We start from the raw sequence: 54,427 nt of genomic DNA on the forward strand, positions 1-54,427 counted from the left end.
AGCCGGACGCGCATTCAGGACGCCATTCGCAGCGCCCTCGACGAATGCGAGGTGCACCATTTCGGCGATCTTGACGCGGAACCGATCCATTATTTCCTGTGGCGCATGTTTCTCAAACACAGACGCGATAGCGTTGCACATGCGGACAATGCCGGCGCTCTCAATCCACTGATCGGCTACGGCTTCTATTGCATCGAATTTGCCAGCCGCAACGGCTTCGTAAAGCGTCCGAAGTTGCTCCACCGTCACCGGCGCGTCGTTCGTGGGGGTCATGCGGGGGTCGGTCATGCGAAGTGGTCCTTGGCACTGGCAACCGCAGCCATCGCGCGGGCCTGTTGAGCGGGGATAGGATGGCGGCGTTCCAGCTCGCGGCGTCCGATCGCGAAGGAGTGGCGGTAGCACCACGACCGGTTCGCGCTCGGCTCCGGGCAGTCCGGGTCGTGACCGTCGAAGTAGCCTTCCATGTGTTCGCGGTCGTCCTGCGACATGAAGGATAGGTCAGCCATTCGCATTCTCCTGTTTCAGGTGCTGGGCGACGCTGCGACACGGCGCGTACATACATTCTCGATGGCGGTGGCATGACCCGATCCGGCAGCCGCTCACGACCGCCGCAATCGCCGCGACCTCTGCGTCAGTCTGCATGGGGTGCCTCGGGGGTTAGGGCTGCTCGGGCATCTTCCACACGCGACCAGCAAGCGTCATCGGCATTCGGGCCGGGATGCATCGCAATCACGTCCAAGGTTTCACGTAGCCGCTCGTTCTCAGCCTCAAGCGCTTCGATGCGGGCGGCGGCTAGAGCAGCGGCGTTCTGGATATTGTCGACACAAGACACGCCCGTGATGGCAGTTTCGTCCCAATCCTCAGTGTGATGGTACGATTTGCCAGCCCACGCGACCGCGCCGAGGATGCGGTCAACGTCAGCGTTGCCGGTCGGCTCGAAGCCGTAATAGTAGGCGTCCAGATTATCCCGAACGTGGACGGTCTGCCGCCCCACAAGATCGTCCGTCATGGGCGGGTGTCCTTTATAGGTTTCCAGTGGGGACAGGTGCGGGGCGTCCGGCGCAGTCGGCCACCTGCAAATCGAGCGTGCAGGCAATCACTGTGCGCGCCGTATTCGATCACGCACCCGTCAGGCTGCTCGTCATCGCATAGATCAACGTGGCATCCGTATTTCACCCCGCTCACCCCCGTTCTCCGAGGGCTTGGAGGGCGGCGCGGGCAGCTTCACGAAGCCACTGGCGCGGATAGCCACCCTTGGGGATGTCCACGTCGATTGACCCGATACAATCTTCGCTGTCAGCATCCGCAACCGCTTGCAGGATGACCCGCACGTCCCGCTCCACGTCCGCATCCCGGCCTTCGATCGGCGGGGTGGGGGTGGCGGCAAGCATGGCAGGCCACGCCAATCGGAATAGATCACCCGGCATGACCGTCTGCCACTCATCGCCCAGATCATGGTAAGGGCCGACCTTCTCCAACGCCGCGCGCTCCATGGTTTCGGTCGCGACCTTCGGCACCAGCACCCAGCCCGCCGGGGTGGCGCGTCGGTTCCAAGCGGCGATGGCGGTTTCCCGCTGCTCGATCTTGCCATAGGTGGCAAAGCCGACGCCGACGCAGGGGCTTTCGTCCGGGCACAGCTTGTCGCGCTCAACCAGTGTCACCGCCATGCCGCAAAACGGACACGGCAGCAGTTCGCCCGCAGGCACACCCCCGCTCATGCCGAGGGGCCTGATAGGCGGGTGTTCCAACGCGCGATGGCATTAGGCGCATCGGCGTCATGCTCCGGCATGGTAGCGAGGCACGAGCCGCACCACACGGAGTCCGGTCCCAGCATCTCCGGGTTCTCGTTGCCGCAGAACGGGCAGGGCAAGAGCTTGCAGGTGCAATGCTCCGTGCCGTCCTCGTACAGCATGCCGCAGTCGGGATCGTGCGCATTCTCGCTCATGCTGCGGCTCCGGGGGTTAGGGGGGTGTCCTGTTCCCATCCGTCGAGATAGTCCTGCACGGCGACGAGCAGCCGGCAGCCGTCGTCATACTGGCCGCGCTGATCCAGCATCTCGTATTCGGGTGGTGCACCATGCAACAGCGCCAGCACTGAACGGAGGGCATCGGCCATTTGGTAGGCTGTCTCGCGATGGCGCAGGTTCTCCGCGATCGGCATGTCGCCGCGCATTGCCTCTGCGACATCAAGTGTCGCGGCGTTGCCGGCAGCAATCGCGGACAGCGCCATGTCCCATTCCGTGCGGACGTTCGGACAGGCGGCGGGCATATTATCGCTCATGGTCGTACCTTTCCGTCAGCGCGCGTCAGGGCAGCGTTGATCTGCTGGACGACGGCGAAGTTGTTGAAATCTTCGAGGTTCCACATGTGGCGGTGCTCCACCCACAGTGCCTTCTTCGCCTCGACTAGCGCGGCGTAGAGCGCGGGGGCTACCTCTTGGGTCATGTCGCGGGCCAAAACACAGAGCCGTCACGCTCATCGCGTTCGCCCGGTTCGCGACACTTTCTGCATCGCACTTCGGTGCGATACTCGCTGTTGGAAATGCTTTCCACGTCCTGCCAGTCGTGATCGCACACGGCTGGAACAGTGGTCCGCAACTGATCCGCAGAGTCTTGAGAAGTTCCCATATGTTGCCGCTCCGTTCTATCGGATTTGCGGCGTTACGAGAGGGCGTTTTGGGCCGTTAGCTCGGTGTAAACGAGATGCTCTACCAACTGAGCTAAGCGCCCCCGATCGGGGAGCGGCCGGCATACCGTGGTTTCGGCCAAGTGCAACAGGGTTTTCGTGTGGCCGCTCGGTCAGCGGGTGGCGAAGGGCAGTTGCGGACGCATCCGTTCGATCATCAGCCGCGATCCGCGCGCGGTCAGATGGCCATAGTCGAACTGGATCGGATTGCCGTCGTCGGTCCACAGCGTGCAGCGATCCGCGGGGCACAGCGCGCGATAGGTCGAGACATAGCGCGCCCCCGTCGCCGGTACGCGGGCGGCAAGCATCGCATCGAGCCGTTGCCGTGCTGTCACGCGGTGCCGATCGACGATCGCCGGATCGTGGCGATACAGCGCCTCGGCAAGGATGCGGGGCAGGGGGCGGTTGTATTCGGCGATGGGGCCGAAGACCACGACTTGGTCAACATATTGCCGCAGCAGTGCGATCTGCCGTTGCAGCGCCGGCCAGTCGTCTTCGCGCCACAGCGCCGAGAGGATCACCGTATCGACGTGGTGTTTCGGCAGGAAATCGTCGGTCACGTAGCGCATCAGTTGGGTGCAGCGCGCCTCCCCTACCGGATCGGCGACGGGACGGCAGCCCGAGGCATTGGCCTGCAGCACGTTGATGCCGGGCAATGCCGTCAGGCCGCGATAGAAATGCGCGGCATGGCTGTCGCCGAGCAGCAGGACGTTCGGCCGGTCCCGCGACAGGCGCAGGCAATGGTCGCGATCGAACGTCGCGAAGCGGTCATGCGTGGTCAGGAAACACTGCCCAGCGCGCGAATTGGGCGCGGCGCGGTAGCGGACGAACTGCGCGACGCGCTCGACCGCAGCCGGCACCTGCCAATAGGCGCGTGCCGCGAACGGCATCGCAACGACGAAGGCCAGTGTCGCCAGCATCGCCGCGACCCCGATCAGCACGACGCGCCGGGGCGGGACTGCCGAATCGCGCCGGCGGAAGGGTTGTTCGATCCACCGCCAGGAGATCGCCGCGACCAGCAGCGACAGCAGAAGGAAGGCCGCCGATCCGGCAAGCGACTTGATCTCGCGCACCTGCCCGCCCAGCACCCAGAGCGGCCAGTGCCACAGATAGAGCGAATAGGAGATCCGGCCGACGAACCGCGCCGGCTTCAGGCCGAGGATCCGCCCGACCAGCGTCGGCCCGGCAATGCCCGACCAGATCAGACAGGCCGCGCCGATACAGGCGGGCGCGGCGGCCAGCCCCGGAAAGACGCTGTCGCGGGTGAGCAGCAAGGTGCTGCCGACGATCAGTGCGACGCCGATCACCGCGACCAGTTCGGCGACGCCGCGATGCCGTGCCGCCGGCACCATGCCGAGCGCCAGCACCGCGCCGATCATCAGTTCCCATGCGCGATACTGGACCAGATAGAAGGCGGCAGAGGCATCGTCGGCGACGCGCCCCTGCGCCAGCGCCAGCGACGCGACCAGCACGACCGCGACCAGCGGCTTCAAACCGGCACGGAACCGCCGATATGCCAGCGCCAGCAGCGGCGGGAAGAACAGATAATATTGCTCCTCGACCGAGATCGACCAGGTGTGGAGCAGCGCGTTGAACCGCGATGCCGAATCGAAATAATCGGTGCCGAGATAGAAATAGACGTTCGAGACGAACAGGATCGACGCGGTCGCGTTCTTCGCCTGCTGCGCGGTTTCGCTGGGAAACAGCAGCGCGAACGACGCCAGCAGCACCGCGACATAGACCGCGATCAGCGCCGGAAAGATGCGCCGCACCCGCCGTTCGTAGAAGTGCCAGAGCGAGAAGCGCCCGGCCTGCACCTCGCCGTGTACGATGCCGGTGATGAGATAGCCCGAAATGACTAAGAAGATGTCGACCCCGACGAACCCGCCGGGGACGAATTTCGCAAAGCCGCAGTGGAAGGCGACGACCAGCAGCGCGGCGACCGCGCGCAGCCCGTCAATGTCGTCGCGATACCGGATCATCGGGCGCGGCCGAAGCGCGATGACGTTGCGCCAACCCCATCGTCCGTTCGTCCTGCGTAGCCATTGCGCATGTCGAAATGGCGTATCGAAGGATCGTCCGGTGCAGGTGCTTCGATACGGGTCTTCGACAAGCTCAGCCCCTACTCAGCACGAACGGTTCAACTGGTTGTCATCATGTTCTGCGGGTATCCGATGCGATGCGGAACGGTCGTCGAGAACCGTCCCGCATCGCGATCCGGTCAGCGCTGTTCCTTCCACACGTCGACGCCCGCCGCCTTCGGCTCGCCGATCGCGGCCTCGCCGGCGAGGCTGTGGTCGACATCGTCCTTGAGCGTGTCGAGGTGCATCCACCGCTTCACGATCGGGGAGAGCAGCAGCACGACCACACCGATGCCGATCGTCCACAGACCGATAGTCGTATAGACCGACAGCGTGCCCTCCTTGGTCATCTCCCCGTCATGGCCGCCGGTCGCCTCGCCGATCTTGCCCGCGACGAAATTGCCGACCGCGGTCATGTAGAACCATGCACCCATGATGAGCGAGGCGAGATATTTGGGGGCCAGCCGGTTCATCGCCGACAGCCCGACCGGCGACAGGCACAGTTCGCCCGACGTCTGGAGGAAATAGAACAGGAAGACGAAGGCGACCGGGGTCGCGACTTCCGGCCCGACGCTGTTCGCGCCCCAGACGAAGGCGAGGAAAGCGAGGCCGACCAGCATCAGCGCCACCGCGAACTTGGCCGGTGCCGACGGCTCGCGTCCGCGCCGCGCGAGGAAGCCCCAGAAGCCGGCGAAGATCGCACCGAGCAGGATGATGTAGATCGAGTTGACCGACTGGAACAGCGACGCCGGCACCCCGCCGCGATCGACATAGCGGTCGGTATAGAGATTGAAGCTGCCCCCCGCCTGTTCGAACAGGCCCCAGAAGATCGGGTTGAGCGCGATCAGGAACAGGATGGCGAACATCCGGTCGCGGGCATGGGGTTCGAGCTTGAAGGCTTCGAACAGGACATAGCCGAGCAGTGCGACGCCCGAGACGATGAGCAGCGTCTGGATGACGTCCTGATACTGGATCAGGCCCCACATCACCGCGACCGCGACGATACCGGTCCCGTAGAGCAGCCATTCGAACGGCATGCCGGCCACGCGCCGCTTGAGCGCCGCCGGGTCGGGCGCCTCGCCGCGACCGTTCAGCAGCCCCTTGCCGACCACGAACACCAGCAGGCCCGCGATCATACCGATGCCGGCGAGGCCGAAGCCCCATGCCCAGCCGACCGTCTGTCCCAGATAGCCGACAAGGATCGAACCCGCCGCCCCGCCGAGATTGATGCCGATATAGAAGACGGTATAGGCCGAATCGCGGCGCACGTCCGTCAGCTTGTACAGCTGTCCGACCATCACCGAGATATTGGCCTTCAGAAACCCCGCGCCGACGATGATGAGGGCGAGGGCCAGCCAGAAGATGTTGATCGCGGGATCGGCCTGTTTGACCGCGGCGTCGGTGACGCCCTCCATCCCCTCGAACGCCATGAACAAATGGCCGAAGGCGAGCAGCACGCCGCCGAACAGCACCGCCTTGCGCTGTCCCAGATAGCGGTCGGCGAGATAGCCGCCGAGCACGGGGGTGATGTAGACCAAAGCGGTATAGCCGCCATAGATCAGGTTCGCCTTGCCGTCGCTGAACAGCCAATGCTGCGTCAGGTAGAAGATCAGGATGGCGCGCATCCCGTAATAGGAAAACCGCTCCCACATCTCCGCGAAGAACAGCATGTAGAGGCCGCGCGGGTGGCCGGCGAATTCGGGCTTGCGGCTGAACCCCACCGCCAGTCCGCCCGCGAGGAATGCGGCGAGGATGAAGGTCGCGATCGCGGCGATCCAGTCAGCCTCGCTCCATAGTGCAAACGCCTTGAATTCAGGCACGCTTTTGTCCCTTGTCCTTGGGTATCGTCATCGGGCCGCTACGCGCCCGTCTCCTGTCGCCAATTGGTAACGCAAGAAACGGCAATGCCAAGCGCATTGTGTGGGCCGGGTCGGTGCCCTACTTGGCCGGGCATGACCTTCAACGACCTTTCCACGCCGCTTCGCTATCTGGAAACGCGCCGTTCGGGCAAGCCGCGCGACATGGTGGCGCCGGGGCCAAGCGATGCCGAGATCGATGCGATGATCGCGATCGCCGCGCGCACGCCCGATCATGGCAAGCTGTCGCCGTGGCGGTTCGTGGTGATCCCGCGCGCGCGTCGCGCGGCGTTGGCGGCGCTGCTGCGCGATGCCTTTGCCGCGGACAATCCGGGCGCGACCGAAGCGCAACTCGACGCCTGCGACCGCTTCGCGCACGAGGGCGAGGCGTTGATCGTCGTCCTGTCCGCGCCGGTCGACAGCCATATCCCGCTATGGGAGCAACTGATGTCGACGGGGGCGGCGACGATGAACCTGCTCCACGCCGCGCATGCCATGGGCTATGTCGCGAGCTGGCTGACGGGATGGGCGGCGTTCAGCCCCAGGGTCCGCGACGCGTTCGGTTCGGGTGACGAAGCCATTGCCGGCTTCGTCTATATCGGGTCGCCGGGGCGGCCGCTCGACGAACGGCCGCGTCCCGAGCTGGCGCGAATCCGTACGGTTTGGGCCGGGTGAGCGGTGGACTTCCCCGGCCGTTGCTGTATTAAGTCAGCATGACAGCGATCGACCATGAGGACACGCCCGTCTATCTTCGCCTGCGCGCGCTGATCGCGGCGGCGATCCTGCGCGGGGAATATCGGGCGGGCGACCAGCTACCCTCGGTCCGGGCCTTTGCGGCCGAACATGGTGCCAACCCGCTGACCGTGGCCAAGGCGTACCAGACATTTCAGGACGATGGCTATGTCGAGGTGCGGCGCGGCGTTGGCATGTTCGTGCTGCCCGGCGCGGTCGAGCGGCTGCGCGTGGCGGAGCGCGAGCGATTCCTGACCGGCCACTGGCCCCGGATACGCGCGCATATCGCGTTGCTGGGGCTTGACGCGCAAAGCCTGCTGGACGAACGGACGCCCGCGTAACCGGACGTGCGGCGGGCCGGTTCGCGTAACCGTCCAACCGTGGCACAATGTTCGGAACCTTTGGTGGCTTCGTCGATTTTTCAGCGCCTTCAGCACGGAACTGCGAAGCGGTGGTGGCGTTCCCTTTTCGACAGGGAGAATGCCATGGAACGATCCGTTCAATTCCATACGCGGGTACCGCTTTACGCGCTGCACGGGCGCAATACTTGTCCCAGCTGCGGCGCCTCGCAATGGTTTGTCGGACGGATCATCGCCGAATGCGCTTGTTGCGGCGATACGCTGCCGATCAACGCCGCCGTCCGCCCGCTGCAGACGCAGGCGTTCGGCACCATCGCCGCCTGATTCACCCCTCCTTCAACGCCATCGCCCGCGCATAGAGTTCGCGCCGGTCCATCCCCAGCGCCTTGGCGACCTCGCCTGCCGCCTTCGACGCGGGTAGCCGGGTCAGCGCCTCGCGCAGCGCGCTGTCGGCATCCGCCGCGGTCGCGGGGGGCGAGGCGCCGGGCGGGGCGACCACAATGACGATCTCGCCCTTTGGCGGCGCGTCGGCATAGCGGGCGGCGAGCGTCGACAGGCTGCCGGTCACGCATTCCTCGAACTTCTTGGTGATTTCGCGCGCGACGCCCGCATCCCGGTCGCCCAGCCCCTCGGCCAGCGCCGCCAGCGTCGCCGACAGGCGCGGCCCGCTTTCGTAGAAGATCAGCGTCGCACGAATGGCGGCGATCTCGGCGATCGAGTCGGCGCGGGCATGCGCCTTGGGCGGCAGGAAGCCGGCGAACAGGAACCGGTCGGTCGGCAGTCCGGCGAGCGTCAGCGCCGCCACTGCCGCGCATGGCCCCGGGATCGTCACCACCGCATGGCCCGCCGCGCGGGCATCGCGGACCAGCTTGTATCCCGGATCCGAAATCAGCGGCGTGCCCGCGTCCGACACCAACGCCACCGCTTCGGACGCCATCCGCGCGATCAGGCCGGGGCGCATCCCCTCGGCATTATGGTCGTGATAGGGGATCATCGGCCGCTTCACGCCGATATGGCGCAGCAGCCCGGCGGTCACCCGGCTATCCTCGACCGCGATAATGTCGGCGCGCGATAAAATATCGGCAGCGCGCGGACTTAGGTCTGCGAGATTGCCGATCGGGGTCGCGACGATGTAGAGGCCGGGCTCAAGTTTTTCGGTCATCAGGGATAGGGTCATGGCAGAGACGATAGCGCCCCGGCAATGGCGGCACCATTTCGCGCGCGCCACGGCGCTGCTGGGCGCGGCATTGCTGGCGGGGTGCGCCACGCTGGTGCCCAAGGGGCCGGTCGAACAGGCGCCGCCCACGACCACCCGTCCGCAACCGACCCGGCCCGCGCCGGTGACCGGCGGCATTCCCGAAGATACGCAGCGCCACCGCGTCGCGCTGTTGGTGCCGATGACCGGTCCCAATGGCGGCGTCGGCCGATCGATCGCCAATGCGACCCAGCTGGCGCTGCTCGACACCCGCAGCGAACGGGTGCGAATCACCACCTATGACACCGCCACCGGTGCCGCCGCCGCTGCACAGCGCGCGATCGCGGAAGGCAATCGCCTGATCCTCGGCCCGCTGCTCGCCGATGATGTTCGTGCGGTCGCGCCGATCGCGCGCGGCGCGAAGGTGCCGGTCATCAGCTATTCGAACGACGTGTCGGTCGCGGGCAACGGCGCCTATCTGCTCGGCTACACGCCCGCCCAGTCGATCGAGCGCGTCGTCGGCTTCGCGCGCACCAGCGGCATCAGCAAGTTCGCCGGGCTGGTGCCGGCGGGCGTCTATGGCCAGCGCGCCTCGACCAGCTTCCTGCGCGCGGTCGAACAGGCGGGCGGACAGGTCGTGTCGATCCAGACCTATGATCGCGGCAGCGGACAGGTGGCGGCTGCCGTCACCCGCCTGTCGCGCACCTCGCCCTATGAAGCGGTGCTGATCGCCGATCAGGCCGGCACCGCGGCGCTGGCGGTGCCCGCGATCCGCAAGTCGCCCAGCCGCACCGCCAAGGTGCTCGGCACCGAGCTGTGGAATACCGAGACCGGCCTCGGATCGATGCCGGCGCTTAACGGCGCATGGTATGCGAGCGTGTCGAACACGCTCTACCGGCAGTTCGCGACCAAATATCGCGCGCGCTTCAACGCCGCGCCGTACCGCCTGTCGAGCCTTGGCTATGATTCGGTGCTGCTGACCGTGCGCATCGCCCGCGACTGGCCGATCGGCCGCGACTTTCCCGAAAGCCGGTTGCGCGGCGACGACGGCTTTGCCGGCCTCGACGGCGCCTTCCGCTTCGGCCGCGACGGCATCGCCGAACGCGCGCTGGAGGTACAGGAAGTGCGCACCGGCGGCGCGGTGACCGTCAGCCCGGCGCCGCGGACGTTCGGGGGGTAATCCGTCCCCGCTACTATCCTTCGTCCTGGTGCAATGCTGGCCGTGGCTACGCTATCCGCGCTGGTTCGGGCGCGGGTGGCGACGCTTCACGCCACCCCGAACGGCACCACCATATTGTCGGCATAATGGCCGACATGCGCCCGCCCTAGATAGGGCACGCCCATCGCGCCGGCCCAGCGGGTGACGATCTGTTCCTCGGTCTCGCCGAAGCCGGTGTCGTCGGGGTGCCGATCGGTCACCGCGCCGAGGCGGATGCCGGCGATGCCCTTCAGCTGCGTCGCCTCGCGCAATTGCCAGAACAGCCGGTCGATGCGGTAGAGGTCCTCGCCGACTTCCTCGACGATGACGACATGGTCGGTCAGGTCGGGCAGCCACGGCGTGCCGATCAGCGCACACAGGATGACGAGGTTGAACGCGACACTTGGGCGCCCGTCGAGTTCGGGTGCCAGTACCGACCGGTCGCGGTTCACCAGCCATGCCAGCGAACGCGCCGCGCTGTTGGTGCCGCCCGCCTTGCCGACCTGTGCCGCCATCGGGCCGTGGACCGGCCGTCCGATCCGCCGGGCGTAGAGTGCGCCGAGCAGAAACCCCATGTCGGAAAAGCCGACATAGGTCTTCGCCGCCGCCGCGCGGTTGAGCTGCGGCATGACCATGTCGAGGATGCGGTTCGACCCATAGCCGCCGCGCGCGAACCAGATCGCGTCGAAGCCCGGATCGTTGGCGAATTCGAGGAAGGCGGCGGCGCGCTGTTCGTCGGTGCCGGCGAAATGCCCGGCGTCGAGAAAACATTGCGGATGCACCACCAAATCGACCGAGGGGTAGGTCAGCGCGGCATAGCCCTGTGTCCGCGCCATCTGCTCCTCGTCCACGCGCCGCGCCGGGGCCACCACACCGATCCGCATCCTGCAACCCCGCTTGCCACTGAAGGACAAGGTCGATAGCCCCGCGCGATGCTGTACGGCAAATCCTTCTTCCTCGTCGGGATCGGCGGTTCGGGCATGTTGCCGCTCGCCATGATCCTTGCCGGGCGCGGCGCAACCGTGGCCGGATCGGACCGATCGCTCGACCAGGCGAGCCTGCCCGCCAAGTTCGACGCGCTGCGCGCCGCCGGCATCGCGCTGTTCCCACAGGACGGCAGCGGCATCGTCTCGGCCGACCAGATCGTCGTCGCCTCCGCCGCCATCGAACCGACCGTCGCCGATATCGTCGCTGCCGAGGCAGTCGGCGCGAAGCGGATGGGCCGCGCCGAATTGCTCGCGATACTGTTCAACGCCGCGCCGCTGTCGATCGGGGTGGCAGGCACCAGCGGCAAGTCGACGGTCACCGGCATGATCGGCTATGTGCTGCACGCGCTCGGCCGCGATCCGACTGTGATGAACGGCGCGGTGATGAAGGATTTCGTCGCCCTCGACCGGCCCTTCGCCAGCGCATTGGTCGGGCAGGGCGATGCGTTCGTCAGCGAGGTCGACGAGAGCGACGGGTCGATCGCCTATTACCGGGCGCAGGTCGCGGTGCTGAACAATGTCAGCCTCGATCACAAGACGCTGGCGGAGTTGCGCGACCTGTTCGGCGGCTTCGCCGATCGCGCAGGCCATGTCGTCATTAATGTCGGCGATGGCGAGGCGGCGGCGCTGGCGGCGGCGGTGCCGGCGGCGAAGCGAACGACCTTCGCGGTCGAGGGCAAGGCCGATCTGGTCGCCCGCGCGCTGGTGCTCGACCCCTTTGCCAGCCGCTTCGAACTGGTCGCGGACGGGCAGGTCCATGCGGTGCGGCTGGCGGTGCCGGGGCGGCACAATGTCGCCAACGCGCTGGCGGCGATCGGCGCGGTCGTTGCCGCCGGGGTGCCGATCGCCGATGCGGTCGCGGCCATCGCCGGCTTTTCGGGCCTGAAGCGCCGTTTCGAATGGGTCGGCACGGCACGCGGGGTCAGCGTCATCGACGATTTCGGGCATAATCCCGACAAGATCGCCGCGACCATCGCCACGCTGCGCACCCAACCGGGGCGGCTGCTGCTGTTCTTCCAGCCGCATGGCTATGGCCCGCTCAAGGTCATGCGCCGCGAACTGGTGACGATGTTCGCGCGCGAACTGCACGGCGACGACCTGCTGGTGCTGCCCGATCCGGTCTATCGCGGCGGCACGGTGACGCGCGAGGTCACCAGCGCCGACATCGTCGGCGACCTGACCGTGCAGGGCGCCCCGGCGCGCCATATTCCCGACCGTGCGGCGGCGGCGGCGCATCTGGTGGCGCAGGCGCGCGACGGCGACCGGATCGTGGTGATGGGCGCGCGCGACGATACGTTGTCCGAACTGGCGGCGCAGATGCTGGGGATGTTGGGGCGAATTGGCCAAGCCGTTCGTCCTGAGTAGCCATTGAGCGAAGTCGAAAGGGCGTGTCGAAGGACTGTTCCTGGCGGTGCTTCGATACGGGTCTTCGACTTCGCTCAGCCCCTACTCAGCACGAACGGTTTGTTTTCAGGTGGCTGCCGAACGTCGCGAAGATCTACCCCGCCTTGACATTCCCCCGGCCCTCGGCGAGCGCACAAATACCATAAACAAATAGTCGAATTAGTCCGACTAAGGGGAGCGCCGCATTGGCTGACAAACAGGCGGGTTCCGCCACCACCGGGCTGGCATTTGCCGCCGTCACCACCCTGTTCTTCGCCTGGGGGTTCATCACCTCGTTGATCGACCCGCTGGTCGCGGCGGTGAAAGGTATCTTCACCCTGACCGATTTCGAGGCGCAGTTGGCCGCCTCCGCCTTCTTCCTTGCGTACGGCCTGATCTCGATGCCGGCGGCGATCCTGCTCGGCCGGTTGCGTGCGGTGCCGTCGATCCTGTTCGCGCTGGTGACAATGGTCGTCGGCTGCCTGACGATGCTGGTCGCGGCGAACCTTGCGGTGTTCCCGCTGGTGCTGCTCGGCCTGTTCATCCTCGCGGCGGGTATCACCGTGTTGCAGGTCGCGGCGAACCCGCTGGCCGCCGCGCTCGGCGATCCGAAGCTCAGTCATTTCCGCCTGACGCTCAGCCAGACGTTCAATTCGTTCGGTACCTTTCTCGGGCCGCTGCTGGGGGCCAGCCTGTTCCTCGAAGGGGTCGAGGTGAAGGACGGCACGGTGTTGACGGACGCGGTGCGCGCCGGTGCGCTGGCCGGCATCGATCGCGCCTATTTCTGGATCGCTGGGCTGATCGCGGCGCTGGCGGTGTTCTTCTTCCTCAGCCGTCGGGTGGTGTCGGCAGCGGTGCCCGCAGCGCCGGCCAAAGTGGCGGGGCCGGGCGCGCTGCTCGCCGATGCGTTCTCGTCGCGCTGGGCGCTGCTCGGGGCGAGCGCGATCTTCCTCTATGTCGGCGCCGAAGTCGCGATCGGGACGCAGATGGCGCTGTTCTTGAACGCCGATGGTGTCTGGGGCGCGTCGGACGCGCCGTTCGGCGTGCCGCTGCTGGGCTTCGCGATGGGCAGCGACGGCGTGCCCGGCGTGTCGTTGCAGGAAGCGGGCAAGGCCGTCGCCTTCTATTGGGGCGGGGCGATGGTCGGGCGCGCGATCGGGTCGGTGCTGCTGTCGAAGGTGAAGGCGTGGAAGCTGATGGCGCTGTTCACCGCGATTGCGGTCGGCATGTGCCTGTATGTCGCGGGCGTGGGCGGGGTCACCGCCGGGTTCGTCGCGCTGTCAATGGGCCTGTTCAACTCGATCATGTTCCCGGTGATCTTCACCCTGACCCTCGAACGCTCAACCGCCAGCGAGGCGGCGACCTCCGGCCTGCTGTGCACCGCGATCTTCGGCGGGGCGGTGATCCCGCCAGTAGTGGGACTGGTGTCGGGCGCGGTCGGCCATGGGCCGGCGTTCCTCGTGCCGGCGATCTGCTATGCGGCGCTGTGCGGCTTCGCCATCGCCGCCGGACGGACCGCGACGCGCAACGTCGCTTCGGCGAAGAGCCTGCACTGACCGGACGGGGCGGGCGTCGCTGCCCGCCCCCGCTTCACGCCGCGACGCGCGCCCGCAGCGCATTCTGCGCCAGCGCGATCGAGCCGAGCGGCCCCGCCTGATCGCCGAGCGCCGGGGCGACGACATAGTCGCGTGCCGGCAGCGGCAGATAGCCGTTGATGCTCTCCCGCAGTGCCGGTTCGATCCGCATGAGCAGATGCGGCTGCTTGTTCATCACCCCGCCGCCGATCGCGATCCGCTTCGGCCCGGTGGTGCACACCATCGCATGGCACATGGCGACGATCGACGCGGCGACGCGGTCCCAGACCGGATGGTCGGGCGACAGCGTCGACACATGGACGTCGCCCAGCGCCGCCTTGATCCCCGTGCCCGATGCCAGCCCCTCGACGCAATCGTCATGGAACGGGCAACCGCTCGCCAGCGTATCGCCCGGCAGGCGTGGGGTGCGTAGATGGCCGATCTCGGCATGGCCGATCCCGCGCGTCGGCTGGCTGTTGACCAGCAATCCCACGCCGACGCCGGTGCCGATGGTCACATAGGCGAAGTCGTCCAGCCCCTGCGCACAGCCCCATAGCGTTTCGGCGAAGGCCGCGCCGTTGACGTCGGTATCGAAGGCATGGGGAACATCGAACATCGCCGACAGCCGGCCGGCGACGTCGGTCATCGGCCAGTCGGGCTTGGTCGTGGCGAGGATATGCCCCCAGGTCGGCGAAGCGGGGTCGAGATCGACCGGGCCGAAGCTGGCAATGCCGAGCGCCGCGAACCCGGTCGTGTCCCACCAACGCTGCAGCACGGCGGCAATGGCGGGCAGGGTGACGTCGGGATGCTCGGTCGGCACCGTTTCCTGCGCCAATATCCGGCCCGGGCCGCGCGCCAGCGTGCAGACGCACTTGGTCCCGCCCAGTTCGATCCCGGCCAGCGGCAGGTCGCCCCGGTCGCGCGCCGCCAAGGGATCGATCGTAATGTTCATTCGCGAAAATCCTGTCACCGGTGAAAGTGCGCAACGTCGCAGCCTTGGCAGCAGAGCGCAATTAGCAAAATTGTTTTGTTTAATAAAATTGATCGTGTCGAGGACATGCCGTCCGGCAGTGCGGCAAATTTCGTATAATTTTTGCCTGGCCGCTAACCGAACGGCAAGGACCGCCATGCCAAAGCTGTCGGTTGGAAATGGAGTCGGCGATGCAGGCGAATGCGAAGGGTGCGGCGGCGGGGGCGGGCGGACGGTTCGAACTGGCATTCGCGGCGCAGTTCAAGGGGAGCGCCGCCCAGCCGGCGTCTGCCGTGTCGCCACCCGATATCCGCGACATGACCCCGCGCGAAATGGCCGATTACGGCTTTCACCTGTTCGCGGAAGGCGCGATCGACATCCATACGCTGCACCGCTTCCGCCGCGAACTGATCGCGACCGACGGGACGCCCGCCGCCGACGTGAAGATGGATTTCGCCGCACAGGCGCGCGAGCGTCTGGCGCATCTCGATGCGGTGTTCGAACCCAAATCCTCGGTCGCCTATCGTTCGCTGCGTCACCTGCTCGACTTTGCGAGGCCCTAACCGGCGTCCGCGGCCTTCCACAAAGCGGTCGCGCTCGGCAGCAGGAAGTGGCTGAACGGCAGGATCGCCGCACCCACCGCCGGCGCATCCTCGGCCAGCATCGCGCGGCGCACCGGCGCGAGGGCGGGAACGTTGGTCGCCTTCACCCGCAACCGTTCGTTCAGCCGTGCGGCCAGCGTCTCGACATGCCGCCCCGGCAGCCGTCCGCCGACGAAGATCGCCGCCGGATTGATGAGGCAGTTGATCGCGATCATCGGTTCGACCAGCCGTTCGACCGAGGCGTCGATCCATGCATCGACCACCGCCAGCAGCTCGGCAGGATCGTGCTCGCCCCGGATGTCGCCGAGGGTGAAGCCCGCGCGTCGCAGCGGATGCGACAGGCCCGACAGCGATACGGTGTGCTGGATCTGGGTCTGCCCGCCCTTGCCGTCGCTGCCCAGCAGGAAGCCGAGTTCGCCCGATCGCCCGCTTGCCCCTCGGAAATAGCTGCCGTCGATCACCAGCCCGCCGCCCAGCGCCGAGGAGATCAGGACGTAGAAGAAACTGGCCTGTTGCTGGCCATGCCCCAGTTGCAACTCGCCCATCGCCGCTGCCGCCGCGTCGTTCTCGACGAAGACCGGCCGGTCGATCGGCGCGGCGAACAGCGCGGCCAGGTCGACGCTTTCCCATTCGGCATAGCTGGCCGGGCGGCCGGGCAGATCGACGGTGCCGAGATCGTCGGGCCGCGCCACGCCGATGCCGACGATGCGTCCGGCATCGATGCCGGCTTCGGCGACCAGCCCCTCGACCGCCGATCGATAGAAGTCGGTTACATCGTCCGGCAGCGCGAAATCGACGTCGCGGCTGGCGCGCGCCAGCGTCTGCCCTGTGAAGTCGACCAGCACGATCGTCACATGATCGCGGTCGATATTGATGCCGATCGCGTAGCAGGCGGCGGGATTGACGATCAGCTTGGTCGGCGGCTGCCCGCGCCCACCGCGCCGCTGTCCGGCCTCTAGGATCAGCCCTTCGCTCAGCAGCCGGCGGGCGATGTTGGCGATCGCCGGCGGGGTCAGTCCGGTGATATTGGCCAGATCGATGCGGGTCAGCGACCCCGACACCCGGATGGCGTGCAGCGTGATCCGCTGGTTATGATCGGCGGCCCGTTCGAGATTGGTCCCCGACAGGCGGATCGACGCACCATCGGTCACGACCGGAGGTCCCGGGCGGGCAGGGGGCAGGACACGCGATATCTCCCAGTCACGGCGGCGCCGTTCGTTCTTTTGCCGAAGCGTGGACCAGTGGACAGGTCAGTTCAATCGGAAAGCGGTTTGCCGAAACGCCGGACGGGACATTGACAACGTTGTCGGAATTGGCGAACGGGGGCCAAAGAGGCGCTTGTGACGCGATCACGGGCAAAGGGAGGGTGATGCGATGAAACCGGTACCGCAATTTCTGCTGTGCACGATGCTGGCCGGTATCGGGCTTGCCCCGCCCGTGGCGGCGCAGACCGTACCGGCACCCGCGCCCGCCGCGACCGTCCATCCCGAACTCTGGCCGCGTGCCAACTGGCCGTACAAGGCCGATCCGGCGATCGAGAAGCGCATCGCCGACCTGCTGCGGAAGATGACCGTCGAGGAAAAGGTCGGACAGGTCGTGCAGGGCGATATTGCCAGCCTGACGCCCGACGACGTGAAGCGCTATCACCTCGGATCGGTGCTGAACGGCGGCAATTCCGCGCCGAACAACGACGAATTCGCGCCCGCCTCCGAATGGCTGAAGCTCGCCGACCGTTTCTATGCGGCCTCGGTCGACAAGAGCGATGGCGGCGTCGGCATTCCCGTCATCTGGGGCACCGATGCGGTCCATGGCCACAGCAATATCGTCGGCGCGACGCTGTTCCCGCACAATGTCGGTTTGGGCGCGATGCACGACCCGGCGCTGATGCGTCGGATCGCGCAGGCGACGGCGGCCGAGATCCGCGCGACCGGCATCGAATGGACCTTCGCGCCGACCATCACCGTGCCGCAGGACCTGCGCTGGGGCCGCGCCTATGAAGGCTATTCGTCCGATCCGAAGCTGGTCGCCAGCTATGTCACCCAGTTCATCGAAGGGCTGCAGGGTGCGCCGGGGTCGACCAACCAGTTGAAGGGGCCGTACGTCCTCGCCTCGACCAAGCATTTCCTTGCCGATGGCGGGACGTTCGGCGGGCAGGATCAGGGCGACGCCAAAATCCCCGAAACGACGCTGCGCGACATTCACGGCACCCCCTATGTCTCGGCGATCAATGCCGGGGTGCAGACGGTCATGGCCAGCTTTTCGAGCTGGAACGGCGAGAAGGTGACCGGGCACAAGGGGCTGCTGACCGATGTGCTGAAGCAGCGCATGGGTTTCGGCGGCTTCATCGTCAGCGACTGGAACGCGCACGGCCAAGTTGCGGGCTGCACCAATGCCTCGTGCCCGCGCGCGATCAATGCCGGGCTGGACATGTATATGGCGCCCGACAGCTGGAAGCCGATCTGGGAAAACCTCGTCCGCCAGGTCAAGTCGGGCGAAGTGCCGATGGCGCGCCTCGACGACGCGGTATCCAACATCCTGCGCGTGAAGGTGCGCGCCGGCCTGTTCGAGGCGGGCAAGCCGTCATCGCGTCCGCTGTCGGGCAAGTTCGACCTGCTCGGCAGCCCCGAACACCGCGCCATCGCGCGCGAGGCGGTGGCCAAGTCGCTGGTGCTGCTGAAGAACAACGGTTCGGTCCTGCCGATCAGGGCCGGCGCGCGGGTGCTGGTCGCGGGCGATGGCGCCAACGACGTCGCGCGCCAGTCGGGCGGCTGGACGCTGACATGGCAGGGGACCGGGATCGACCCCAAATATTTCCCCGGCGCGACCTCGATCTGGCAGGGAATCGATGCGGCGGCCAAGGCGGCCGGGGGCATGGCGACGCTGTCGGCCGATGGCAGCTTCACCGGGCAGAAGCCCGACGCCGCGATCGTGGTGTTCGGGGAAACCCCCTATGCCGAATTCCAGGGCGATATCAAAACGCTCCAGCTCCGCCCCGAACTCCGCGCACCCATCGAAACGATGAAGAAGCTGAAGGCGCAGGGGATTCCGGTCGTCGCGCTGATGCTGACCGGACGGCCGCTGTTCGTGAACGCCGCGATCAACGCCGCCGATGCGTTCGTCGTCGGCTGGCTGCCCGGATCGGAGGGCGCGGGCGTCGCCGACGTGCTGCTCGCCGGGCAGGGGGGCAAGGCGAAGCGCGACTTCACCGGCACGCTGTCCTTCGCGTGGCCGGCGACCGCCGACGCGACCGGACCGACGCAATTCCCGATCGGTTACGGCCTGACCGCTGCCAGCAAGGCCGCCGTGCCGACGCTGTCCGAAGACCCCAAGGTCGCCGAGGCCGATGCCGGCGACGTGTTCATGGACAAGGGCCTGCCCGCGACCGCATGGTCGCTGGAGGTCGGCGGTGCCGGCACCGGCGGCAACACCCGCATCACCACCGTGCCCGCGCAATCGGGAGCGGGCCGGGTCAAGGTCACCGCGACCGACCATGGCGTACAGGAAGGCGCGCGCCGCTTCATGATCGACGGCAGCGGCCCGGCGCAGATCGTGCTGAGCACCCAGTCGCCGGTCGACCTGACGCGCCAGACCAATGGCGACGTGATGCTGGTATCGACGATGCGCGTCGACGCCGCCCCGACCCGGCCGGTCACGCTGTCGCTGCGCAGCGGCCCCGGCGGCGGACAGGTGGCACTCGGCCGGCTGGAGCGGTTGACGGTCGGTCAGTGGAAGACGCTGGGCGTGCCGCTCAAATGTTTCGGCGGCAACGTGAACATGGCCAAGGTCGATACGCCCTTCGTGCTTTCGACCGACGGCAAGCTGACGGTCAGCGTCGCGCGCGTGGCGCTTGGCACCACGGCGGACGTGAAGGTGACTTGCGCGAAGTAAACATCCTCCCCGCTGCGCGGGGAGGGGGACTATGCGCAGCATGGTGGACGGGGTGTGCCCGCAAACGAAACGGCACCGTCAAAATCCTCCCCGGCACGGGGAGGGGGACCGCCCGAAGGGTGGTGGAGGGGGTTCGCCGCGCAACGCAACCGTTCCGAGTGAGGATACCCCCCTCCACCAGCTTCGCTGGTCCCCCTCCCCGTGCCGGGGAGGATTTGCTACCGGCAGGAACCCGACCACAAACCACAGGGGCATGGTGATGAAGGCAATCTGGGCATCTCTCCTGTTGGGTGTCGTAACCCCCGCCATCGCACAGGAAGCCACGCCCCCCGCCGCGCCCGTCCCGCCCCGCGTCTCGGTCTCGGGCGGGATCGTCGAAGGCAAGGCCGAGCCCGACCGCATCCTGTTTCGCGGCATCCCCTTCGCCGCGCCGCCGCTGGGCGCCAATCGCTGGCGCGAACCGCAGCCGGTGGTCGAATGGCTCGGCATTCGCACCACCACCGCACAGGCACCCGCCTGTCTCCAGAACGACTATGGCTGGAACCATGCCGACCATGTCTATGCCGCCGAGGATTGCCTGACGCTCGATGTCGGTACCCCGGCGCTGACCGGCAAACGCCCGGTGATCGTGTGGATCCATGGCGGCAGCAACCGCGCGGGATCGGCGGGCGACATGGCGCTTTCGGCGATCGGCAAGCGTGACGTCGTGGTCGTCGCCATCCAGTATCGCCTTGGCATCTTCGGCTTCCTGCCGCACCGGGCGTTGGCGGTGGAGGCGAACGGCACCGGCGGCAATTACGGGCTGATGGACCAGATCGCGGCGCTGCGCTGGGTTCGCGACAATATCGCCAAGTTCGGCGGCGACCCCGACAATGTCACTATCGCCGGGGAAAGCGCCGGATCGCAGGACGTCTCGCTGCTGCTCGCCTCGCCGCTCGCGCGCGGTCTTTTTTCAAAAGCGGCGATGGAGTCGGGCACCCCCGGCTTCGGCCTGCCATGGCGTCCGCTGAAGGAAGCGTTCCGCATCGGCGACCAGCTCGACGTGCTGCTCGGCACTCGCGGGACGGCGGCGCTGCGGAGCGCCTCGCCCGCCGCGCTGCTGGCGGCCGACCTGAAGCTGCACGACGCGAAGCTGACCGCCGACGATTATCTGTACCTGCGCACGACGATCGACGGCGCGGTGTTGCCCGACACGCCCGACCGGCTGTTCGTCACCGCGCCGAAGCGCCCGGTCCTGATTGGCAGCAATATGCTCGAACTCGACCTGCCCGGCGGCCGCCCGGCGCGCGACGGCTTCGTCGACCTGTCGTTCGGCGCCAATGCGGAAGGCGCGCGGACCTTCTACCGGCTCGACGACCCCGATCCCGTCGCCCATCCGCGCATGGGCAGCCGCGACCAGCAGATCGCGACCGACGCCACCTTCCGCTGTCCGGCGGGGTCGCTCGCCAATCTGCTCGCCGGCCGCAACTGGCCGGTCTGGCGCTATGAATTCGACATGGCGGGCGATGGCGGGCCGGGCCGCACCGCCCATGCCGCCGAGATCGGCTATATTTTCGCCGATCGCCGCGTCGGACCGGTATCGATGCAGGACTATTGGGTCGCCTTCGCCGCGACCGGCGACCCGAATGGCGAGGGTCGCCCGGCATGGCCACGCACGGCCAAGGGCAAGCCCGCCAACATCCTGTTCGACGCCCGCGGGGCCACGCCTCGCGACGGCGACATCCGCCCCGAAATCTGCCGCTTGCAAGGATCGCTATGACCCCCGATCGCCGTCATTTCCTCGGCCTCGCCGCCGGTGTCGCCCTGCTTCCCGCCGCTGCCTGCGCGCAGGAGGAAAGCTATGAGGCCAAGCGCCAGCGGCAACTCGCGACCGACTGGCCGTGGCTCGGCCGCTACGCCGCCGACAATGCCTCGCTCGCCGCGTCGGGCCGGCCGACCGACATCGTGTTCATGGGCGATTCGATCACCGAAGGCTGGGTCGGCAAGCGCCCCGAATTCTTCCACGCCGGCCGGGTCGGACGCGGGATCAGCGGGCAGACGACGCCGCAAATGGTGCTGCGGATGATGGCCGACGTCATCGCCCACCGCCCGAAATTCGTCCACATCATGGCCGGCACCAACGACATCGCCGGCAATACCGGGCCGATCACGCCGCAGCAGACGCACGACAATCTGGCGATGATGGTGATGCTCGCGCGGGCTGCGAAGATCGGCGTGCTCCTCGCCAGCGTGCCCCCGGCAGACGCCTTTCCATGGCGTCCCGGCCTCGCCACCGTCGCACCGATCCGCGCGCTCAATGCCTGGATCAAAACCTATGCCGCACAGACTGGCGCGACCTTTGTCGACTATACGCCGGCCCTTGCGACGCCCGGCGGGGCGATGAAGCCGGGTTTCGCCGATGATGGCGTCCACCCGACCGCCGCCGGCTATGCCGCGATGGAGGCGGTGCTGACGCCGATCCTGCGCGCGAAGCGACTGGCCGTCTGACAAGCTGAACGAACCCGCCGCCGCCGCGACATTCCGACACAATTTTCGCGGGTTGGCGACAAACCCTTGCGACACGCCGCCCCCATTTTCTGTTCAGCCCAAGGGGTTCGAACAGGAGAAAAATCATGAAGAAGTTCGCACTGATGCTCGCCGGCCTCGGCGTCGCCATGACCGCGCTGCCCGCCGCCGCGCAGCCATGGCAGTCGGTCAACCAGCGTCAGGCGCAGATCGAGCGCCGCATCGATCAGGGCATCCGTAGCGGCGCGCTCAGCCGCCGCGAAGCGACCAATCTGCGCGCCGAATTCCGCCAGATCGCGCAGCTCGAACAGCGCTATCGCCGGTCGAACGGTCTGTCGATGCAGGAACGCCGCGATCTCGACCGCCGCGTCGACGCGCTGGCGTACAAGGTCCGCGTCGACAAGCGCGACCGCAACAACCGCCCGGGCTATCGCCGGTAAGGATCGCAACCAGGACCGTATCCCCGCGCAGGCGGGGGTACGGGTACGCCAGCCTATCCCCCCGCGACGAATGCCCCGATCAACCCCGCATCCGCGCCCAGCCGCCCCGGCACGACGACCGCCGTCGCCGCCGGGGTCAGCAAATTCGCCCGCACCCGCGCGTCGAGCGCCGCGATCAACCCGCGCGCATTGGCCAGCCCGCCTCCGACCGGCACGATCGTCGCCGACACGGCATGGAGCAGCATCGCCAGCGGTCCGCCGACCAGATCGCACCAGTAATCGACCGTCGCCACCGACTGCGCGTCACCGCCCTCTGCGCCACGCGTGATCGCGATACTGTCGGCATCGACCCCGTGCAGAAACCGGTGCAGCCGCTCCAGCCCGCGCGCGCTGCCGATCGTGTCGAGACAGCCCTTCCGTCCGCAGCCACAGGCGAATACCGGATTGGCCCCCGGCGCGATGCGGCTTTCCGGCACGACCTGTCCATGGCCCCATTCGCCGCCGATCCCGCCGGCGCCGCTGACAATCCGGCCGTGCTCGACCAACCCGCCCCCGACTCCGGTGCCGAGGATGATGCCGAAGACCCGCGCATGCCCGACCGCGACGCCGCGCGCCGCCTCCGCCAGTACGAAGGCATCGGCATCGTTCACCACCCGCACCGGCACCCCCAGCGCGGCGGACAATTCCTCGCCCAAGGCGCGCCCGTCGATTGAGCGGATATTGGCGCTGGTGACGATGCCCGAACGCGGATTGACCAGCCCGGCGGTCGCGATCGACACCCGGTCGCACGCCACCGCCGCCAGCGCATCGGCGAACAGCGCGACGAACGCCGCCCAGTCGTCGACCGGGGTCGGCAGCTTCCGTCGCCAGCCGATCGCGCCTGCATCGTCGAATGCGGCGATCTCGACGAACGACCCGCCGACATCGGCGCACAGCCGCATGCTACGCGCCCAGCCAGGCCTTGCGGAACGCCTTCTGCCGCGCGGTCGGCGCCTGCCCGACCGTCTCGCCACGCACCACCTCCAGCGTCGGATCGGCTGCCGGGGTCAGCGTCACGCTACGTTCGGTCCCGAACCGGCTATAGCGCAGTTCGACCGGCGCGCCCGGCTTCAGCGTCGCGACCGCCGCATTCCACGCCGCGCCATTCGCGATCGCCTGCCCGCCGACCGCGACGATCACGTCACCCCGGTCGAGCCCGGCGGCGAACAAGGGCGAGTTCTGCGCCGGCGGGAAGGTCAGCGTCACCCCCACCGCCTCGTCGCTCGCCGCCGTCCGCCCGATCCAGCCGCGCGTCGGCGCGGCAGGCCGCAGCACCAGCCCGGCCTGTGCCAGCAGCGGCGCGAAATCGGGCAGGCCGCTGCCATCGATCGACCGTGCGCAGAACGCATCGGCAAAGCCCTGGTCCCCCGTCGTCGCGGCCAGCGCCGCGCGCAGATCGGCGGGGGTATAGGCCTGTTCGTTCCGGCCATGCCGCGCCCACAGCGTGCGCATGAAATCGTCGAGGCTCTTGCCCGCAAAACGCTGCCGCAGTTCGAGGTCGAGCGCCATGCCGATGATCGCGCCGTAAGGATAATAGGACACGAAGATGTTGGGATCGACCGGATCGATCGAGCGCGCGGCATCGACGAACGGCGCGCGCAGGCTCATCTCCTGCGGCGAGGCGTTGACCCGTGCCGCGATCCGCGCCGGATTGTTGACGATGCCGCTCAGCATCGGCCCCATCTCGCCCAGATATTCGTCGACGCTGGACAGTCCCGCGCGGCGGATCGACAGCGGCCCGTAATAGCTGGTGAACCCCTCGGCCAGCCACAGCGACGGCGTCGGATTGGCGCGGGTGAAGTCGAACGGTTCGAGTTCGGCCGGGCGGATGCGCTCGACATTCCAGCTATGGAAGAACTCGTGCGCCAGTGTGCCCAACTGGTCGTCCTTCGCCTCGGCCAGCGATCGCTTGTCGGTGATGATCGTCGAGTTGCGATGCTCCATCCCGTCGCCGGTGATCGACGGGCGATAATCGGCGATGAAGGTATAGCGGCCGAAATCATAGGGCGCAGGCGCGCCGAAGATGCGGATCTGCTCGCGCACCACCCGCTTCGCCTTCTCGGTAAAGCGGTCCATGTCCGCAGCGCTGCCGTCATGATGCAGCGCCAGGCGATAGGTCTTGCCGCCCTCCTGCCATTCGCGGACCATATGGTCCGACAGCTCGGTCGGGCTGTCCATGAAATATTGCAGGTTCGGCGCCCAATAGGTGTCCGCCGCATCGCTTTCGGGCAGCTGCGTCGCGACCTTCCATTTCGGGTCGGGGCGCTGGAAGCGGACGCGGATCGGCTGCGCATCGTAACCGCTCGCCCACAGGAAGGTCGCCGGCATGTTGAGGTGCGCATGGCTGGTGTCGATCTGCGCATAGGTGCCGTCGCCATGATCGGCGAACAGCGTGTAGGTGACCACGACCGTGCCGTCATGCTCCGCGACGCTCCAGCCATAGGGATCGCTGCGCGTCAGCTTCAGCGGCCGGCCGGCGCCGTCGGTGGCGCTGACGTCATAGACGTTCTTGGCGAACTCATGGATCGCATAGCGCCCCGGCGAAGACCGCGACATCTGCACGCGCAAGGGACCGGCGGGCACCCCGGTCCAGGTCGCGGTGATCCGCGCGCGGTGATGCGGGACCTGCGGGAACGACACGTCGTAGCGCACCTTCGCCGCCACGCCCGGATCGCGCTGGCCGGGGGCGGGGGCCGGATGCACCGGCGCGGTCTGCGCCAGCGCGGGGAGCGCGATCGAGGAAGCGAGCAGGGCGGCGAACAGCGAACGGACCATGGAGGCTCCCTCGGGGAAAGATCGGAGCCTTCTAGGCCGGGAGGTGGAAGTTTTGGAAGCGCTTTGCCGCGTGCGCCGCGCTGATCGGTGCCCCGCCGTCACCCCGCGACAAACGACGTGCGAGCTTTCGCTGCGGCATTGCCCGCACCGGGGAGGGGGCGGCGCAGACCGCCGCTTTCCTACAGTACAGCCGCTACGCTATCATTCGTCCGCTCTTTCCCATCGCCAAACCCCGATGCCATACCGGGCTCGACCCGGGGGCGCGCTTCCGGAGGGGACGACCGACCAGCCGCACCCGCCGCGCGTACTGCGCACGAGTGTGAACTTCGTGAACTTTGGACGTCAGGACGGGGCCGGACCCAAGTCTGACCCCGCCCAAACCGCAGCAATTACAGCTTGTTACCCCGCCGCCCGTGCCAGCGCCTTTTTCAGCTTCTCATGCGCCAATTTCTTGATCTGGCAGATCCGCGCCGCACCGACGCCCAGCACCTGTCCGATTTCCTCGAGGTTCAGTTCCTCGACATAATAAAGCTGGATGACCTGCGCCTCGCGTTCGGGCAGCGCGGTGATCGCCGCGATCAACGCCTCGCGCAGCTCGCCCTCCGCCAGCGCCTCGAACGCATCGGGGCCGTCGTCCATGAACCACGGCGCTTCGTCGGTGTAGACGTCGTCGATCGAATCGAACTGGACCGACTGGACATCGGCATAGTCGGTGCGCAGCTTGGACAGCGGCACGTCCAGCCGCGCGGCGATCTCGGCCGGCACCGGCGCGCGGCCCAGTTCCTGCGTCAGCGCCGACACCGCCTTCGCATAGTCGCGCCGCCGCTTCATCGCGCCGCGGCTGATCGTCGCCTGCCGCCGCAGTTCGTCGATCATCGCCCCGCGCAGCCGGGTGCTGAGATATTGTTCGAACGTGACCGATCCGCGATCCTCGAACATCGGCACCGCCTCGACCAAGGCGACGAGGCCGACCTGCACCAGATCCTCGACATCGACCATACTGCTCATATGGCCATGGACGTGCCACGCGATCCGCCGGACCAGCGGCAGATGCTTGCGCACCAGCGCGTCGGCATCGTTCGGCCGGGCGCGCCGCGTATAGGTCGCGGCGTTCAGCTCGGGCTGCGGAAAGAAGGGGGCGTTCATGCGGGGATGGCCTCCGGGGCGCCGATGACGGCGACGACTTCGACTGCCTTGTCTTCGGGAACTTCGAAGAAGCTCATGACCGGGGTGTCGGGCAGGCAGGTCTTGACCAGCTTGCGGACGGCAACGCGGATCGACGGCTGCACGACCAGCGCGAACGGCTTGGCCTCGGCCATCAGCGGCTGCGCGGCATGGGTCAGCGCGTCGACGATGCGGCGGCCGAGATCGGGCTCGATCGCGTTGCGCCGCGACGGATCGCCGCGCATCGCCTGCCCAAGCAGCGCTTCGAGCTGCCCTTCGAGCGTCATCACGCGCAGCGGCTCGCGCACGCCGCACAGCTTCTGGATGATTAGCGCGCCCAGCTCGGGCCGGATCAGCTCGACGATCTCGTCGGCATCCTGCGTCCGTTGCGCGGTGACGGCGATGGCGGCGGCGATGCGGCGGAATTCCTTGAGCGGGATATTCTCGGCCAGCAGCGCGCGCAGCACCTGCGTCAGCGTGGTGAGCGTCAGCGGCTGCGGGCACAGCGCCGCCACCAGGCTCGCGGCCCGGTCCTTCAGACCGTCGAGCAGCGCCTGCACCTCGTCCGGACCCAGCAGCTCGGTCGCGTTGACGGTCAGCACATGGTTCAGATGGGTGGCAATCACCGTGCCGGCATCGACCACCAGGTAACCGGCACCCGTCGCGGCATCGGCATCGCCCGGCTGGATCCAGATCGCGTCGAGGCCGAAGGTCGGGTCCTTGGCGGTTTTCCCCTCGAGGAACCCGCCGACCGCCTGGCCGGTGTCGAGCGCCAGCATCTCGGTCGCCGACGCCATGTCCTCGCCGACGACGACGCCGCCGATCGAGATGCGATAGGTATAGGGGGCGAGATTGATGTCGTCGCGCACCTTCACCTGCGGCACGACGAAGCCGAGGTCCTTGGACAGCTGGCGGCGGACGCCGGTGATCCGGCTCATCAGCGGCGCGCCCTTGCGCTCGTCGACCAGCGGCACGAGGCCGTAGCCGATGTCGAGCATGATGTGGCAATTGTCGTTGACCTCGTCCCAGCCGATCTTCGACAGGTCGGCGGGTTCGGGCAGTGCCTCGACCGGCGGGGCGGGGGGCGGCGCGTTCTTCTGTTTGGCCAGCTTCCACGAAGCGAAGCCGGCAATGCCGGCGGCTGGTGCCAGCACGAGGAACGGCATGCCCGGCAGCATCGCCAGCAGGCCGAGGATGCCGGCGACCGGCGCCCAGGTGCGGTGCGACGCGAACTGCGTCCCGATCTGCGCGGCAAGGTCCTGCGAAGAGGTCGAGGTAACGCGGGTGACGATGGCGGCGGCGGCGATCGACAGCAGCAGCGAGGGCACCTGCGCGACCAGCGCGTCGCCGATCGCCAGCAGCACATAGGTCTGCGCCGCCTGTCCGACCGCCATCTGGTGGCTGACCACACCGAGGATCAGGCCGCCGACGATGTTGATCGCGAGGATCAGCAGGCCGGCGACCGCGTCGCCCTTCACGAACTTCGACGAACCGTCCATCGCGCCGTAGAAATCGGCTTCGGCGCCGGTCTCGATCCGCTTGGCACGCGCTTCGTCGGGGGTGATCAGGCCGGCGTTCAGGTCGGCGTCGATCGCCATCTGCTTGCCGGGCAGGGCGTCGAGGGTGAAGCGTGCCGACACTTCGGACACGCGGCCGGCACCCTTGGTCACCACGATCATGTTGATGATGATCAGGATCGAAAAGACGAAGAGACCGACGACATAGTCGCCGCCGATCAGGAAGGTGCCGAACGCCTCGATGACATGGCCCGCCGCCGCTTCGCCCTCATGGCCATGGACCAGCACGACGCGGGTCGATGCGACGTTGAGGCCGAGGCGGAACAGCGTCGCGAACAGCAGCACCGTCGGAAAGGCGGAGAAGTCGAGCGGCTTCTGCGCATTGAGCGCGACCATCAACACCGCGATCGAGATCATGATGTTCATGACGAAGAAGATGTCGAGCATGAACGCCGGGATCGGCACGACCATCAGCAGGACGAGCAGCAGGATCGCGGCGGGCAGCGCCGACCCGCGCATCGCGGGGAGCAGGCTCTTGGGATTGCTCAGGATCGCCTGCATCATGCGGCTCCCAGATTGGCGAGGATCGAATAGGCGAGCCGCGCCGATTCAGGGGTCGGGCGATAGAGCGAGGCCATCTGCGCCGGGTTCGCCGTCACGTCGCCGCCACGGCTGCGCACGACATTCAGATTGGCGATGGTCGATGCCAGCCATGCCTCGTCGCCGCCCTGCGCCTCGTTGCCCATGATGACGTCGCCGCCAAAGCCGTTCAGCATCACCGCCGGTTGCTGCATCCGGTTGACCGGGAAGCCGCCATCCTCGACGCCGCTGCCGCCGACGGCCTTGGCCCCGCGGTCGAGCTTCGCGCTCATCCGTTCGTAGATTTCGCCCAGCGAGCGCGGCTGGCCGCCCGGCGCGAAGAAGATCGACCGGTTGGCACGGGCGGCGGCGGGGAACATCGCGGCGGCCGACCGGTCGGGATTGGCCTGCATCGACGTCAGGAACTGGCGAGCACCGCCCAGCCCCAGGAAATGCGCCATATACAGGTCGGTACCGGTCGCATTGCGCCCCAGCGCGCCTTCGAGCGCGGACTTGTTGTCGGCGGCATGTTCGGCGGCCATCAGCGACGATGCCTGCGGATCGCTGCGCAGGTTCAGGATCGCGCGGCGCGTCGCGGGGTCGGCGACATAATAGCGGCCGTTGCTGCCTTGGCGGATGCTGTCGGACGCCCATCCCATGCCGTGTTCGGTGCCATGCGCCTTCACCACGCCCAGCCAGCTTTGCTCGACGAACTGGTACAGGCCGGTGGCGGAGGAGGTCGCGGCGCGGGCATTGGCGTGCAGGCCGCTCTCGACCTGTGCCTGACCCAGCAGGTAATTGAAATCGATACCGGTCCGCGCGCTCGCCGTCGCGATCGCGCTATGGACGTTGGACCTTGCTTCTACCGGAACGACATTCATCGGGCTGTGCTTCGCTTCCCCTGTTCGGGGAGCCACACAGCAAGCGACGTGCCAGTTTTGCTACCTGCTCGAACCAGATGCTGCCGTTCGTCCTGAGTAGCCATTGAGCCTGTCGAAATGGCGTATCGAAGGACCGTTCGGGCAGGAGCTTCGATACGGGTCGTCGACTGCGTTCAGCCCCTACTCAGCGCCAACGGTTGTGATCGGATTGGAAACTATGCGTATGGATCACCGATACGCCGCAGCCGCCGAGCGATGCGCCGAGGCGGCAATCCCCGGCCGGTAGGCCGGCAAACCCCCGCCGGTCAGCTGCTCGATCCGGCGCCGGACATTGGCCGACATCAGGTTGACATAGATGCGCGCGGTCTCGTTCAGCCGCTGCGCTTCGCGCGCCAGCGTTTCCAGCTCGGCGTCGAGCGGCACGTCGTCATTGGCGGCGACCGCCTCGATCCCCTGCAGCTTCATCGCCGTCGCGGTTTCCAGCGCGGTAACGTCGTTCGCCTGCATCGCGGCGATCTCCGCATGCAGGCTGTCGATGATCTGGATCAGCGCATCACGCCGGTTCATTGCTGTTCCAATCGAGTTTCAGGGCGATGAGCCGGTCGGCGATGGTGGCGGGCGACAGGGGGAAGCGGCCTTCGGCGATCGCCTTGCGGATCGTCGCGACCCGATCGGTATCGACCGGCGGCGATGCCGACATGGCGGCGGCGGTCGTGCCGCCCGACAGGAGTGCGACGCCGGTCTTGGGCGTCCCCTCCGCCGGCGGTGTCGCCGCGGCGCGTGTCTGTCCCTCGGGGCGTGCGATGGCACGCTGCCCGATCGACGTTACCCGCCTTGAACCGACTGAATCCACCATGTCCCCGTCCTTTGCGAACTGCTGACATGAGGAGAAACGGCGCCTTCCCGAACTTCTTTAGCAAAAATTACTGCGGATCGATTTTTTTCGATTTTCGCTGCTCTACCGCCCGAAGCCGGGCAGGGCGGCGCGCCCCGATTCCATCGCGATCGCCTGGATCGGCGGCTTGGCCGGGTCGACCTTGACCATCAGCCGCCCGCCGACCGGCGCGTCGCTCATCGCCACGCCGTCGCGGGTTATCGAAAAGCCTTCCGCCCCGGCTTCGATCATGATCGGGTCGCCGCGGCGGATCACCGGTTCGGGCTTGGCGGCGGCGGCGGCGACTGCCGGGGCGGCACGTTCGGGGACGATACGGGTCAGGCGGCGGACCGGGACATAGACTTTCCATGCCGGCGCCATGCAGCTGATGACCACCGCGTCCTGCCGTTCGGACAGCCAGTTGAACTGCGGCATCGCGCATTTCGCCAGCTTCAGGCGCGGATCGACCGGCATCTGCGCGCCGCCGTCCATGCCAATGCTGGCGCCGGTGAACTGCACGACCGCTTCATCGAGCTGCGCAGTCGACTGGAAATTCTGCGCCACGACGGCGGGGGCGGCGGTCAGCGACAGGATGGCGAGGATCGGACGGATCATTGGTCGGCTCCATGGACGGGGGCGGCAACGGGCGCCTGCCGGTCGGCAACGGCTTGCCGGTCGCCGGCAAAGCCAAGGTCGATCTGGACGCCCCGGCTGCCGGTGGCGGGCGGGGCAAAGGCGAGTTGGTCGGGCTGCACCGCGCCGTGGGCGACCAGCGCGGTGGCGACGGTCCGGGCGCGGTCGTTGGCAAGGATCGCGGCGCTGCCGGTCAGCGGGTCGACATCGCCGTCGGTGCTGCCGGTCAGCGTGACCTTTACCCGGGGATCGGCAGCAGCGGCGCGGACGAAGTCGAGCGTCCGACCATAGCTGGCCGGCATTGCCGCTGACCCGGTCGCAAACCCGTCGACGATCCCCCGATCCAGCGTCATCGGCGCGGCATCCGCATCGAAGCCTGCGCGGATGCCGGCGGCCAGCGCCTGCCGGTCAACCGTCTGCGACGCCTGCATAAAGACGAAGAACCCGACCAGCAGCAGCGACAGATCGGCCAGCGTCGTCAGCCACAATGGCCGTCCCGGCGCCACGTCGAACCGGTGCATCTTCATTCCGCCGCCTCCCGGAAATGCGGCCGCTCGCGCCTTGCCAGCGCGACCAGCGGTCCTTCGAACCGGCTGCGCTCGAACGCCTCGATCCGCGCCATCTGTCGCAGCCGTCCGGCGATCGGCATGCCGATCAGCGCGGCGACGATCGCGCCGTACAGCGTCGACAACAGCGACACCGCCATCGCCTTGCCGATCGCGGTCGGATCGGTCATCGCCATGAACATCTGCACCAGCCCGACCAGCGTTCCGATCATGCCCAGCGCCGGGGCCAGCTCGGCGACCGCCGCCCACATGTCGGCGGCGGCGAGGTGGCGTTCGGCGCGCGCGGCGTTGCGGTGGCTCAGCGTCTCGCCGACCGCATCCGGCCCGGCACCGTCGACGATCGCCGCGATCGCTTCGGCGATATCGGGATCGGCGATCTGCGACCGGTCGAGCGTCAGCACCCCGTGCCGCCGCGCGATCCGGGCCAATGCGGCAATCTGTTCGATGCCGGCATCGGCCGAAAACGGGCGACGCGGCAGGGTGGCGAGCGCGCGGATGGCGCGGCCCAGATCGGCAGGCGGCGTGCGGATCGCGATGGTCAGGATGGTCCCGCCGATCACGAACAGCGCAGCCAGCGGATCGGCATAGGGGGCAAGCAGCGACAGGTTCATGCCCGCCTTGCTGCAAGGGCGATGCCAGTTTGGCGGCGGCAAGCGCTTGCCGGGCCGCGGCGGGCGGTTGCCGCGATCATGGTTAAGGTCGCGGATATTCCGCGCATGGGCCGGGGTGCCGTGCAATTGGCACGCGCTTTGCTGTGATCCGTGGGGACGCGCATCCGGCGCGCCGCTCAGGAGATTTCGGGCCGATGGCCGACAACGCTCTGTTCGGGATACATGGGGCCGCGCTGAAGGTGCGGGCGCAGCGCATGGGGATGCTGGCGTCGAACATCGCCAATGCGTCCACGCCCGGGTTCAAGGCGAAGGACGTCGACTTCCGCGCGGCGCTGGCCGGGGTAGAGCGCGGCGGCAATGTCGACGGCGCGATCGATCGCAACACGCTCTATCGCCTGCCGGTGCAGCCCTCGATGGACGGCAACACCGTCGAACTGGTGACCGAACAGACCGCCTTCGCCGAGAACGCCGTCGCGTATCAGACGACGCTCGCGTTCCTGAACGGCCGCATCTCCACCATCACCCGCGCGCTGAAGGGGGAATAAGCGATGCCCGCGCCGATGAGCATCTTCGAAGTATCGGGCCGCGCCATGTCGGCGCAGCTGGTGCGCATGAACACCACCGCGTCGAACCTTGCCAATGCCGGCGCGGTCGCGACGACGCAGGAAAGCGCCTATCGCACGATGAAGCCGGTGTTCCGCACCAGCTTAGACGCGGCATCGGGCCTTGCCACCGTCGACGCGCGCGAAGTCGTGAAGGCGGGCGAGGCGCCGGCCAAGCGCTACGACCCCAGCAACCCGCTCGCCGATGCCGAGGGCAATGTCTGGGAAGCCGCCGTCGACGAACCGCGCGAGCTGGTCGACATGCTCGATGCCGCCCGCACCTATCAGAACAATGTCGAGGTGATGTCGACCGCCAAGTCGCTCATCACCGAAACCCTCCGTCTGGGACGCTGATCATGGCCACTACGTCTGTCCAGAACCTGCCGCAGCTAAGCGCAACGAACCAGGCGGCGGCGAAGTCGAAGCTGGGTCAGCGCTCGCTGGGCCAGGACGATTTCCTCCGCCTGATGACCGCGCAGCTGCAATATCAGGATCCGTTCAACCCGACCGACAACGGCCAGATGGTCGCGCAGATGGCGCAGTTCTCGTCGCTGTCGGGCATCACCGAAATGAGCTCGACGCTGAAGACGCTGGCGGCGAAGCTGGGCGGCAACGGCACCAGCGACGCCGTGTCGTGGATCGGCAAGGCGGTGCTGACCGACAGCCCGACTGCCAGCGCCGACAACAACGGCAACGTCAACGGCGCGGTCGAGCTCGACGGCGATGCCGCCAAGGTCGATCTCGAAATCCGCGACGCCAGCGGCGCGATCGCGCGCACCGTGTCGATGGGCGCGCAGCCCAAGGGCATGGTCGACTATCAATGGGACGGCACGACCGACAGCGGCCTTCCCGCCGGCACCGGCCCCTACACCATCTCGGTCGCCGCGTCGGATTCGACCGGCGTCGTGGTCAAGGCACGCAACCTCGCCTGGGCGGGCGTGTCCTCGGTGATGCCCAATGGCGGCAAGCCGACGCTGACGCTGTCGAACGGCGCGCAGGTCGCGGCCGACACCGTCCGCAAGATCGCCTGAACCCCTTTCTCAAGAATTCCCGCAGGAGCCTAGCATGTCCTTCTATACCTCGCTTTCCGGTCTCAAGGCGTCGCAGGTCGACATGGCGTCGATCTCGCACAACCTTGCCAACGTCGGCACCACCGGTTTCAAGAAGAGCCGCGCTGAATTCGCCGACGTGATCGCGTCGAACCTTGCCGTCGCGCCGACGCAGATGGTCGGTTCGGGTACGGTGGTGAAGGGCAATCGCCAGCAGTTCGGCGAAGGCAATCTCGTCCAGTCGTCCTCGTCGCTCGACATCGCGATCGCCGGTGACGGCTTCTTCGCACTGAAGCCCGATCCCAACAAGCAGGGCCTGGCCTTCACCCGCAACGGTTCGCTGCGCGTCGATGCGAACCAGTTCGTCACCGATGCGCAGGGCGCGCGGCTGCAGGTCTATCCGGTCGACGGCAACGGCAACGTCATCGCCACGACGCGCGCGTCGCTGACCGACCTCGTGCTCAACGGCACCTCGGGCAAGCCCAAGGGCACCGACGAAGTCACGCTTGGCATGAACATGAACGCCCGATCGGTCGTGCCATCGACCACCCCGTTCAGCCGTTTCGACTCGAGCAGCTACAACGAAGCGGTTTCGACCACCGTCTATGACGGCGCCGGCAATCCGATGACGATGACGACGTACATGGTGCGCACCACCGCCCCGGATAGCAATGCGACGAACCTTTCGAGCACGTGGAAGGCATATAGCTTCGTCGGTGACCAGGCGATGACGGCCGGGACCGACAAGACGCCGTCGGTGACGGTCGAGTTCAACGCGGCCGGCGAACTCGCCACGGCGGTCGAGCAAGATTTCAACTCGTTCATGCCCGCCAGCGGCATCGCGCAGCAGCAGATCAAGCTGACCATCCCAACGACCACGGTCTCGACGACCAAGCCGTTCAAGGTCGCACAACAGCTTCAGGACGGTGTCGAGGTCGGCCGCCTGCAGGGCGTGACGATCAACGAAAAGGGTATCGTAACCGCCAGCTATTCGAACGGCGATACCAAGCCGCTCGGACAGGTCGCAATCGTCAACTTCTCGAACGCGTCGGGCCTGCGCCAGATGGGCAACAGCAACTGGCAGGCGACAGGCCTGTCGGGCGATCCGACCTTCGCCAGCTCGGGCGAGAACGGTGCGGGCTCGCTGATGTCGGGCATGATCGAAGGGTCGAACGTCGACATCACCGAGGAACTGGTCGGGCTGATCGCCGCACAGCGCAATTTCCAGGCGAATTCGAAGGCGCTCGACACCTCGAACCAGATCACGCGCTCGATCCTCGACCTGCGCGCCTGATGGAACTGGCATGGCCCTTGCTGTGAAGCAGGGGTCATAACACGGAGGCTTCGATGGACCGGCTGGTCTACACTGCGATGTCGGGACTGCGCGGGCACATGGCGTCGCAGGCGACGATCGCGAACAACATCGCGAACGGATCGACGATCGGCTACCGCGCGGACAAGGTCGATTTCGAGCAGTTGTTGCTGAAGGGCAAGAACGGCGAACTCGAATCGCGCTCGCCTTCGTCGGAGGAAGTGCGTGACATGGACCGCCGGGCGGGCGCGATCCTCGCCACCGGCCGTCCGCTCGACATCGCGGTAGAGGGTGACGCATGGATCGCGGTCCAGGGCCCCGACGGCACCGAAGCCTATACCCGCCGAGGCGACCTGCAAATTACTGCCGCCGGCACGCTGGAGACCGGCGATCGCTTGCCGGTCATGGGCGTCGGCGGTCCGATCACGATACCGCCGGCCCAGTCGATCAACATCACCGCCGATGGCCGGGTGATGGTCGTGCCGCAGGGGTCACCCCCCGGCACGCCCGATCAGGAGGTCGGCCAGATCAAGCTGGTCAGCACCGCGGGCAGCGACACGGTCAAGGGCATCGACAATCTGCTGCACGTCCGCGGCGGCGGCGTCCTGCCGGGCGACATGACCGCGAAGGTGCGTGGCGGTGCGCTCGAACAATCGAACGTCAACATGACGCAGGCGCTGGTCGACATGATCGAGAACCAGCGGTCGTACGAAGTGCAGGCAGGCATGCTCAAGCAGGCGAAGGAGATGGATGAATCCTCCGCCAACCTGATGCGCGTCCAGAGTTAAGGGGAACAGGACATGGCAAACGCCGCACTGCATATCGCGCGCACCGGGCTGGACGCCCAGGATACGCGGATGCGCGTCATCTCGAACAACCTGGCGAACGTCAACACGACCGGGTTCAAGCGCGACCGTGCGTCGTTCGAGGCGATGAGCTACCAGATCATCACCGCACAGGGCGCCGCCTCGACGCAGGAATCGCGCTATGCGACCGGCCTCAACCTTGGCACCGGCGTCCGTATCCAGGGTACGGCCAGCATCCAGACGCAGGGCTCGCTCGCCACGACCGGCAACGCGCTCGACATGGCGATGGAGGGTGACGGCTATTTCCAGGTGCAGATGCCCGGCGGTCAGCTCGGCTATACCCGCGCCGGCAACTTCACCCGTTCGGCCGAAGGGCTGTTGGTTACGACCGAAGGCTATCAGGTGATGCCGGGCATCACCCTGCCCGAAGGCGCGACGTCGATCACCATCGGCAATGACGGCACCGTCAGCGCGACCATTCCCAACCAGACCGAAGCGACGGCGATCGGACAGATTCCGGTGGCATTGTTCGCCAACCCGGCCGGACTGATGCCGGCCGGTGACAATTTCCTGACCGAAACCGCCGCATCGGGCGCGCCGCAGCTCGGCGTCGCCGGCCTCGAAGGGCGCGCCCGCATCCGGCAGGGCATGCTCGAAAGCTCGAACGTCAACGTCGTCGAGGAACTCGTCGACATGATCGAGACGCAGCGCGCCTATGAGGTCAATTCGAAGATGATCTCGGCCACCGACGAAATGCTAAAATATGTCAATCAGAACATCTGACGCCGCACGCGCCGTCGCGTTCGCCGTGGTGGTACTGGCGGCGATGCCTGCCGACGCCCGCCCGCTGTTCGGCCGGAAGGCGCCGCGCGAATCCTACGCCGCGACGCCGGCCGCCGCGCCGGTCATGCCCGTCGTCGCCACCGGCGCGATCTTCCAGGTCGAACAGGGCTATGCGGCGCTCTACGAAGGATGGCGCGCGCGCAAGGTCGGTGATCCGCTGACCATCACCCTGGTCGAGCGTACCAGCGCGTCGAAATCGGCGGGATCGAAGCTCGACAGCAATGGTGGCTTCTCGATCACGCCGCCCTCGGTCGGGCCGCTGTCGTTCGACCCGAACATCGCCAAGGCATCGGGCGGCCGCAATTTCGGCGGCACCGGATCGGCAGATCAGACCAACGCGCTGTCGGGCGAACTCTCGGTCACCGTCGCCGAAGTCTATCCCAATGGCACGATGCTGGTGCAGGGGCAGAAGCGCGTGACGCTCAGCCGCGGGGACGAGGTCGTCGCGATCAAGGGCATCGTCCGCACCGCCGATGTCGATGCGAACAACCGCGTGCCGTCGACCCGCGTCGCCGATGCCCGCATTTCTTACACCGGCAAGGGCGATGTCGCCCGCGCCAGCCGGCAGGGGTGGCTCAGCCGCTTCTTCCAGGTCGTCAGCCCGTTCTAGGTTCCGCCCATGCGCTTCCTGCTCGCCATCCTCGCCGCCGTCCTGATGATTGCGCCCGCCTCGGCGGAGCGGGTCAAGGACCTCGGTCGCTTTCAGGGTATCCGGTCGAACCAGCTGACCGGCTACGGCATCGTCGTCGGCCTGCCCGGCACCGGCGACGACAATCTCGAATATACCGTGCAGTCGGTGAAGGCGATCGCTTCGCGCATGGGGCTGCAACTGCCACCCGGTGCCAATCCCGGCCTCAAGAACGCGGCAGTCGTTCTCATCACCGCCGAATTGCCGCCCTTCGCCAAGCCCGGCCAGCGGCTCGACGTGACGGTCGCTTCGATGGGCAAGGCCAAGTCGTTGCGCGGCGGCGCCCTGATCATGACGCCGCTGCTCGGGGCCGATGGCCAGATCTACGCCATGGCGCAGGGCAATCTCGCGGTCGGCGGTCTGGGGGCCGAGGGTGCCGACGGGTCGAAGATCGTCGTCAACATCCCCTCGACCGGCCGTATTCCCGAAGGGGCGACAGTCGAGCGCATGGTCGATACCGGTTTCGCCACCGCGCCGACGCTCACCTTCAATCTGGCGCAGGCCGATTTCACCACCGCACAGAATGTCGCCGGCGCGATCAACCGCCGCTTCGGTGCCGGTACCGCGACCGCGATCGACGCGGTATCGGTCGCGCTGCGTGCCGCGCCCGGTGCCGACACCCGCGCCATGCTGATGAGCGAGGTCGAGAACCTCTCGGTCGATCCGGCCGAGACCGCCGCGCGCGTCATCGTCAACGCCCGCACCGGTACGGTCGTCATCAACTCGGCCGTCCGCGTCGCGCCCTCGGCCGTGACGCATGGCAAGCTGACCGTGAAGATCGACGAGAATCAGCGCGTCAGCCAGCCCGCTCCCTTCAGCCAGGGTCAGACCGCGGTCGAGCAGAAGAGCGGCGTGACCATCGAGCAGGAGGTCAAGCCGATGTTCGTGCTCGCGCCCGGGCCGAAGCTCGCCGATGTGGTGAAGGCGATCAACGCCATCGGCGCATCGCCCGCCGATCTGGTCGCGATCCTCGAGGCGCTGAAGGAATCGGGTGCGCTCAAGGCCGAGCTGGTGGTGCTGTGAGCGTGATCGGCGCGACGACCGGCATCGGGGTCGACACCAGCCGCATCGGCAACAAGGACAATCTGAAGGCCGCCGGGGAGCGGTTCGAATCGGTCTTCACCGGCATGATGCTCAAATCGATGCGGCAGGCGAAGCTGGCCGACACGCTGTTCGACAACAAGGCCGCCGGCCAGTTCCGCGACATGTGGGATCAGAAGGTCGCCGAGAATATGTCGGTGTCCACCCCGCTTGGAATCGGCAAGGCGATGACCGAGTTTCTGGCTCGGTCACAGATGGTTAACGGGACCGATGCCAATAATCCCGCTCAAGCCCGGACCGAATCGGCCGTTAACCCGGGTGAAGGGAAGAGCGGATGAGCGACCTGCTGTCGATCGGGGCAAGCGGAGTCAGGGCCTATCAGTCGGCCCTGACCACGACGTCGGACAATATCGCGAACGCCGGCACCACCGGGTACGTTCGGCGGACGACGTCGCTTGCCGAGGTCGGCGTAGGTTCGTCGCGGCAGATCACCGGCAGCGGCGTGACCGTGACCGGGGTCGCGCGTTCGGCAGATATCTACCGCTCGCAGGAGGTTCGCCAGTCGAACTCCGACGTATCGCGCAGCGACGGCGGCATTGTGTGGATGGCGCGGATCGAGGACGCGCTGACCAGCCGCGCGCTGACCGATCGCATGACCGCCTTCTTCAACAGCGCGACCACTTTGTCCGCCGATCCGTCGGCCGACGCGCCGCGCCGGTCGATGCTGGAAGCGGCGGAAAGCGTCGCCCAGGCATTTTCGGGCACGATCGGCGCGCTCGACGAAACCGCCGCCAATCTCGCCCTCAACGCCGATAATGCGGTGAGCAAGCTCAGCAACAACGCGGCGGTGCTGGCGCGCATCAACGACGGCCTGTCGCGCGTGTCGAAGGGATCGGCGGGCGAGGCGCAGCTGCTCGACCAGCGCGACCGGATGCTCGACGAAATGAGCGAGATGACCGATATCGACGTCAACTTCGATACGACCGGTCGGGTGACGGTGCGTGCGGGCGGCGCCGATGGTCCGCTGCTGGTCCATGGGATCGAGGCATCGACCGTCCGGTTCGAACGCGACGAGGACGGCGCGCCGGTGTTCACGACGATGCGTGGCGGTACCGAAACCATCCTGATCCCGCGTGGAGGTTCGCTGGCCGGCATGGTCGACGGTGCCAAGCGGATCAGCGACATGCGCAAGGAAGTGGTCGATGTCGCCAGCGATTTCGTCCTCGACGTCAACGGCGCCTTTGCCCTCGGCGAGGATCTGAACGGCGAGGCGGGCGCTGCGATGTTCGCGATGGAGCCGACCGGCCGCGTCACCCGCACGCTGGGCGATCCTGCCAAGATCGCGGCGGCGACGCCGGGCGAGGGGCCGCGCGACAGCGGCAACCTGTCCAACCTGTTCGATGCGCGTCGCAACGGCCTGTTCGAACAGCGCGTCGTCGCGCTGCAATCGAGCAACGGGTCGGCGCTCAATGCGCGCAAGACTATCGCCGAGGCGCAGGGCGCGATCCGCGATTCGGCGGTCGACGCACGCGATTCGTCGGCGGGCGTGAACCTCGACCAGGAGGCGGTGAACCTAATGCGCTTCCAGCAGGCCTATCAGGCGTCGAGCCGCGTGATCCAGGTCGCGCGCGAGACCTTCGATACGCTGTTCGCGATCCGATAGGACCAGCCATGCAGATTTCCACGGCCAACTTCTACAATCGCGCGACGAACCAGATGACGCGGCTGAATGCCGACCTCAACCGGTTGAATACCGAATTGTCGACGCAGAAGCATCTGAAGGTCGCGTCGCAGGATTCGGCGTCGTGGATGATGCTGGGCGGCATCAAGAAGGAGGAGGCGGATTCGAACGCCTTCCGCTCCAACATCACCTTGTCGCGCGGTCTGCTGGCACAGGCGGATACCGCGCTCGGCAATGTCGACGAACGGCTGGTGCGCGTGCGCGAGCTGACCGTGCGGGCCGGCACCGATACGCTCAATGCCGAGGATAAGGTCGCGATCGCCAACGAACTCGACCAAATCCGCGAAGGACTATTGGCGATCGCCAACAGTCGCGACGTGCGCAACCATCCGGTGTTCGGCGGAACCGGCGACGTCGCCTTCACGAAAGACGATACGACCGGCGCGATCACCTATACCGGCAACGCATCGGTCGCGAACGTCCGTATCGGCGATGCGAGCCAGATGCAGGTCGGCATCGACGGCAGCCGGGTGTTCAGCGGTGCCAATGGCGGCGTCGATATCTTCGCGCTGATCGACGATCTGAAGGCGGCGATGGAGATGCCGACCGAAGCGCCTGTGGTCGACCCGACGGTACCGGTCGATCCCGACGCCCCGGCGGTCGATCCCGACGCCGCCCCCTTCGACGTCGACGCCGCGCGCAAGGAATATACCACCAAGATCAATACCGCGCTCGGCAAGCTCGATACCGCCGAAGCGCAGGTGACGTCGGCGCGTGCCGCCAACGGCGCACGCGCGGCAAGGCTGGAAATCGAATCGAGCCAGCTCGATAATATCGGCATCGACCGCGAGGAAGCGCGCAGCGCGCTCGAAGATACCGATATTTCGACGACGATGGTCGAATTTCAGAAGACGCTGACGATTTTGAGTGCGACCCAGGCCAGCATTTCCAAATTGGCGGGCATGTCGTTGTTTAACTATCTGAAGTGACGCTGGCCGCCAGGTTTGTTGGTAAATTGGCGCGCGGTAACGATTTCTCGACGTCTATCGGCGAAAAGGGACGGGTGATGCGACGCGGAAAGCGCCGCAACGGTTCGTAACCCAGGGGCAAGCGCCATATGTTTCCCGCCATCGGCTTCGTCGTTCTCATCGCCATGGTGTTCGGTGGGTTCGCCTTTACCGGCGGCGACCTCGGCCCCGTGCTGCACGCGCTCCCGCACGAAATGCTCATCATCGGCGGCGCGGCGGTCGGGGCGCTCATCATCGGCAATTCGGGCCGCGAGCTGAAGGGCATGGGCGGCGGCTTCATGAAGGTCCTGAAAGGACCGAAGTACAAGAAGCAGGACTATCTCGACGCGATCTTCCTCGTGTCGAAGCTGATGAAGATGCTGCGGGCCGAGGGTCCGATCGCGCTCGAACCGCATGTCGAGGATCCGAAATCCTCGTCGGTGTTTGGGGAGTATCCGCGGTTGATGAAAGATCACACGTTGGTCAATTTAATTGCCGATACGTTGCGCCTCGTCGTCGTGTCGTCGGGTACGCTCGACGTGCATGCGGTCGAGGAGGTCATGGATAACGCCATCAAGACCCATCACCATGAGGAACAAGGGCCGCAGGCGACGCTGCAGGGCCTGGCCGACGCGCTGCCCGCGCTCGGCATCGTCGCGGCGGTGCTCGGCGTGGTGAAGACCATGGGTTCGATCGACAAGCCGCCGTCGATCCTGGGCGGCATGATCGGTTCGGCGCTGGTCGGCACCTTCCTCGGCATTCTGCTGGCTTATGGTCTGGTCGGGCCGCTTGCCGGACGGTTGCAGCAGGTGATCGACGCCGACGCCGCCATCTATCACACCGTCAAGCAGATCATCATCGCCTCGCTCCACGGCCATCCGCAGCCGCTGGTGATCGAGGCGGCACGGTCGGGCATTCCGCACCACAACCAGCCCGGATTCGCCGAAGTCTTCGACGGCCTGCGCGGACGCTGATCCGATGGCGAAGGCACCGCACGGCAATAACCAGCCGCCCCCCGTCATCATCGTCAAGAAGATCATCGCCGAGGGCCATGGCGGCCATCACGGCGGTGCGTGGAAGGTCGCCTATGCCGACTTCGTGACGGCGATGATGGCGTTCTTCCTGCTGATGTGGCTGCTCGGCGCCACGACCGAGAAGCAGCGCAAGGGGCTGGCCGATTATTTCACGCCGTCTTTGGTCGAGGTGAAGGCGGGGTCGGCGGGATCGAACGGGCTGTTCGGCGGCGAATCGATCGTCGACAAGGACAGCTATCCCCACCGCGCCGCGCAGACGGGCACACGCTCGCTGACCATCCCGGTCGACGCCAATGGCGGCGCACAGGTCGGATCGGGCGAGAAGGGCCGGTTGAAGAACAAGGCGGAGATGGCCGAGGCCGATCGCAAGGCGTTCGAGCGGATCAAGCGCGAGTTGCGGCAGAAGCTGGAGTCGAGCCTCGAACTGCGCAAGCTGGCCAAAAACGTCCGCATCGTGCCGACGCATGACGGGGTCCGCATCGACCTGGTCGACAATGCCGATTATTCGATGTTCGCGCTGGGCACCACGGCGCTCGCCCCGGAAGCGTCGAAGCTGATGGCGCTGATCGCCGATACGGTGAAGGACCTGCCCAACACGATCATGATCCGGGGGCACACCGACTCGGTCGCCTATGGCCGGCGCGAAACGATGAACAACTGGATGCTCTCCTCGGGCCGGGCGGAAGCGACGCGCCGCCGTCTCGCGCTGGCGGGGGTCGGCGAACGCCGCTTCGAACGGATCGAGGGCGTGGCCGATCGTGAGCCGATGGTGGCCAAGGACCCGTTCGACCCGCGCAACCGCCGCGTCGCCATCACCCTGCTGTATCAGGAAACGGCGGGGTTCGGCGGCCGCCGCATGGCCAGCACCGACAGCGACGCACCCGGGCGCGCCGACGTGCCGCGCCCCGGTGCCGAACGCTCCGGCGAGGAGCGTTCGGAAGCGCACTGATCGGCCGGGTCAGAAGAACAGTTTGCGGAAGGTCAGGCGAACGACCCGCCCCGTCGGATCGAGATAGCCGGGCTGATAGTTGATCGGTACGACGCCATTGGCGTCGGTGACCCGCTGCCGCGCATTGAACAGATTGTCGACGCCCAGACTGATTCGCGCGCCGCGCAGCCAGCGATTGTCGCGCACCAGCCCCGGCTGTTGCCCGAGTTCGATCCATGAGCGCAGCCCGACGCGCGCCAGCCCGCCGAAATTCAGCGTCTGGCCGGTGCCGCTGGCGCCGCCATTGACCTCGGTCGCCGATCGCCAGTTGACGGTGACGCGCGCGCCCAGTCCGTCGCGGACATAGCCGCCATTGAAATCGATCTGGTGGCGCGGTGTCCCGCCATTGTCGTCGACCGCGTCGCCATCTAGCAGGTTCAGTTGCGGCAGCCCGTCGCGGATCACGATCGTGTCGGTCAGGTTCACGCTGTGATACACGCCGAACCACAGCCGGCCGCCGCCGCCGCCGCCACCCCCGCCGAACCCGCGTCCACCGCCGCCGCCGCCGCCCCCGGGACCTCGGCCGGCGCCGGGACCGCGACCTTCGCCGGGCGGGGGCGGCGGCGTGCCGGCAGCTTCCGCAGCTTCGCGTTCGGCGCGACGCCGTTCCATGAAGGCCTGCCGCGCCGCCTCCGCCGCACGCGACCGCGCGGTGGTGATCCGCTTGGCGAAGTTGATGCCGTAGCGCAGCACGCTGCTGTCCGCGCGCGCGAAATTCACCGGACGGTTGTCGACGCGGGTCAGCACCCGGGTCGCCGGATCGCGGGTGAAGCGGTCGGGGAAGGCGTCCTGGATCTCGGCGGTGATCGTCGGGAAGGTGCGGATCGGGTTGTCGGTATGGTTGTTGGTGTAGTCGAACTGGAACGAGATATCGCGCTCGCTCCACGGCTTCAGATTGACGCCCAGCTTCAGCACCCGGCTGTCGCTCTGCACCAGGTCGGGATTGCCGCCGCTGATCGAGGTCACGTCGACCGTCTGCCCCAGCACATAGTCAAAGCGGCGGACGAAGGGCGTGGTGATCAGCGGGTTGCCGAGCTGCTGTTGCGACGGCGCATTCTGTTCGTGGCTGACCGACGCAAGGATGCGCAGCGGCGTGATCGGCTGCCAGTTGAGGCCGTAGCCATAGGAGGTGAGCGTGCCGAAGTCCGACAATTGTTCGACCTCGGCATTGCCGTTCAGCGACAGCCGCCCGAGCGCCGAGAGGACTTCGCGCGAGGCATTGGCGATCGGCAGGTCGATATTGGCGCGTACTGATCCGCTGTCGCGGCCCAGATCGGCGGCGCTGGCCTCATCGGCGCGGACCGAATTGCTGCTGAAATCGCTGGTTGTGCCGGCGATGCGGATGCTGGTGTTGGCATCACCGGCGGGTAGCGAGAAGGGCGATCCGGCGACGAGGCCGTTGATGCCGGCGATGCTCGACACCGACTTCGCGCGATCGGTGGTGCGGATCAGGTTGCCGAGGTCGCCGAACGGGCTGAACGTGCCGGCACGGACGGCCGCCTGGATATCGGTCACGTCGACGCCGCGTTCGGTCCGGGTGCTGGTTTCGATCCGGTCGTAATTGCCGTTCACCGTCCAGCGCCAGCGGCCGATATCGCCGTTGAGCGCAAAGCCCAGATTGGCGGTGGTCGTCTCGCCATTCTGGACCAGCGGGCTCGCCTCGGCATAGCGGCGCACGATCACGTCGCTGGCAAAGGGCGAGAAGGGGGTGTTGCCGGGCAGTGTCAGCGAAATGGCGGGCAGGCCGAGCAGCGATTCGGTGCGGTTATGCTCGATCCGCCCGGTCACCGTCGCCGCGACGTTGCCAAAGATGCTGCGCGCATAGACGCCATTGGCGGAGAAGCGATCGACCGCGCCCGACAGCGTGCGGTACGGCGTGGTGTCGGTGACGCGCGGCGCGTTGGCCCCGGCAGCGAACCCGGCCAGCGTCGGCGTGCCGTCGGGCACCGCCGCGACGGTGACCCGGGTGCCGGCCAGCGCGCTCAACGCCGGATCGATCGCCGCGCCGTTGGTGGTGCCGGTGACGTTGCCGATCAGGTCGTATGGCGTGCCGGACGTGTTCGGGATGATGCCGCGTTCGCTTTCCAGCAGGTTGCTGGTTGTTTCCGCCTGCAGGTTCAGGTTGAAGCGCTTGTCGCGGTCGATGCGGACCAGCCCGCCCTCGACCTCGACATTGCTCGATCCGCCATCGGTCGGCACGCTGCCCTGCAACTCGCCGGTATAGCTGCGGAAACGCGGGCGCAGGACGAAGTTGATGACCTTCTGGTCCGAACGATAGCCATATTTCAGCGCGACTTCCTCAGGCAGGATGTCGACGCGCAGGATCGCCTCGGTCGGCAGGTCACGGATTTCCTGAAAGCCCGCCGATCGCCGGCCGTTGACCAGGAACACCGGCTGCCCGCCGCGCACCGATTGCAGCTGCGGGGCAAGTTCGGCGACCAGTTCGGCGACCGAGCTGACGCCGTACGATCGGATATCGGCCGGTGACAATTGCAGTTCGGGCTTGATGTCACCAGGCACCGATCCGGGGGGCGGGCGGCCGGTTACGACGATCTCTTCGGCTTCGCTTTCGATCTCGGTGCCGCCGGCACCCGCCGGATCGGTCGCTTCACCCGGCTGCGGTGCTGCCGGCGCCTGGGCTGCCGGAGTCTGGGTGGTCCCCGCTACCGGGGCGGTCTGGGCAGTCTGTGCCGCCAGCGCCGCCGGTGCCGTCCCCAATGCCAAAACCGCCAATGTCCACCGCGCCATGCGAAACCCTTTTGAAACCCAAGCCGCATTGTCGCGGTCGAGGGTTGCTACGTCCCGAATGTCGCACAACTATCGCAGGTCTTGAAAATATCCGGCCGGGTTCAGCGCCGTAGCAGATAGTTCAGCCGTGCCGCCGCGATCGGCCGGTCGCGATCGTCCTGCCACGCGGTCGCGGTCACATTGGCGATACGCGCGCCCAGCCGGGTGACGCTGCCCGCCGCCCAGATCGTCCGCTCGCGCCCGCCGCGCATATAATCGATGGTGACGTTGATCGGCTTGATCGTCGCTTCGTCCGTGCCCAGCGCATGGCGCAGCGCGACCCAAGCCGCCATCTCCAGCATGCCACCGATCGCACCGCCATGGACGAAGCCGGGGCGGCCGAGCAGGTCGTCGGCAAACCCCATCGCCACGATCGGATGCCCGGCATCGTCGGTGTCGAGCGTCAGCCCGAGCAGTTCGGCATAGGGCGGCAGGGTCATGCGGCGTCCAGCAGCATGAAGGTGCCGGCGACATGCGCCACCGGATCGCCCGGATCGCCATCATGGGCGATGCCGCGCACGAACGCCACCTGCCGCGCGACACGGTAGCATTCGCCGCGCCCGACCACCGTCCGCTCCGGGGTCGCCGGGCGGAGATAATCGAGCCGCAGGTCGAGCGTCGCATGCGGCAGGAACGCACCGCGCTTCAGCCACACGCCGACGCTGGTCGCCATGTCCATCAGCGTCAGGATCGGCCCCGACGCGAGCACGCCGCGCGCCGGATCGCCGATCAGGCCGGGTCGGAACGGCAGCAGCAATTCGCACCAGTCCGCGCCATGCGACTGGTAGCCAATTCCCAGCCGCGCCCCATGGCCGCCGACCCGCGCCGAAAAGAAGCGGGCCGGATCGAAGCCGGGCGGGAGCGGAAAGCCAGTCATCGCCGGTTCTTGTAGAACGGATCGGCAGCGGGTTGAAGCGACCATCAACCTCCGCGACCGTTCGTGCTGAGTAGGGGCTGAGCGAAGTCGAAGACCCGTATCGAAGCAGTTTGCACGATCCTTCGATACGCCCCTTCGACAAGCTCAGTGGCTACTCAGGACGAACGGTTTGGGCACCGCCTACCCTATGTCGCTGCTCCATATGTCAGTGCAGTGCGATCTCGGTGACGACGAAGGGTGCGATCGCCTTGTCGGTCGCGTTCTGCACCAGCAGGCCATCGATCCGCTTCTTGTCGGCACCGATCTTCGCGAGCGGCAGTTCGACCTTCTTCCAGCCACTGGCGGGCAAGGTCACCGGATAGGCCTGTGCCTCCAGCGGCTTGCCATCGACCACCGCGACGATTCGCAATTGCTGCGCGCCGCCGTCCATGCCCTGGATCAGCATCGCCACCGACTTGTACGGCGTGGTGTCGAACGGCGCATGGTAGAGCGACAGCGCCTGATAGGGGCCAGCCTCGACCCAGATCGGCTTGCGCTGCGACCCCTGGACTTCAGTCGACAGCTCGACCGTAGCGGTACTGCGATTCTCCCAGCCGTTGCTGAGCGCGGTGCCATAGATATCGCCCGAACCGGTATCCTGCGCGACGACCGGAGTCGCCACCACCGCCAGGGCCAACCACCATGGACGCATCTTTCCTCTCCTCTCCCCTGCCGGTATCGTCCGGCTGCCCCCATGCTACGCCGCTCTGGCCGGTTGAAAAGGGGGAAGTTGAGGGGGACGGATGCGGGTGACGACCACGATCGCGGACGGGGTGGCGGAGGTCCGCCTGACCCGCGCCGACAAGATGAACGCGATCGATCCGGCGATGTTCGACGCGCTGATCGACACAATCGGAACGCTGCGCACGTCCCCGGCGCGTTGCGTCGTCCTGTCGGGGGAGGGGCGGGCCTTTTGCGCCGGGCTGGACATGACGAGCATGGCGGCGGGGGCGGCGGGCCTCGACCTCGCGACGCGGATGCACGGGCTGGCGAACCGGGTGCAGCAGGTGGCATGGGGCTGGCGGACGCTGCCGATGCCGGTGATCGCGGCGGTCCACGGGCTGGCGTTCGGCGGCGGATTGCAGATCATGGCGGGGGCCGATGTGCGGATCGCCGCGCCCGATACCCGGTTCGCGATCCTCGAGGCGAAATGGGGACTGGTCGCGGACATGGCCGGCTTCGCGCTGTGGCGTGACGTGCGGGGCGACGTCTTGCGCGAACTGGCCTTCACCGCGCGCGAGTTCGACGCGGTCGAGGCGCAGGCGGCGGGGTTCGTGACGCGCATCGCCGACCATCCGGTCGATACGGCGATGGCAATCGCCCACGGCATCGCCGGACGCAGCCCCGACGCGGTCCGCGCGGCCAAGCGCCTCGCCAACCTTGCCGACGATGCCGATGCGGCGACGATCCTCGCCGCCGAAAGCGCCGAACAGATCGCACTGCTCGGCACCGCCAATCAGGTCGAGGCGGTCCGCGCCGGCATGGAGCGGCGCGCGCCGGATTTCCGTTAGACGTCCTGTACCAGCCGCCCGTACAGCTCCGGCCGGCGGTCGCGGAAGAAGCCGAAGGCGGCGCGGTGGCGCTTCACCCGATCGAGGTCGAGCGTCGCGGTGATGACGCCCTCTTCCTCGCGGTCGAGTTCGGCCAGCACGTCACCCCGCTCATCGACGATGAACGAGGTGCCGTAGAAGGTCTGGCCATGTTCGACGCCCACGCGGTTGGCGGCGACCACCGGCACGACGTTCGACACGGCATGGCCGACCATCGCGCGGCGCCACAGCCGCGCGGTGTCGAGGCTGGTGTCGTGCGGCTCGCTGCCGATCGCGGTCGGATAGAAAAGCACTTCCGCACCCATCAGCATCAGCGCGCGCGCGGTTTCGGGATACCATTGGTCCCAGCAGACGCCGACGCCTAGCTTCGCCGGGCCGTCCCACACCTTGAACCCGGTATTGCCGGGGCGGAAATAGAATTTTTCCTCATAGCCGGGGCCATCGGGGATATGGCTCTTGCGATACACGCCCTGGATGCGGCCATCGGGGTCGATCATCGCAAGGCTGTTGTAATGATGCGGGCCATCGGCTTCGAAGAAGCTGGTCGGGATATGCACCTTCAACTCGGCGGCAAGCGCCTGCATCGCCAGCACCGCCTTGTGCTCGGCGACCGGCTTGGCATTTGCGAACAGCCCTTCGTCCTCGACGCGGCAGAAATATTCGCCTTCGAACAATTCGGGCGGCAGGATGACCTGCGCCCCCCGTGCTGCCGCCTCGCGGACCAGTCGCGAGACATTGGCGATGTTGCGGTCGATATCGGTCGAGAAGCCGAGCTGGAGCGCGGCGACGGTGATCTCGGTCATGAACAGTCCTACAGCGTTACGCCGAAGCGGGCGGCGACGGGGATAGTGGCCAGATACAGCAGGATCGTGACACCGCAACCCGCGAGCAACGCCCACCAGAAGGGGATGCCATGCCGCAGCAGTGCGGGCACGATCAGGAACATCGGCAGCGAGGGCAGCACATACCAGAAGGTCGCCTCCGCATGATCGGCCAGCCGCATCACGTCGCCGGTGTCGCGCCACAGCCAGATCATGCCGAGCAGCGACACCAGCGGCAGCGACGCGACCAGCGCCCCCGCCGCCGGACTACGCCTTGCGATCAGCGCGACCGCCGCGACGATCAACCCCGACAGCGCGGCGCGGACGACGAATGCGATCAAGCCGCCGGAATCTGCTGGCTGATGCAGTGGAAACTGCCGCCGCCGGTCAGGATGTGATCGGCGCGCAGTCCCACGACCTCGCGATCCGGGAAAATCTCGGCGAAGGCCGCGATGGCTGCATCGTCGGTGCCGGTGCCGTACAGCGGCACGACCACCGTCGCATTGCCGATATAGAAGTTCATATGGCTGCCCGGGATGATCTCCTCGTCCGGCGACAGCACACGACCGGGGGAGGGGACCAGCACGACCTCGACGCCGAACGCCTTCGCCCGCGCCGCCGCATCCTGATAGATGCGCCAATTCGGATCGTTCTCCGCCGCCTGCGGGATCGCCAGCCGGTTCGGGCCGACGAAGCGGGCGAGGTTGTCGACATGGCCATCGGTATGGTCGTTGAGCAGCCCGTCGCCCAGCCACAGGACACGGTCATACCCCAGATCCTCGCGCAGCCGCGTTTCCGCCGCCGTCTTGAAGAAGCCGGTGTTGCGATTGGGGTTCAGCAGACATTGCTCGGTCGTCACCACCAGCCCGGTGCCGTCGCCGTCGATCGCGCCGCCCTCGACGATCCAGTCATGTTCGGCGACCGCCATGTCCCGCCCGCGCGCGAGGCGCAGGCCGATATCGTCGTCGCCGGGCAGGTCGTACTTGCCGCCCCAGCCGTTAAAGCCGAACCGGTGCGCGGTGCCGTCGCCGCCGATGATCGGGCCGGTGTCGCGCAGCCAGATGTCGCCGAACGGCTCCATCGTCACTTCGGCAAAGGGGGCGCGCGCGCGCGCGTCGTCGGCCGCCTCGACCGTCGCGGCGACGAGGATCACCGTCTCGCCGCGTCCCTCGGCATGGACGGCCCTCGCAAAGGCGACGACTTCGTCACGGGCGGGATCAAGGTCTTCCAGCCATAGTTCGGCATGGCTGGGATAGCCGATCCATACGGCGGCGTGGGGGGCCCATTCGGGTTGCGGCGCGGTCATGCGCGCGCAGATAATGGATCGGCGCGCGCAGGAAAAGGCCCGTGATCTTGCCCCCGCCGCGTCGATGAGCGATGGGGCGGCATCTCCTTCACGGCCCGCGCAGGAACCCGAGTCCCATGAAATTCTTCGTCGATACCGCCGATACCAACGACATTCGCGAACTGGCCGAAACCGGCCTGCTCGACGGCGTCACCACCAACCCGTCGCTGATCCACAAATCGGGCCGCGATTTCCTCGAAGTCGTGCGCGAAATCTGCTCGATCACGCCGGGGCCGGTTTCGGCCGAGGTCGTGGCACTCGACCATGCGGGGATGATGCGCGAGGCCGAAATCCTGCGCAAACTGGCCGACAATGTCGCGGTGAAGGTGCCGTTGACGATCGATGGCCTGAAGACCTGCAAGGCGCTGACCGACGACGGCACGATGGTCAACGTCACCCTGTGCTTCTCCGCCAATCAGGCGCTGCTGGCGGCAAAGGCCGGCGCGACCTTCGTCTCGCCCTTCGTGGGTCGGCACGACGATATCGGCTTCGACGGCATGGGCCTCATCAGCGATATCCGGCTGATCTACGACAATTACGATTTCGGCACCGAAATCCTCGTCGCCAGCGTCCGCCACCCGGTCCATGTCCTCGAATCGGCCAAGCTCGGTGCGGACGTGATGACCGCGCCGCCCTCGGTCATCCGCGCGCTGGTGAAGCATCCGCTGACCGACAAGGGGATCGAAGGCTTCATGGCCGACTGGGCCAAGTCGGGCCAGACGATCGGCTGATTGACGCGGGGGCTGCGATGGACGAACTGACGCAGCCCCTGCCGCTCGTTTTCGCGACGCATCTGTCGCGCGACCGGCGGCGATCGGCGCACACCGTGCGCGCCTATGCCGCGACCGCCGAGCGGCTGATCGCGTTTCTGCAAAAACATTGGGGCGGGGCGGTCGACGCCCGGCGGATGGCGGACGTCGCTGCCGCCGACCTGCGTGCCTTTCTCGCACATCGCCGTGAAGACGGGCTGGGCAATGCCGCTGCCGCGCGCGAATTGTCGGCGGTTCGGGCGTTTCTCGATTTCCTCGGCATCGACGCGCCCCGCCTGCGCGGCCCGCGCACTGGCAAGGGCATACCCCGGCCGATATCCCCCGACGAAGCAGTCGCGCTGGCCGAGGACGTCGCCGACGAGGCCGCCGAACCATGGATCGGCGCGCGCGACTGGGCGGTGTTGTTGTTGCTCTATGGCGCAGGCCTGCGCATTGGCGAGGCACTGTCGCTGACCGGAGCGATCCTGCCGCTGGGCGAGACGATCATGGTCACCGGCAAGCGCGACAAGACCCGGGTGGTGCCGTTGCTGCCCCCGGTCCGCGCCGCGATCGACGCCTATGTCGCGCAGCAACCCTGGGGCACGGCGCGCGATGCGCCGTTGTTTCGCGGGGCCAAGGGTGGCCCATTGTCGGCCGGCGTGATCCGCCGGTCGGTCCGCGCGGCGCGGGCGCGGCTGGGACTGGGCGACCGCACCACGCCGCATGCGCTGCGCCACAGCTTTGCTACCCATCTGCTCGGGCGCGGCGCCGATCTGCGCTCGCTACAGGCGCTGCTGGGGCATGCGAGCCTGTCCTCGACGCAAATCTACACGGCGGTCGATGCGGCGCATCTGTTGGACGTGTATCGGAATGCGCATCCGCATGGGTAGGGTGACGTGGTTGCGCTTCCCCCTTCCGACATCACCCCGGACTTGATCGAGATCTCCGAGAAAGTCGCGTGATTGCCTGAAGCCTTCCGTACCCCGGCGAAGGCCGGGGTCCAGTTGGGCGACGTTAGTGAGATACGGCGAAACCTTCCCAACTGGGCCCCGGCCTTCGCCGGGGTACAAGGAGCGACGTTCGCAGAGGTCTCGATCAAGTTCGGGGGTAACGGGAACACCTACCTGTCCCGAAACAAAAACGCCGCGCCGAACCTCGGTCCGGCGCGGCGTCTCGTGGAACGCAAAGAATGGTCGATCAGCCGGCCTGTTCGGCCAGGATCGTCAGCCCCTTTGGCGTTACCTCGGCGAACCCGCCACGGATCGCGATCCGCTCGGCCTCGCCCTTTTCGCTCCGCTGGACCAGCAGGTCGCCGTCGCGGATCGTCGACATGAACGGCGCATGGCCCTCCAGCACGCCGAAGTCGCCTTCGGTGCCCGGTACGGTGACCATGTAGACCGATTCCGACCGCACCAGCTTTTCGGGGGTCACGAGTTCGAAGTGCAGCATGTCAGGGTCTCGTTTCAATCGCGCGGTCGAACGCGGCGGTGGCCGCATCGAACTTGTCCCGGCAGCCGGGATTGCAGAAGCCGACCACCGCGCCGCGATACACCGTCAGGGCGTCGTCGCTGATCGGCTTGGCCGACCAGGGACAGACGTCGTTCACGGCATCCTCGCGGCGCAGCGCCGTCATCAGGCGTCCTGTGCCATCTTTTGCGCCTTGGCGACGACTTCGTCGATGCCGCCGACCATGTAGAAGGCCGATTCGGGCAGGTGGTCGTATTCGCCTTCGACGACCGCCTTGAACGACTTCACCGTGTCTTCCAACGCGACGAACTTGCCGCTGATGCCGGTGAAGACTTCGGCGACGTGGAACGGCTGGCTGAGGAACTTCTGGATCTTGCGGGCGCGGGCGACCGTGACCTTATCCTCTTCGCTCAGTTCGTCCATGCCGAGGATGGCGATGATGTCCTGCAGCGACTTGTAGCGCTGGAGCAGCGACTGCACGGCGCGCGCCGTGTCGTAATGCTCCTGGCCGACGGTACGCGGTTCGAGAACGCGGCTGGTCGAATCGAGCGGATCGACCGCCGGATAGATGCCGAGTTCCGAGATCGCGCGGTTGAGCACGGTCGTCGCATCCAAGTGGGCGAACGACGTCGCCGGCGCCGGATCGGTCAAATCGTCGGCGGGGACGTAGATCGCCTGCACCGAGGTGATCGACCCCTTGTTGGTCGAGGTGATGCGTTCCTGCAGTGCGCCCATGTCGGTCGACAGCGTCGGCTGATAGCCCACCGCCGACGGGATGCGGCCGAGCAGCGCCGATACTTCCGAACCCGCCTGGGTGAAGCGGAAGATGTTGTCGACGAAGAACAGCACGTCCTGCCCTTCGACGTCGCGGAAATATTCGGCGATGGTCAGGCCCGACAGCGCGACGCGGGCACGGGCGCCCGGCGGCTCGTTCATCTGGCCGTATACCAGCGCGACCTTCGATCCCTCGCTCGTCGGATTGCCCTCGGCATCCTTGGCGATGACGCCCGCGTCGAGGAATTCGTGGTACAGGTCGTTGCCCTCGCGGGTCCGCTCACCCACGCCCGCGAACACCGACGTGCCGCCATGGCCCTTCGCGATGTTGTTGATCAGTTCCTGGATCAGCACCGTCTTGCCGACGCCCGCGCCGCCGAACAGGCCGATCTTGCCGCCCTTGGCGTAGGGTGCGAGCAGGTCGATGACCTTGATGCCGGTGACGAGGATCGCGCTTTCGGTCGACTGGTCGACGAACAGCGGCGCCGATGCGTGGATCGGGGCGGTGGTTTCCGCACCGACCGGGCCACGCTCGTCGATCGGCTCACCGACGACGTTCAGGATGCGGCCGAGCGTCTTGGGACCCACCGGCACGCGGATCTGCGATCCGGTGTCGCGCACCGCCTGACCGCGGGTCAGACCTTCGGTGGCGTCCATCGCGATCGTGCGGACGGTGTTCTCGCCCAGATGCTGCGCGACTTCGAGGACGAGGCGGTTGCCGTTATTGTCGGTTTCGAGCGCCGACAGGATGGCGGGCAGTTCGCCGTCGAAGGCGACGTCGACGACCGCGCCGATGACCTGCGCGATCCGTCCGGTATTGTTGGTGCTGCCCTGGGGCGCGTAGGTGTCTGCGGCGGTTGCCATCACTGCTTCCT

Annotated in this window: 61 protein-coding genes (1 of these 61 cut by a window edge); 27 read left to right on the forward strand and 34 right to left on the reverse strand. The window is 67.0% G+C overall.

Annotated features, from left to right (window positions below; all coding sequences use genetic code 11):
- The 9 genes from AAIO73_RS16840 to AAIO73_RS16880 form a co-directional block, all read right to left on the reverse strand.
- On the reverse strand, positions 1-288 hold a 288-nt coding region (locus AAIO73_RS16840; protein WP_345879536.1), incomplete at its 3' end, for a hypothetical protein.
- Complete coding sequence (locus AAIO73_RS16845) at positions 285-506, reverse strand: hypothetical protein (RefSeq protein ID WP_345879538.1); 222 nt, start codon at positions 504-506, stop codon at positions 285-287. The genes AAIO73_RS16840 and AAIO73_RS16845, both read right to left, overlap by 4 nt.
- 125 nt (positions 507-631) lie before the next feature.
- Positions 632-1,009: a hypothetical protein gene (locus AAIO73_RS16850; RefSeq protein ID WP_345879540.1), complete on the reverse strand. Its 378-nt coding sequence runs from the start codon at positions 1,007-1,009 to the stop codon at positions 632-634.
- Positions 1,010-1,181: 172 nt separating this feature from the next.
- Entirely contained in the window at positions 1,182-1,718 is a 537-nt protein-coding gene (locus AAIO73_RS16855; protein WP_345879542.1) for a Lar family restriction alleviation protein, read from the reverse strand.
- Positions 1,715-1,945 carry a Lar family restriction alleviation protein gene (locus AAIO73_RS16860; protein WP_345879545.1) on the reverse strand — a complete coding sequence of 77 codons (231 nt, stop codon included), beginning with the start codon at positions 1,943-1,945 and terminating at the stop codon, positions 1,715-1,717. Before AAIO73_RS16860 ends, AAIO73_RS16855 begins: the two co-directional genes overlap by 4 nt.
- Positions 1,942-2,280, reverse strand: coding sequence for a hypothetical protein (locus AAIO73_RS16865; protein ID WP_345879547.1), 339 nt, complete (start codon positions 2,278-2,280; stop codon positions 1,942-1,944). Before AAIO73_RS16865 ends, AAIO73_RS16860 begins: the two co-directional genes overlap by 4 nt.
- Positions 2,277-2,444, reverse strand: a complete 168-nt coding sequence (locus AAIO73_RS16870) for a hypothetical protein (protein WP_345879548.1) — start codon at positions 2,442-2,444, stop codon at positions 2,277-2,279. The genes AAIO73_RS16865 and AAIO73_RS16870 overlap by 4 nt, the downstream gene beginning before the upstream one ends.
- Before the next feature lie 353 nt (positions 2,445-2,797).
- The gene (locus tag AAIO73_RS16875; RefSeq protein WP_345879550.1) at positions 2,798-4,666 is read right to left on the reverse strand and encodes an acyltransferase family protein; all 1,869 of its coding nucleotides are present in this window, start codon (positions 4,664-4,666) and stop codon (positions 2,798-2,800) included.
- A 239-nt stretch (positions 4,667-4,905) separates the two neighbouring features.
- Positions 4,906-6,585, reverse strand: coding sequence for a peptide MFS transporter (locus AAIO73_RS16880; RefSeq protein ID WP_345879552.1), 1,680 nt, complete (start codon positions 6,583-6,585; stop codon positions 4,906-4,908).
- Positions 6,586-6,717: 132 nt separating this feature from the next.
- On the opposite strand from AAIO73_RS16880, the gene AAIO73_RS16885 reads away from it, so the two are divergent.
- The 3 genes from AAIO73_RS16885 to AAIO73_RS16895 all read left to right on the forward strand — a co-directional run bounded on the left by AAIO73_RS16885 (position 6,718) and on the right by AAIO73_RS16895 (position 8,036).
- Positions 6,718-7,296 carry a nitroreductase family protein gene (locus AAIO73_RS16885; protein WP_345879554.1) on the forward strand — a complete coding sequence of 193 codons (579 nt, stop codon included), beginning with the start codon at positions 6,718-6,720 and terminating at the stop codon, positions 7,294-7,296.
- 38 nt (positions 7,297-7,334) lie between these two features.
- Positions 7,335-7,694, forward strand: a complete 360-nt coding sequence (locus AAIO73_RS16890) for a GntR family transcriptional regulator (RefSeq protein WP_242119073.1) — start codon at positions 7,335-7,337, stop codon at positions 7,692-7,694.
- Positions 7,695-7,838: 144 nt separating this feature from the next.
- The gene (locus AAIO73_RS16895) at positions 7,839-8,036 is read left to right on the forward strand and encodes a hypothetical protein (RefSeq protein ID WP_345879557.1); all 198 of its coding nucleotides are present in this window, start codon (positions 7,839-7,841) and stop codon (positions 8,034-8,036) included.
- Between the two features lies 1 nt (position 8,037).
- On the opposite strand, the gene rsmI is transcribed toward AAIO73_RS16895, so the two are convergent.
- A complete protein-coding gene (gene rsmI, locus AAIO73_RS16900; protein ID WP_345879714.1) occupies positions 8,038-8,874 on the reverse strand; it encodes a 16S rRNA (cytidine(1402)-2'-O)-methyltransferase in 837 nt (278 codons plus the stop codon).
- Between the two features lie 13 nt (positions 8,875-8,887).
- On the opposite strand from rsmI, the gene AAIO73_RS16905 reads away from it, so the two are divergent.
- Entirely contained in the window at positions 8,888-10,087 is a 1,200-nt protein-coding gene (locus AAIO73_RS16905; RefSeq protein ID WP_345879558.1) for a penicillin-binding protein activator, read from the forward strand.
- Between the two features lie 86 nt (positions 10,088-10,173).
- Here AAIO73_RS16905 and AAIO73_RS16910 read toward each other — a convergent pair whose 3' ends face one another.
- The gene (locus tag AAIO73_RS16910; RefSeq protein ID WP_345879560.1) at positions 10,174-10,989 is read right to left on the reverse strand and encodes an LD-carboxypeptidase; all 816 of its coding nucleotides are present in this window, start codon (positions 10,987-10,989) and stop codon (positions 10,174-10,176) included.
- Positions 10,990-11,037: 48 nt separating this feature from the next.
- Here AAIO73_RS16910 and AAIO73_RS16915 point away from each other — a divergent pair, with 48 nt between their 5' ends.
- On the forward strand, positions 11,038-12,456 hold the full coding sequence (locus AAIO73_RS16915) for a glutamate ligase domain-containing protein (RefSeq protein ID WP_345879562.1): 1,419 nt from the start codon (positions 11,038-11,040) through the stop codon (positions 12,454-12,456).
- Between the two features lie 224 nt (positions 12,457-12,680).
- Positions 12,681-14,030, forward strand: a complete 1,350-nt coding sequence (locus AAIO73_RS16920) for an MFS transporter (RefSeq protein ID WP_345879563.1) — start codon at positions 12,681-12,683, stop codon at positions 14,028-14,030.
- A gap of 34 nt (positions 14,031-14,064) precedes the next feature.
- Here AAIO73_RS16920 and AAIO73_RS16925 read toward each other — a convergent pair whose 3' ends face one another.
- A complete protein-coding gene (locus tag AAIO73_RS16925; RefSeq protein WP_345879566.1) occupies positions 14,065-15,000 on the reverse strand; it encodes an ROK family protein in 936 nt (311 codons plus the stop codon).
- Between the two features lie 209 nt (positions 15,001-15,209).
- On the opposite strand from AAIO73_RS16925, the gene AAIO73_RS16930 reads away from it, so the two are divergent.
- On the forward strand, positions 15,210-15,581 hold the full coding sequence (locus tag AAIO73_RS16930) for a hypothetical protein (RefSeq protein WP_345879567.1): 372 nt from the start codon (positions 15,210-15,212) through the stop codon (positions 15,579-15,581).
- Here AAIO73_RS16930 and AAIO73_RS16935 read toward each other — a convergent pair.
- On the reverse strand, positions 15,578-16,771 hold the full coding sequence (locus tag AAIO73_RS16935; RefSeq protein WP_345879568.1) for an ROK family transcriptional regulator: 1,194 nt from the start codon (positions 16,769-16,771) through the stop codon (positions 15,578-15,580). The two genes, AAIO73_RS16930 and AAIO73_RS16935, sit on opposite strands and share 4 nt — an antisense overlap.
- 223 nt (positions 16,772-16,994) lie before the next feature.
- Here AAIO73_RS16935 and AAIO73_RS16940 point away from each other — a divergent pair, with 223 nt between their 5' ends.
- The 4 genes from AAIO73_RS16940 to AAIO73_RS16955 all read left to right on the forward strand — a co-directional run bounded on the left by AAIO73_RS16940 (position 16,995) and on the right by AAIO73_RS16955 (position 22,453).
- Positions 16,995-19,508 carry a glycoside hydrolase family 3 protein gene (locus AAIO73_RS16940; RefSeq protein WP_345879570.1) on the forward strand — a complete coding sequence of 838 codons (2,514 nt, stop codon included), beginning with the start codon at positions 16,995-16,997 and terminating at the stop codon, positions 19,506-19,508.
- 259 nt (positions 19,509-19,767) lie between these two features.
- Positions 19,768-21,267 carry a carboxylesterase/lipase family protein gene (locus tag AAIO73_RS16945; protein WP_345879571.1) on the forward strand — a complete coding sequence of 500 codons (1,500 nt, stop codon included), beginning with the start codon at positions 19,768-19,770 and terminating at the stop codon, positions 21,265-21,267.
- Positions 21,264-21,995, forward strand: coding sequence for a GDSL-type esterase/lipase family protein (locus AAIO73_RS16950; protein WP_345879573.1), 732 nt, complete (start codon positions 21,264-21,266; stop codon positions 21,993-21,995). Before AAIO73_RS16945 ends, AAIO73_RS16950 begins: the two co-directional genes overlap by 4 nt.
- Before the next feature lie 125 nt (positions 21,996-22,120).
- Positions 22,121-22,453, forward strand: a complete 333-nt coding sequence (locus tag AAIO73_RS16955; protein WP_345879574.1) for a hypothetical protein — start codon at positions 22,121-22,123, stop codon at positions 22,451-22,453.
- A gap of 53 nt (positions 22,454-22,506) precedes the next feature.
- Here the strand turns inward: AAIO73_RS16955 and AAIO73_RS16960 are convergent, their stop codons facing one another.
- The 10 genes from AAIO73_RS16960 to AAIO73_RS17005 form a co-directional block, all read right to left on the reverse strand.
- The gene (locus tag AAIO73_RS16960) at positions 22,507-23,394 is read right to left on the reverse strand and encodes an ROK family protein (protein ID WP_345879575.1); all 888 of its coding nucleotides are present in this window, start codon (positions 23,392-23,394) and stop codon (positions 22,507-22,509) included.
- Between the two features lies 1 nt (position 23,395).
- Positions 23,396-25,267 (reverse strand): M61 family metallopeptidase, encoded by a 1,872-nt coding sequence (locus tag AAIO73_RS16965; protein ID WP_345879576.1) that lies wholly within the window; start codon positions 25,265-25,267, stop codon positions 23,396-23,398.
- Between the two features lie 399 nt (positions 25,268-25,666).
- Positions 25,667-26,413, reverse strand: a complete 747-nt coding sequence (locus AAIO73_RS16970; protein ID WP_345879577.1) for a sigma-70 family RNA polymerase sigma factor — start codon at positions 26,411-26,413, stop codon at positions 25,667-25,669.
- The gene (gene flhA / locus AAIO73_RS16975; protein ID WP_526023822.1) at positions 26,410-28,509 is read right to left on the reverse strand and encodes a flagellar biosynthesis protein FlhA; all 2,100 of its coding nucleotides are present in this window, start codon (positions 28,507-28,509) and stop codon (positions 26,410-26,412) included. Before flhA ends, AAIO73_RS16970 begins: the two co-directional genes overlap by 4 nt.
- A complete protein-coding gene (locus AAIO73_RS16980; protein ID WP_345879581.1) occupies positions 28,509-29,408 on the reverse strand; it encodes a lytic transglycosylase domain-containing protein in 900 nt (299 codons plus the stop codon). The genes flhA and AAIO73_RS16980 overlap by 1 nt, the downstream gene beginning before the upstream one ends.
- A 228-nt stretch (positions 29,409-29,636) precedes the next feature.
- Positions 29,637-29,975, reverse strand: a complete 339-nt coding sequence (locus AAIO73_RS16985) for a flagellar protein FlgN (protein WP_345879582.1) — start codon at positions 29,973-29,975, stop codon at positions 29,637-29,639.
- Positions 29,962-30,264 (reverse strand): flagellar biosynthesis anti-sigma factor FlgM, encoded by a 303-nt coding sequence (gene flgM, locus AAIO73_RS16990; protein WP_345879584.1) that lies wholly within the window; start codon positions 30,262-30,264, stop codon positions 29,962-29,964. Before flgM ends, AAIO73_RS16985 begins: the two co-directional genes overlap by 14 nt.
- Positions 30,265-30,366: 102 nt before the next feature.
- Entirely contained in the window at positions 30,367-30,897 is a 531-nt protein-coding gene (locus AAIO73_RS16995; protein WP_345879586.1) for a flagella basal body P-ring formation protein FlgA, read from the reverse strand.
- Positions 30,894-31,442, reverse strand: coding sequence for an OmpA family protein (locus AAIO73_RS17000; RefSeq protein ID WP_345879588.1), 549 nt, complete (start codon positions 31,440-31,442; stop codon positions 30,894-30,896). The genes AAIO73_RS16995 and AAIO73_RS17000 overlap by 4 nt, the downstream gene beginning before the upstream one ends.
- The gene (locus AAIO73_RS17005; RefSeq protein WP_345879590.1) at positions 31,439-32,092 is read right to left on the reverse strand and encodes a motility protein A; all 654 of its coding nucleotides are present in this window, start codon (positions 32,090-32,092) and stop codon (positions 31,439-31,441) included. Before AAIO73_RS17005 ends, AAIO73_RS17000 begins: the two co-directional genes overlap by 4 nt.
- 194 nt (positions 32,093-32,286) lie before the next feature.
- Here AAIO73_RS17005 and flgB point away from each other — a divergent pair, with 194 nt between their 5' ends.
- The 13 genes from flgB to AAIO73_RS17070 all read left to right on the forward strand — a co-directional run bounded on the left by flgB (position 32,287) and on the right by AAIO73_RS17070 (position 43,104).
- A complete protein-coding gene (gene flgB / locus AAIO73_RS17010) occupies positions 32,287-32,637 on the forward strand; it encodes a flagellar basal body rod protein FlgB (RefSeq protein WP_345879592.1) in 351 nt (116 codons plus the stop codon).
- Positions 32,638-32,640: 3 nt separating this feature from the next.
- Positions 32,641-33,048 (forward strand): flagellar basal body rod protein FlgC, encoded by a 408-nt coding sequence (flgC, locus tag AAIO73_RS17015; protein WP_345879594.1) that lies wholly within the window; start codon positions 32,641-32,643, stop codon positions 33,046-33,048.
- Between the two features lie 2 nt (positions 33,049-33,050).
- Positions 33,051-33,725, forward strand: a complete 675-nt coding sequence (locus AAIO73_RS17020; protein ID WP_345879596.1) for a flagellar hook assembly protein FlgD — start codon at positions 33,051-33,053, stop codon at positions 33,723-33,725.
- A 34-nt stretch (positions 33,726-33,759) separates the two neighbouring features.
- Positions 33,760-35,037, forward strand: coding sequence for a flagellar hook protein FlgE (locus AAIO73_RS17025; protein WP_345879598.1), 1,278 nt, complete (start codon positions 33,760-33,762; stop codon positions 35,035-35,037).
- Positions 35,038-35,090: 53 nt separating this feature from the next.
- Positions 35,091-35,843, forward strand: a complete 753-nt coding sequence (locus tag AAIO73_RS17030; protein WP_345879599.1) for a flagellar basal-body rod protein FlgF — start codon at positions 35,091-35,093, stop codon at positions 35,841-35,843.
- Positions 35,844-35,855: 12 nt separating this feature from the next.
- Positions 35,856-36,644, forward strand: a complete 789-nt coding sequence (gene flgG / locus AAIO73_RS17035; protein WP_345879601.1) for a flagellar basal-body rod protein FlgG — start codon at positions 35,856-35,858, stop codon at positions 36,642-36,644.
- Entirely contained in the window at positions 36,625-37,314 is a 690-nt protein-coding gene (locus AAIO73_RS17040) for a flagellar basal body L-ring protein FlgH (protein WP_345879602.1), read from the forward strand. The genes flgG and AAIO73_RS17040 overlap by 20 nt, the downstream gene beginning before the upstream one ends.
- 9 nt (positions 37,315-37,323) lie before the next feature.
- Positions 37,324-38,415 (forward strand): flagellar basal body P-ring protein FlgI, encoded by a 1,092-nt coding sequence (locus tag AAIO73_RS17045; RefSeq protein ID WP_242119131.1) that lies wholly within the window; start codon positions 37,324-37,326, stop codon positions 38,413-38,415.
- Positions 38,412-38,771, forward strand: coding sequence for a rod-binding protein (locus AAIO73_RS17050; protein WP_345879603.1), 360 nt, complete (start codon positions 38,412-38,414; stop codon positions 38,769-38,771). The genes AAIO73_RS17045 and AAIO73_RS17050 overlap by 4 nt, the downstream gene beginning before the upstream one ends.
- Positions 38,768-40,096, forward strand: coding sequence for a flagellar hook-associated protein FlgK (flgK, locus tag AAIO73_RS17055; protein WP_345879604.1), 1,329 nt, complete (start codon positions 38,768-38,770; stop codon positions 40,094-40,096). Before AAIO73_RS17050 ends, flgK begins: the two co-directional genes overlap by 4 nt.
- An 8-nt stretch (positions 40,097-40,104) precedes the next feature.
- On the forward strand, positions 40,105-41,103 hold the full coding sequence (flgL, locus tag AAIO73_RS17060; protein WP_345879605.1) for a flagellar hook-associated protein FlgL: 999 nt from the start codon (positions 40,105-40,107) through the stop codon (positions 41,101-41,103).
- Between the two features lie 128 nt (positions 41,104-41,231).
- Positions 41,232-42,095 carry a flagellar motor stator protein MotA gene (gene motA / locus AAIO73_RS17065; protein WP_345879607.1) on the forward strand — a complete coding sequence of 288 codons (864 nt, stop codon included), beginning with the start codon at positions 41,232-41,234 and terminating at the stop codon, positions 42,093-42,095.
- A 4-nt stretch (positions 42,096-42,099) separates the two neighbouring features.
- Positions 42,100-43,104, forward strand: a complete 1,005-nt coding sequence (locus tag AAIO73_RS17070) for a flagellar motor protein MotB (RefSeq protein WP_345879608.1) — start codon at positions 42,100-42,102, stop codon at positions 43,102-43,104.
- A gap of 9 nt (positions 43,105-43,113) precedes the next feature.
- Here AAIO73_RS17070 and AAIO73_RS17075 read toward each other — a convergent pair whose 3' ends face one another.
- From AAIO73_RS17075 to AAIO73_RS17090, 4 genes are all read right to left on the reverse strand, one after another.
- Positions 43,114-45,891, reverse strand: coding sequence for a TonB-dependent receptor (locus AAIO73_RS17075; protein ID WP_345879610.1), 2,778 nt, complete (start codon positions 45,889-45,891; stop codon positions 43,114-43,116).
- Positions 45,892-45,992: 101 nt separating this feature from the next.
- A complete protein-coding gene (locus AAIO73_RS17080; RefSeq protein ID WP_345879611.1) occupies positions 45,993-46,370 on the reverse strand; it encodes a PaaI family thioesterase in 378 nt (125 codons plus the stop codon).
- Positions 46,367-46,807 (reverse strand): PaaI family thioesterase, encoded by a 441-nt coding sequence (locus AAIO73_RS17085; protein WP_345879613.1) that lies wholly within the window; start codon positions 46,805-46,807, stop codon positions 46,367-46,369. Before AAIO73_RS17085 ends, AAIO73_RS17080 begins: the two co-directional genes overlap by 4 nt.
- A gap of 205 nt (positions 46,808-47,012) precedes the next feature.
- Entirely contained in the window at positions 47,013-47,498 is a 486-nt protein-coding gene (locus tag AAIO73_RS17090; RefSeq protein ID WP_345879615.1) for a hypothetical protein, read from the reverse strand.
- A gap of 91 nt (positions 47,499-47,589) precedes the next feature.
- On the opposite strand from AAIO73_RS17090, the gene AAIO73_RS17095 reads away from it, so the two are divergent.
- Positions 47,590-48,357 carry a crotonase/enoyl-CoA hydratase family protein gene (locus AAIO73_RS17095; protein ID WP_345879616.1) on the forward strand — a complete coding sequence of 256 codons (768 nt, stop codon included), beginning with the start codon at positions 47,590-47,592 and terminating at the stop codon, positions 48,355-48,357.
- Here AAIO73_RS17095 and aguB read toward each other — a convergent pair.
- From aguB to AAIO73_RS17110, 3 genes are read right to left on the reverse strand one after another with little or no spacing between them, the layout of a single operon-like run.
- Positions 48,354-49,199 (reverse strand): N-carbamoylputrescine amidase, encoded by an 846-nt coding sequence (gene aguB, locus AAIO73_RS17100; RefSeq protein WP_345879618.1) that lies wholly within the window; start codon positions 49,197-49,199, stop codon positions 48,354-48,356. The two genes, AAIO73_RS17095 and aguB, sit on opposite strands and share 4 nt — an antisense overlap.
- Before the next feature lie 8 nt (positions 49,200-49,207).
- On the reverse strand, positions 49,208-49,558 hold the full coding sequence (locus tag AAIO73_RS17105; RefSeq protein ID WP_345879620.1) for a DUF3147 family protein: 351 nt from the start codon (positions 49,556-49,558) through the stop codon (positions 49,208-49,210).
- The gene (locus tag AAIO73_RS17110) at positions 49,555-50,523 is read right to left on the reverse strand and encodes an agmatine deiminase family protein (protein WP_345879622.1); all 969 of its coding nucleotides are present in this window, start codon (positions 50,521-50,523) and stop codon (positions 49,555-49,557) included. The genes AAIO73_RS17105 and AAIO73_RS17110 overlap by 4 nt, the downstream gene beginning before the upstream one ends.
- Before the next feature lie 116 nt (positions 50,524-50,639).
- Between AAIO73_RS17110 and fsa the strand changes: the two genes are divergently transcribed.
- Together fsa and AAIO73_RS17120 are read left to right on the forward strand one after the other, a co-directional pair.
- On the forward strand, positions 50,640-51,293 hold the full coding sequence (fsa, locus tag AAIO73_RS17115) for a fructose-6-phosphate aldolase (RefSeq protein ID WP_242119163.1): 654 nt from the start codon (positions 50,640-50,642) through the stop codon (positions 51,291-51,293).
- A 17-nt stretch (positions 51,294-51,310) separates the two neighbouring features.
- Complete coding sequence (locus AAIO73_RS17120) at positions 51,311-52,201, forward strand: tyrosine recombinase XerC (RefSeq protein WP_345879624.1); 891 nt, start codon at positions 51,311-51,313, stop codon at positions 52,199-52,201.
- A 307-nt stretch (positions 52,202-52,508) separates the two neighbouring features.
- Here AAIO73_RS17120 and AAIO73_RS17125 read toward each other — a convergent pair whose 3' ends face one another.
- The 4 genes in view from AAIO73_RS17125 to AAIO73_RS17140 are tightly spaced (at most 1 nt apart) and all read right to left on the reverse strand, a layout consistent with a single transcriptional unit that may run on beyond the window.
- The gene (locus AAIO73_RS17125) at positions 52,509-52,760 is read right to left on the reverse strand and encodes an ATP synthase F1 subunit epsilon (protein ID WP_242119168.1); all 252 of its coding nucleotides are present in this window, start codon (positions 52,758-52,760) and stop codon (positions 52,509-52,511) included.
- Between the two features lies 1 nt (position 52,761).
- Entirely contained in the window at positions 52,762-52,944 is a 183-nt protein-coding gene (locus tag AAIO73_RS17130) for an eL24 family ribosomal protein (RefSeq protein ID WP_055758524.1), read from the reverse strand.
- On the reverse strand, positions 52,944-54,416 hold the full coding sequence (gene atpD, locus AAIO73_RS17135; RefSeq protein ID WP_345879628.1) for a F0F1 ATP synthase subunit beta: 1,473 nt from the start codon (positions 54,414-54,416) through the stop codon (positions 52,944-52,946). Before atpD ends, AAIO73_RS17130 begins: the two co-directional genes overlap by 1 nt.
- Positions 54,416-54,427, reverse strand: the 3' portion of a protein-coding gene (locus tag AAIO73_RS17140) for a hypothetical protein (protein ID WP_345879630.1). The gene runs 567 nt beyond the window's last position; the window shows 12 of its 579 coding nt (coding positions 568-579); its start codon lies off the right edge, out of view; the stop codon is at positions 54,416-54,418. Before AAIO73_RS17140 ends, atpD begins: the two co-directional genes overlap by 1 nt.

Source organism: Sphingomonas epibiotica (assembly GCF_039615155.1).
Lineage (GTDB): Bacteria > Pseudomonadota > Alphaproteobacteria > Sphingomonadales > Sphingomonadaceae > Sphingomonas.

What these genes read in the sequence shown, in the direction of transcription:
- AAIO73_RS16955 (WP_345879574.1), top strand. Translation starts at nt 22,121, where the DNA reads ATGAAGAAGTTCGCACTGATGCTCGCCGGCCTCGGCGTCGCCATGACC.
- AAIO73_RS16940 (WP_345879570.1), top strand. Translation starts at nt 16,995, where the DNA reads ATGAAACCGGTACCGCAATTTCTGCTGTGCACGATGCTGGCCGGTATC.
- AAIO73_RS17110 (WP_345879622.1), bottom strand. Translation starts at nt 50,523, where the DNA reads ATGACCGCGCCGCAACCCGAATGGGCCCCCCACGCCGCCGTATGGATC.
- AAIO73_RS17005 (WP_345879590.1), bottom strand. Translation starts at nt 32,092, where the DNA reads ATGAACCTGTCGCTGCTTGCCCCCTATGCCGATCCGCTGGCTGCGCTG.
- AAIO73_RS17025 (WP_345879598.1), top strand. Translation starts at nt 33,760, where the DNA reads ATGTCCTTCTATACCTCGCTTTCCGGTCTCAAGGCGTCGCAGGTCGAC.
- atpD (WP_345879628.1), bottom strand. Translation starts at nt 54,416, where the DNA reads ATGGCAACCGCCGCAGACACCTACGCGCCCCAGGGCAGCACCAACAAT.
- AAIO73_RS16960 (WP_345879575.1), bottom strand. Translation starts at nt 23,394, where the DNA reads ATGCGGCTGTGCGCCGATGTCGGCGGGTCGTTCGTCGAGATCGCCGCA.
- AAIO73_RS16910 (WP_345879560.1), bottom strand. Translation starts at nt 10,989, where the DNA reads ATGCGGATCGGTGTGGTGGCCCCGGCGCGGCGCGTGGACGAGGAGCAG.
- AAIO73_RS16905 (WP_345879558.1), top strand. Translation starts at nt 8,888, where the DNA reads ATGGCAGAGACGATAGCGCCCCGGCAATGGCGGCACCATTTCGCGCGC.
- AAIO73_RS17090 (WP_345879615.1), bottom strand. Translation starts at nt 47,498, where the DNA reads ATGCGTCCATGGTGGTTGGCCCTGGCGGTGGTGGCGACTCCGGTCGTC.
- AAIO73_RS17125 (WP_242119168.1), bottom strand. Translation starts at nt 52,760, where the DNA reads ATGCTGCACTTCGAACTCGTGACCCCCGAAAAGCTGGTGCGGTCGGAA.
- flgM (WP_345879584.1), bottom strand. Translation starts at nt 30,264, where the DNA reads ATGGTGGATTCAGTCGGTTCAAGGCGGGTAACGTCGATCGGGCAGCGT.
- AAIO73_RS17075 (WP_345879610.1), bottom strand. Translation starts at nt 45,891, where the DNA reads ATGGCGCGGTGGACATTGGCGGTTTTGGCATTGGGGACGGCACCGGCG.
- AAIO73_RS16995 (WP_345879586.1), bottom strand. Translation starts at nt 30,897, where the DNA reads ATGATCCGTCCGATCCTCGCCATCCTGTCGCTGACCGCCGCCCCCGCC.
- flhA (WP_526023822.1), bottom strand. Translation starts at nt 28,509, where the DNA reads ATGCAGGCGATCCTGAGCAATCCCAAGAGCCTGCTCCCCGCGATGCGC.
- AAIO73_RS16860 (WP_345879545.1), bottom strand. Translation starts at nt 1,945, where the DNA reads ATGAGCGAGAATGCGCACGATCCCGACTGCGGCATGCTGTACGAGGAC.
- AAIO73_RS17130 (WP_055758524.1), bottom strand. Translation starts at nt 52,944, where the DNA reads ATGACGGCGCTGCGCCGCGAGGATGCCGTGAACGACGTCTGTCCCTGG.
- AAIO73_RS17020 (WP_345879596.1), top strand. Translation starts at nt 33,051, where the DNA reads ATGGCCACTACGTCTGTCCAGAACCTGCCGCAGCTAAGCGCAACGAAC.
- AAIO73_RS16865 (WP_345879547.1), bottom strand. Translation starts at nt 2,280, where the DNA reads ATGAGCGATAATATGCCCGCCGCCTGTCCGAACGTCCGCACGGAATGG.
- aguB (WP_345879618.1), bottom strand. Translation starts at nt 49,199, where the DNA reads ATGACCGAGATCACCGTCGCCGCGCTCCAGCTCGGCTTCTCGACCGAT.
- AAIO73_RS17040 (WP_345879602.1), top strand. Translation starts at nt 36,625, where the DNA reads ATGTCAATCAGAACATCTGACGCCGCACGCGCCGTCGCGTTCGCCGTG.
- AAIO73_RS16885 (WP_345879554.1), top strand. Translation starts at nt 6,718, where the DNA reads ATGACCTTCAACGACCTTTCCACGCCGCTTCGCTATCTGGAAACGCGC.
- motA (WP_345879607.1), top strand. Translation starts at nt 41,232, where the DNA reads ATGTTTCCCGCCATCGGCTTCGTCGTTCTCATCGCCATGGTGTTCGGT.
- AAIO73_RS16915 (WP_345879562.1), top strand. Translation starts at nt 11,038, where the DNA reads ATGCTGTACGGCAAATCCTTCTTCCTCGTCGGGATCGGCGGTTCGGGC.
- AAIO73_RS16945 (WP_345879571.1), top strand. Translation starts at nt 19,768, where the DNA reads ATGAAGGCAATCTGGGCATCTCTCCTGTTGGGTGTCGTAACCCCCGCC.
- AAIO73_RS17085 (WP_345879613.1), bottom strand. Translation starts at nt 46,807, where the DNA reads ATGACTGGCTTTCCGCTCCCGCCCGGCTTCGATCCGGCCCGCTTCTTT.
- flgC (WP_345879594.1), top strand. Translation starts at nt 32,641, where the DNA reads ATGCCCGCGCCGATGAGCATCTTCGAAGTATCGGGCCGCGCCATGTCG.
- flgB (WP_345879592.1), top strand. Translation starts at nt 32,287, where the DNA reads ATGGCCGACAACGCTCTGTTCGGGATACATGGGGCCGCGCTGAAGGTG.
- flgL (WP_345879605.1), top strand. Translation starts at nt 40,105, where the DNA reads ATGCAGATTTCCACGGCCAACTTCTACAATCGCGCGACGAACCAGATG.
- flgK (WP_345879604.1), top strand. Translation starts at nt 38,768, where the DNA reads ATGAGCGACCTGCTGTCGATCGGGGCAAGCGGAGTCAGGGCCTATCAG.
- AAIO73_RS17070 (WP_345879608.1), top strand. Translation starts at nt 42,100, where the DNA reads ATGGCGAAGGCACCGCACGGCAATAACCAGCCGCCCCCCGTCATCATC.
- AAIO73_RS16925 (WP_345879566.1), bottom strand. Translation starts at nt 15,000, where the DNA reads ATGAACATTACGATCGATCCCTTGGCGGCGCGCGACCGGGGCGACCTG.
- AAIO73_RS16855 (WP_345879542.1), bottom strand. Translation starts at nt 1,718, where the DNA reads ATGAGCGGGGGTGTGCCTGCGGGCGAACTGCTGCCGTGTCCGTTTTGC.
- AAIO73_RS16965 (WP_345879576.1), bottom strand. Translation starts at nt 25,267, where the DNA reads ATGGTCCGTTCGCTGTTCGCCGCCCTGCTCGCTTCCTCGATCGCGCTC.
- AAIO73_RS16895 (WP_345879557.1), top strand. Translation starts at nt 7,839, where the DNA reads ATGGAACGATCCGTTCAATTCCATACGCGGGTACCGCTTTACGCGCTG.
- AAIO73_RS17045 (WP_242119131.1), top strand. Translation starts at nt 37,324, where the DNA reads ATGCGCTTCCTGCTCGCCATCCTCGCCGCCGTCCTGATGATTGCGCCC.
- rsmI (WP_345879714.1), bottom strand. Translation starts at nt 8,874, where the DNA reads ATGACCGAAAAACTTGAGCCCGGCCTCTACATCGTCGCGACCCCGATC.
- fsa (WP_242119163.1), top strand. Translation starts at nt 50,640, where the DNA reads ATGAAATTCTTCGTCGATACCGCCGATACCAACGACATTCGCGAACTG.
- AAIO73_RS17080 (WP_345879611.1), bottom strand. Translation starts at nt 46,370, where the DNA reads ATGACCCTGCCGCCCTATGCCGAACTGCTCGGGCTGACGCTCGACACC.
- AAIO73_RS17000 (WP_345879588.1), bottom strand. Translation starts at nt 31,442, where the DNA reads ATGAAGATGCACCGGTTCGACGTGGCGCCGGGACGGCCATTGTGGCTG.
- AAIO73_RS16950 (WP_345879573.1), top strand. Translation starts at nt 21,264, where the DNA reads ATGACCCCCGATCGCCGTCATTTCCTCGGCCTCGCCGCCGGTGTCGCC.
- AAIO73_RS16980 (WP_345879581.1), bottom strand. Translation starts at nt 29,408, where the DNA reads ATGAATGTCGTTCCGGTAGAAGCAAGGTCCAACGTCCATAGCGCGATC.
- AAIO73_RS16850 (WP_345879540.1), bottom strand. Translation starts at nt 1,009, where the DNA reads ATGACGGACGATCTTGTGGGGCGGCAGACCGTCCACGTTCGGGATAAT.
- AAIO73_RS17030 (WP_345879599.1), top strand. Translation starts at nt 35,091, where the DNA reads ATGGACCGGCTGGTCTACACTGCGATGTCGGGACTGCGCGGGCACATG.
- AAIO73_RS16875 (WP_345879550.1), bottom strand. Translation starts at nt 4,666, where the DNA reads ATGATCCGGTATCGCGACGACATTGACGGGCTGCGCGCGGTCGCCGCG.
- AAIO73_RS16930 (WP_345879567.1), top strand. Translation starts at nt 15,210, where the DNA reads ATGCAGGCGAATGCGAAGGGTGCGGCGGCGGGGGCGGGCGGACGGTTC.
- AAIO73_RS16870 (WP_345879548.1), bottom strand. Translation starts at nt 2,444, where the DNA reads ATGACCCAAGAGGTAGCCCCCGCGCTCTACGCCGCGCTAGTCGAGGCG.
- AAIO73_RS16985 (WP_345879582.1), bottom strand. Translation starts at nt 29,975, where the DNA reads ATGAACCGGCGTGATGCGCTGATCCAGATCATCGACAGCCTGCATGCG.
- AAIO73_RS17095 (WP_345879616.1), top strand. Translation starts at nt 47,590, where the DNA reads ATGCGGGTGACGACCACGATCGCGGACGGGGTGGCGGAGGTCCGCCTG.
- AAIO73_RS16970 (WP_345879577.1), bottom strand. Translation starts at nt 26,413, where the DNA reads ATGAACGCCCCCTTCTTTCCGCAGCCCGAGCTGAACGCCGCGACCTAT.
- AAIO73_RS16845 (WP_345879538.1), bottom strand. Translation starts at nt 506, where the DNA reads ATGGCTGACCTATCCTTCATGTCGCAGGACGACCGCGAACACATGGAA.
- AAIO73_RS17120 (WP_345879624.1), top strand. Translation starts at nt 51,311, where the DNA reads ATGGACGAACTGACGCAGCCCCTGCCGCTCGTTTTCGCGACGCATCTG.
- flgG (WP_345879601.1), top strand. Translation starts at nt 35,856, where the DNA reads ATGGCAAACGCCGCACTGCATATCGCGCGCACCGGGCTGGACGCCCAG.
- AAIO73_RS16890 (WP_242119073.1), top strand. Translation starts at nt 7,335, where the DNA reads ATGACAGCGATCGACCATGAGGACACGCCCGTCTATCTTCGCCTGCGC.